General features: G+C 61.9%; 53 protein-coding genes (1 of these 53 cut by a window edge). 31 read left to right on the top strand and 22 right to left on the bottom strand.

Annotated elements, in window-relative coordinates; all coding sequences use genetic code 11:
• Both AC07Y2_RS03100 and AC07Y2_RS03095 read left to right on the top strand, forming a co-directional pair.
• Positions 1 to 751, top strand: a 751-nt coding sequence (locus AC07Y2_RS03100; protein ID WP_102719534.1) for an ABC transporter permease subunit, incomplete at its 5' end; no start/stop codon positions are given.
• Positions 748 to 1,638: an ABC transporter permease subunit gene (locus tag AC07Y2_RS03095; protein ID WP_007953503.1), complete on the top strand. Its 891-nt coding sequence runs from the start codon at positions 748 to 750 to the stop codon at positions 1,636 to 1,638. The genes AC07Y2_RS03100 and AC07Y2_RS03095, both read left to right, overlap by 4 nt.
• 58 nt (positions 1,639 to 1,696) lie before the next feature.
• On the opposite strand, the gene AC07Y2_RS03090 is transcribed toward AC07Y2_RS03095, so the two are convergent.
• Entirely contained in the window at positions 1,697 to 2,338 is a 642-nt protein-coding gene (locus tag AC07Y2_RS03090) for an HD domain-containing protein (RefSeq protein WP_039765393.1), read from the bottom strand.
• A gap of 190 nt (positions 2,339 to 2,528) precedes the next feature.
• Here AC07Y2_RS03090 and AC07Y2_RS03085 point away from each other — a divergent pair, with 190 nt between their 5' ends.
• Positions 2,529 to 3,494: a GlxA family transcriptional regulator gene (locus AC07Y2_RS03085; protein ID WP_074690220.1), complete on the top strand. Its 966-nt coding sequence runs from the start codon at positions 2,529 to 2,531 to the stop codon at positions 3,492 to 3,494.
• A gap of 14 nt (positions 3,495 to 3,508) precedes the next feature.
• Here AC07Y2_RS03085 and AC07Y2_RS03080 read toward each other — a convergent pair whose 3' ends face one another.
• Both AC07Y2_RS03080 and AC07Y2_RS03075 read right to left on the bottom strand, forming a co-directional pair.
• Positions 3,509 to 5,920: a penicillin acylase family protein gene (locus AC07Y2_RS03080; RefSeq protein WP_103385314.1), complete on the bottom strand. Its 2,412-nt coding sequence runs from the start codon at positions 5,918 to 5,920 to the stop codon at positions 3,509 to 3,511.
• A 103-nt stretch (positions 5,921 to 6,023) separates the two neighbouring features.
• Positions 6,024 to 6,602 (bottom strand): DUF6436 domain-containing protein, encoded by a 579-nt coding sequence (locus tag AC07Y2_RS03075; RefSeq protein ID WP_103385315.1) that lies wholly within the window; start codon positions 6,600 to 6,602, stop codon positions 6,024 to 6,026.
• Positions 6,603 to 6,699: 97 nt separating this feature from the next.
• On the opposite strand from AC07Y2_RS03075, the gene bipL reads away from it, so the two are divergent.
• Positions 6,700 to 7,650, top strand: a complete 951-nt coding sequence (gene bipL / locus AC07Y2_RS03070; RefSeq protein WP_103385316.1) for a phospholipase BipL — start codon at positions 6,700 to 6,702, stop codon at positions 7,648 to 7,650.
• Position 7,651: 1 nt separating this feature from the next.
• Here the strand turns inward: bipL and AC07Y2_RS03065 are convergent, their stop codons facing one another.
• Positions 7,652 to 8,404 carry a DUF2059 domain-containing protein gene (locus tag AC07Y2_RS03065; RefSeq protein WP_007953496.1) on the bottom strand — a complete coding sequence of 251 codons (753 nt, stop codon included), beginning with the start codon at positions 8,402 to 8,404 and terminating at the stop codon, positions 7,652 to 7,654.
• Positions 8,405 to 8,512: 108 nt separating this feature from the next.
• Between AC07Y2_RS03065 and AC07Y2_RS03060 the strand changes: the two genes are divergently transcribed.
• Both AC07Y2_RS03060 and AC07Y2_RS03055 read left to right on the top strand, forming a co-directional pair.
• Positions 8,513 to 9,145, top strand: a complete 633-nt coding sequence (locus tag AC07Y2_RS03060; RefSeq protein WP_103385317.1) for a 2OG-Fe(II) oxygenase — start codon at positions 8,513 to 8,515, stop codon at positions 9,143 to 9,145.
• Position 9,146: 1 nt separating this feature from the next.
• Positions 9,147 to 9,632 (top strand): 2-thiouracil desulfurase family protein, encoded by a 486-nt coding sequence (locus AC07Y2_RS03055; protein WP_103385318.1) that lies wholly within the window; start codon positions 9,147 to 9,149, stop codon positions 9,630 to 9,632.
• An 11-nt stretch (positions 9,633 to 9,643) separates the two neighbouring features.
• Here the strand turns inward: AC07Y2_RS03055 and AC07Y2_RS03050 are convergent, their stop codons facing one another.
• The gene (locus AC07Y2_RS03050; RefSeq protein WP_074690095.1) at positions 9,644 to 10,222 is read right to left on the bottom strand and encodes a transporter substrate-binding domain-containing protein; all 579 of its coding nucleotides are present in this window, start codon (positions 10,220 to 10,222) and stop codon (positions 9,644 to 9,646) included.
• Between the two features lie 132 nt (positions 10,223 to 10,354).
• On the opposite strand from AC07Y2_RS03050, the gene AC07Y2_RS03045 reads away from it, so the two are divergent.
• On the top strand, positions 10,355 to 10,780 hold the full coding sequence (locus AC07Y2_RS03045) for a DUF4399 domain-containing protein (RefSeq protein ID WP_007953489.1): 426 nt from the start codon (positions 10,355 to 10,357) through the stop codon (positions 10,778 to 10,780).
• Between the two features lie 112 nt (positions 10,781 to 10,892).
• On the opposite strand, the gene serA is transcribed toward AC07Y2_RS03045, so the two are convergent.
• Entirely contained in the window at positions 10,893 to 12,122 is a 1,230-nt protein-coding gene (serA, locus tag AC07Y2_RS03040) for a phosphoglycerate dehydrogenase (RefSeq protein WP_007953487.1), read from the bottom strand.
• Positions 12,123 to 12,326: 204 nt separating this feature from the next.
• On the opposite strand from serA, the gene AC07Y2_RS03035 reads away from it, so the two are divergent.
• The 4 genes from AC07Y2_RS03035 (at position 12,327) to AC07Y2_RS03020 (ending at position 16,609) form a co-directional block, all read left to right on the top strand.
• Positions 12,327 to 13,721: an FAD-binding oxidoreductase gene (locus AC07Y2_RS03035; RefSeq protein ID WP_039765411.1), complete on the top strand. Its 1,395-nt coding sequence runs from the start codon at positions 12,327 to 12,329 to the stop codon at positions 13,719 to 13,721.
• A 40-nt stretch (positions 13,722 to 13,761) separates the two neighbouring features.
• A complete protein-coding gene (locus AC07Y2_RS03030; RefSeq protein WP_007953483.1) occupies positions 13,762 to 14,427 on the top strand; it encodes a fumarylacetoacetate hydrolase family protein in 666 nt (221 codons plus the stop codon).
• Positions 14,428 to 14,650: 223 nt separating this feature from the next.
• Positions 14,651 to 15,574: an SdiA-regulated domain-containing protein gene (locus AC07Y2_RS03025; RefSeq protein ID WP_074690097.1), complete on the top strand. Its 924-nt coding sequence runs from the start codon at positions 14,651 to 14,653 to the stop codon at positions 15,572 to 15,574.
• Between the two features lie 117 nt (positions 15,575 to 15,691).
• The gene (locus AC07Y2_RS03020; RefSeq protein ID WP_039765416.1) at positions 15,692 to 16,609 is read left to right on the top strand and encodes an SdiA-regulated domain-containing protein; all 918 of its coding nucleotides are present in this window, start codon (positions 15,692 to 15,694) and stop codon (positions 16,607 to 16,609) included.
• Positions 16,610 to 16,693: 84 nt separating this feature from the next.
• On the opposite strand, the gene rpiA is transcribed toward AC07Y2_RS03020, so the two are convergent.
• Positions 16,694 to 17,368: a ribose-5-phosphate isomerase RpiA gene (rpiA, locus tag AC07Y2_RS03015; protein ID WP_103385319.1), complete on the bottom strand. Its 675-nt coding sequence runs from the start codon at positions 17,366 to 17,368 to the stop codon at positions 16,694 to 16,696.
• 146 nt (positions 17,369 to 17,514) lie between these two features.
• On the opposite strand from rpiA, the gene ilvA reads away from it, so the two are divergent.
• Both ilvA and AC07Y2_RS03005 read left to right on the top strand, forming a co-directional pair.
• The gene (gene ilvA / locus AC07Y2_RS03010; protein WP_011336426.1) at positions 17,515 to 19,029 is read left to right on the top strand and encodes a threonine ammonia-lyase, biosynthetic; all 1,515 of its coding nucleotides are present in this window, start codon (positions 17,515 to 17,517) and stop codon (positions 19,027 to 19,029) included.
• A 41-nt stretch (positions 19,030 to 19,070) separates the two neighbouring features.
• Positions 19,071 to 19,484 (top strand): DUF2269 family protein, encoded by a 414-nt coding sequence (locus AC07Y2_RS03005; RefSeq protein WP_039767881.1) that lies wholly within the window; start codon positions 19,071 to 19,073, stop codon positions 19,482 to 19,484.
• 104 nt (positions 19,485 to 19,588) lie between these two features.
• On the opposite strand, the gene AC07Y2_RS03000 is transcribed toward AC07Y2_RS03005, so the two are convergent.
• The gene (locus AC07Y2_RS03000) at positions 19,589 to 20,245 is read right to left on the bottom strand and encodes a histidinol-phosphatase (RefSeq protein WP_039767882.1); all 657 of its coding nucleotides are present in this window, start codon (positions 20,243 to 20,245) and stop codon (positions 19,589 to 19,591) included.
• A gap of 143 nt (positions 20,246 to 20,388) precedes the next feature.
• On the opposite strand from AC07Y2_RS03000, the gene AC07Y2_RS02995 reads away from it, so the two are divergent.
• Together AC07Y2_RS02995 and ptsP are read left to right on the top strand one after the other, a co-directional pair.
• Positions 20,389 to 20,868: an RNA pyrophosphohydrolase gene (locus tag AC07Y2_RS02995; RefSeq protein ID WP_003229203.1), complete on the top strand. Its 480-nt coding sequence runs from the start codon at positions 20,389 to 20,391 to the stop codon at positions 20,866 to 20,868.
• A gap of 22 nt (positions 20,869 to 20,890) precedes the next feature.
• The gene (gene ptsP / locus AC07Y2_RS02990) at positions 20,891 to 23,170 is read left to right on the top strand and encodes a phosphoenolpyruvate--protein phosphotransferase (RefSeq protein WP_039767884.1); all 2,280 of its coding nucleotides are present in this window, start codon (positions 20,891 to 20,893) and stop codon (positions 23,168 to 23,170) included.
• Between the two features lie 218 nt (positions 23,171 to 23,388).
• Here ptsP and AC07Y2_RS02985 read toward each other — a convergent pair whose 3' ends face one another.
• Positions 23,389 to 24,135, bottom strand: a complete 747-nt coding sequence (locus AC07Y2_RS02985) for an NRDE family protein (RefSeq protein ID WP_103385320.1) — start codon at positions 24,133 to 24,135, stop codon at positions 23,389 to 23,391.
• 131 nt (positions 24,136 to 24,266) lie between these two features.
• On the opposite strand from AC07Y2_RS02985, the gene AC07Y2_RS02980 reads away from it, so the two are divergent.
• The 3 genes from AC07Y2_RS02980 to AC07Y2_RS02970 all read left to right on the top strand — a co-directional run bounded on the left by AC07Y2_RS02980 (position 24,267) and on the right by AC07Y2_RS02970 (position 26,983).
• The gene (locus AC07Y2_RS02980; RefSeq protein WP_085612006.1) at positions 24,267 to 25,049 is read left to right on the top strand and encodes a sulfite exporter TauE/SafE family protein; all 783 of its coding nucleotides are present in this window, start codon (positions 24,267 to 24,269) and stop codon (positions 25,047 to 25,049) included.
• A 96-nt stretch (positions 25,050 to 25,145) separates the two neighbouring features.
• Complete coding sequence (gene lgt, locus AC07Y2_RS02975; RefSeq protein ID WP_039767887.1) at positions 25,146 to 25,961, top strand: prolipoprotein diacylglyceryl transferase; 816 nt, start codon at positions 25,146 to 25,148, stop codon at positions 25,959 to 25,961.
• A 50-nt stretch (positions 25,962 to 26,011) separates the two neighbouring features.
• Entirely contained in the window at positions 26,012 to 26,983 is a 972-nt protein-coding gene (locus AC07Y2_RS02970; RefSeq protein ID WP_103385321.1) for a thymidylate synthase, read from the top strand.
• A gap of 119 nt (positions 26,984 to 27,102) precedes the next feature.
• Here AC07Y2_RS02970 and cadR read toward each other — a convergent pair whose 3' ends face one another.
• A complete protein-coding gene (cadR, locus tag AC07Y2_RS02965) occupies positions 27,103 to 27,552 on the bottom strand; it encodes a Cd(II)/Pb(II)-responsive transcriptional regulator (RefSeq protein WP_007953454.1) in 450 nt (149 codons plus the stop codon).
• An 84-nt stretch (positions 27,553 to 27,636) separates the two neighbouring features.
• Between cadR and AC07Y2_RS02960 the strand changes: the two genes are divergently transcribed.
• The 8 genes from AC07Y2_RS02960 (at position 27,637) to AC07Y2_RS02925 (ending at position 37,312) form a co-directional block, all read left to right on the top strand.
• Positions 27,637 to 29,946 (top strand): heavy metal translocating P-type ATPase, encoded by a 2,310-nt coding sequence (locus tag AC07Y2_RS02960; protein WP_103385322.1) that lies wholly within the window; start codon positions 27,637 to 27,639, stop codon positions 29,944 to 29,946.
• 16 nt (positions 29,947 to 29,962) lie between these two features.
• Entirely contained in the window at positions 29,963 to 30,826 is an 864-nt protein-coding gene (locus tag AC07Y2_RS02955; RefSeq protein WP_039767890.1) for a LysR family transcriptional regulator, read from the top strand.
• Between the two features lie 233 nt (positions 30,827 to 31,059).
• Complete coding sequence (locus tag AC07Y2_RS02950) at positions 31,060 to 32,136, top strand: putative 2-aminoethylphosphonate ABC transporter ATP-binding protein (protein ID WP_074690113.1); 1,077 nt, start codon at positions 31,060 to 31,062, stop codon at positions 32,134 to 32,136.
• On the top strand, positions 32,136 to 33,860 hold the full coding sequence (locus AC07Y2_RS02945) for a putative 2-aminoethylphosphonate ABC transporter permease subunit (protein WP_103385323.1): 1,725 nt from the start codon (positions 32,136 to 32,138) through the stop codon (positions 33,858 to 33,860). Before AC07Y2_RS02950 ends, AC07Y2_RS02945 begins: the two co-directional genes overlap by 1 nt.
• A 47-nt stretch (positions 33,861 to 33,907) precedes the next feature.
• On the top strand, positions 33,908 to 34,933 hold the full coding sequence (locus tag AC07Y2_RS02940; RefSeq protein WP_074690117.1) for a putative 2-aminoethylphosphonate ABC transporter substrate-binding protein: 1,026 nt from the start codon (positions 33,908 to 33,910) through the stop codon (positions 34,931 to 34,933).
• 167 nt (positions 34,934 to 35,100) lie between these two features.
• Positions 35,101 to 36,234, top strand: coding sequence for a TIGR03364 family FAD-dependent oxidoreductase (locus tag AC07Y2_RS02935; RefSeq protein WP_103385325.1), 1,134 nt, complete (start codon positions 35,101 to 35,103; stop codon positions 36,232 to 36,234).
• A complete protein-coding gene (locus AC07Y2_RS02930; RefSeq protein WP_103385326.1) occupies positions 36,234 to 36,800 on the top strand; it encodes a phosphonate degradation HD-domain oxygenase in 567 nt (188 codons plus the stop codon). The genes AC07Y2_RS02935 and AC07Y2_RS02930 overlap by 1 nt, the downstream gene beginning before the upstream one ends.
• An 86-nt stretch (positions 36,801 to 36,886) precedes the next feature.
• Positions 36,887 to 37,312 (top strand): hypothetical protein, encoded by a 426-nt coding sequence (locus AC07Y2_RS02925; protein ID WP_085667380.1) that lies wholly within the window; start codon positions 36,887 to 36,889, stop codon positions 37,310 to 37,312.
• Here the strand turns inward: AC07Y2_RS02925 and AC07Y2_RS02920 are convergent.
• Positions 37,309 to 38,694, bottom strand: coding sequence for a GTPase/DUF3482 domain-containing protein (locus AC07Y2_RS02920; RefSeq protein WP_074690123.1), 1,386 nt, complete (start codon positions 38,692 to 38,694; stop codon positions 37,309 to 37,311). The genes AC07Y2_RS02925 and AC07Y2_RS02920 overlap by 4 nt on opposite strands.
• The gene (locus tag AC07Y2_RS02915) at positions 38,687 to 40,060 is read right to left on the bottom strand and encodes a DUF2868 domain-containing protein (RefSeq protein ID WP_103385327.1); all 1,374 of its coding nucleotides are present in this window, start codon (positions 40,058 to 40,060) and stop codon (positions 38,687 to 38,689) included. The genes AC07Y2_RS02920 and AC07Y2_RS02915 overlap by 8 nt, the downstream gene beginning before the upstream one ends.
• Positions 40,061 to 40,145: 85 nt before the next feature.
• Here AC07Y2_RS02915 and AC07Y2_RS02910 point away from each other — a divergent pair, with 85 nt between their 5' ends.
• The gene (locus AC07Y2_RS02910) at positions 40,146 to 40,658 is read left to right on the top strand and encodes a dihydrofolate reductase (protein ID WP_103385328.1); all 513 of its coding nucleotides are present in this window, start codon (positions 40,146 to 40,148) and stop codon (positions 40,656 to 40,658) included.
• Positions 40,659 to 40,744: 86 nt separating this feature from the next.
• Here the strand turns inward: AC07Y2_RS02910 and AC07Y2_RS02905 are convergent, their stop codons facing one another.
• On the bottom strand, positions 40,745 to 42,133 hold the full coding sequence (locus AC07Y2_RS02905; RefSeq protein WP_103385329.1) for an L-cystine transporter: 1,389 nt from the start codon (positions 42,131 to 42,133) through the stop codon (positions 40,745 to 40,747).
• A 241-nt stretch (positions 42,134 to 42,374) separates the two neighbouring features.
• Between AC07Y2_RS02905 and AC07Y2_RS02900 the strand changes: the two genes are divergently transcribed.
• Entirely contained in the window at positions 42,375 to 43,436 is a 1,062-nt protein-coding gene (locus AC07Y2_RS02900; protein ID WP_011336406.1) for an HAD family hydrolase, read from the top strand.
• A gap of 207 nt (positions 43,437 to 43,643) precedes the next feature.
• Here AC07Y2_RS02900 and ilvD read toward each other — a convergent pair whose 3' ends face one another.
• The 6 genes from ilvD to AC07Y2_RS02870 form a co-directional block, all read right to left on the bottom strand.
• Positions 43,644 to 45,485, bottom strand: a complete 1,842-nt coding sequence (gene ilvD / locus AC07Y2_RS02895) for a dihydroxy-acid dehydratase (RefSeq protein ID WP_011336405.1) — start codon at positions 45,483 to 45,485, stop codon at positions 43,644 to 43,646.
• Positions 45,486 to 45,740: 255 nt separating this feature from the next.
• Positions 45,741 to 46,958 carry a multidrug effflux MFS transporter gene (locus AC07Y2_RS02890; protein WP_103385330.1) on the bottom strand — a complete coding sequence of 406 codons (1,218 nt, stop codon included), beginning with the start codon at positions 46,956 to 46,958 and terminating at the stop codon, positions 45,741 to 45,743.
• Positions 46,951 to 47,907, bottom strand: a complete 957-nt coding sequence (locus AC07Y2_RS02885) for a diiron oxygenase (RefSeq protein WP_039767905.1) — start codon at positions 47,905 to 47,907, stop codon at positions 46,951 to 46,953. The genes AC07Y2_RS02890 and AC07Y2_RS02885 overlap by 8 nt, the downstream gene beginning before the upstream one ends.
• A complete protein-coding gene (locus AC07Y2_RS02880; RefSeq protein ID WP_103385331.1) occupies positions 47,904 to 48,977 on the bottom strand; it encodes a SagB family peptide dehydrogenase in 1,074 nt (357 codons plus the stop codon). Before AC07Y2_RS02880 ends, AC07Y2_RS02885 begins: the two co-directional genes overlap by 4 nt.
• A gap of 441 nt (positions 48,978 to 49,418) precedes the next feature.
• Positions 49,419 to 50,615: a class I SAM-dependent rRNA methyltransferase gene (locus AC07Y2_RS02875; RefSeq protein ID WP_074690133.1), complete on the bottom strand. Its 1,197-nt coding sequence runs from the start codon at positions 50,613 to 50,615 to the stop codon at positions 49,419 to 49,421.
• Between the two features lie 123 nt (positions 50,616 to 50,738).
• Positions 50,739 to 51,278: a type 1 glutamine amidotransferase domain-containing protein gene (locus AC07Y2_RS02870; RefSeq protein ID WP_103385332.1), complete on the bottom strand. Its 540-nt coding sequence runs from the start codon at positions 51,276 to 51,278 to the stop codon at positions 50,739 to 50,741.
• Positions 51,279 to 51,505: 227 nt separating this feature from the next.
• On the opposite strand from AC07Y2_RS02870, the gene AC07Y2_RS02865 reads away from it, so the two are divergent.
• The 3 genes from AC07Y2_RS02865 to AC07Y2_RS02855 all read left to right on the top strand — a co-directional run bounded on the left by AC07Y2_RS02865 (position 51,506) and on the right by AC07Y2_RS02855 (position 53,553).
• Entirely contained in the window at positions 51,506 to 52,318 is an 813-nt protein-coding gene (locus AC07Y2_RS02865) for an HDOD domain-containing protein (protein ID WP_163976907.1), read from the top strand.
• A 29-nt stretch (positions 52,319 to 52,347) separates the two neighbouring features.
• Positions 52,348 to 53,160, top strand: coding sequence for a bifunctional DNA-formamidopyrimidine glycosylase/DNA-(apurinic or apyrimidinic site) lyase (gene mutM / locus AC07Y2_RS02860; RefSeq protein ID WP_007953423.1), 813 nt, complete (start codon positions 52,348 to 52,350; stop codon positions 53,158 to 53,160).
• A 69-nt stretch (positions 53,161 to 53,229) separates the two neighbouring features.
• Positions 53,230 to 53,553, top strand: coding sequence for a multidrug transporter (locus AC07Y2_RS02855; protein ID WP_074690137.1), 324 nt, complete (start codon positions 53,230 to 53,232; stop codon positions 53,551 to 53,553).
• A 38-nt stretch (positions 53,554 to 53,591) separates the two neighbouring features.
• Here the strand turns inward: AC07Y2_RS02855 and AC07Y2_RS02850 are convergent, their stop codons facing one another.
• The 3 genes from AC07Y2_RS02850 to AC07Y2_RS02840 form a co-directional block, all read right to left on the bottom strand.
• Positions 53,592 to 53,843: a YfhL family 4Fe-4S dicluster ferredoxin gene (locus AC07Y2_RS02850; RefSeq protein WP_003195146.1), complete on the bottom strand. Its 252-nt coding sequence runs from the start codon at positions 53,841 to 53,843 to the stop codon at positions 53,592 to 53,594.
• 102 nt (positions 53,844 to 53,945) lie between these two features.
• Positions 53,946 to 54,425 carry a pantetheine-phosphate adenylyltransferase gene (gene coaD / locus AC07Y2_RS02845; protein WP_007953414.1) on the bottom strand — a complete coding sequence of 160 codons (480 nt, stop codon included), beginning with the start codon at positions 54,423 to 54,425 and terminating at the stop codon, positions 53,946 to 53,948.
• Positions 54,426 to 54,540: 115 nt separating this feature from the next.
• Positions 54,541 to 55,272, bottom strand: the final stretch of a protein-coding gene (locus AC07Y2_RS02840; protein WP_103385333.1) for a GMC family oxidoreductase. Its footprint extends 864 nt past the window's final position; the window shows 732 of its 1,596 coding nt (coding positions 865–1,596); its start codon lies beyond the right edge, outside the window — the gene reads right to left on this strand; its stop codon occupies positions 54,541 to 54,543.

Here is a 55,272-nt window from a genome sequence, read left to right as displayed (position 1 = left end):
GATCTACACCTACGCCGAGCAGAAGCTGCAACTGCTGCTGAATCTGGGCAACTACGCGATGCTCGGCGACGACGAGCTGTACATCGCCGCCTACCTCGGCTCGCTGAAGATGGCGTTTTTCAGCACGCTGCTGTGCCTGTTGATCGGTTACCCGATGGCCTACGCCATCGCCAGCGCCCGCAAAGAGCTACAAACGGTGCTGGTGCTGCTGATCATGATGCCGACCTGGACCGCGATCCTGATCCGCGTCTATGCGTGGATGGGCATCCTCAGCAACAACGGCCTGCTCAACGGTTTCCTGATGAGCATGGGCCTGATCGATGAGCCGCTGCAGATCCTCAACACCAACCTCGCGGTGTACATCGGCGTCGTCTACTCGTACCTGCCGTTCATGATCCTGCCGCTGTACGCCAACCTGGTGAAGCACGACACCAGCCTGCTGGAGGCCGCTTCCGACCTCGGTTCGAGCACCTTCAACAGCTTCTGGAAAATCACCGTGCCGCTGTCCAAGAACGGCATCATCGCCGGCTGCATGCTGGTGTTCATCCCGGTGGTGGGCGAGTTCGTGATCCCGGAACTGCTCGGCGGTCCGGAAACCCTGATGATCGGTAAAGTGCTCTGGCAAGAGTTCTTCAACAACCGTGACTGGCCGGTGGCGTCCGCCCTGGCGGTGGTGATGCTGGCGATCCTGATCGTGCCGATCATCCTGTTCAACCGCAGTCAGGCCAAGGAAATGGAGGGTAAAGAATGAAGCGCTTCCGTTTCTCCAGCCTGATGCTGGTGCTCGGCCTGTTGTTCATCTACCTGCCGATGCTGATCCTGGTGATCTACTCGTTCAACGCCTCGAAACTGGTGACGGTGTGGGGCGGCTGGTCGGTGAAGTGGTACGTCGGCCTGCTCGACAACTCGCAGCTGATGGGCTCGGTGGTGCGCTCGCTGGAAATCGCCTGCTACACCGCGATTGCCGCCGTGGCGCTGGGTACGCTGGCAGCCTTCGTGCTGACCCGCATCACCCGCTTCAAGGGCCGCACGCTGTTCGGCGGCCTGGTCACCGCGCCGCTGGTCATGCCTGAGGTGATTACCGGTCTGTCGCTGTTGCTGCTGTTCGTGGCGATGGCGCAGATGATCGGCTGGCCGCAGGAGCGTGGCATCGTCACCATCTGGATCGCCCACACCACGTTCTGTGCGGCGTATGTGGCGGTGGTGGTGTCGGCGCGTCTGCGTGAGCTGGACCTGTCGATCGAAGAAGCGGCGATGGACCTCGGTGCGCGTCCGTGGAAGGTGTTCTTCCTGATCACCATCCCGATGATCGCGCCGTCGCTGGCGGCGGGCGGCATGATGTCGTTCGCCCTGTCGCTGGATGACCTGGTATTGGCGAGCTTCGTCTCCGGCCCGGGTTCGACGACCCTGCCGATGGAAGTGTTCTCGGCGGTGCGTCTGGGCGTGAAGCCTGAGATCAACGCCGTGGCCAGCCTGATTCTGCTGGCGGTGTCGCTGGTGACCTTCCTGGTCTGGTTCTTCAGCCGCCGTGCCGAAGAAGCCCGCAAGAAAGCGATTCAGCAGGCCATCGAAGAAGGTGCTGCGGATTCGTGGAAGCAACCGGACGTGCGCCGGGCGCCGACGCCGGAAGCGGCTTAAGTCTGCGGATACAAAAAACCTCGCGACCGGTCACGGTCGCGAGGTTTTTTTATGCCGGTCAGGAAACCCAGGGCGACTGGCGAATCACTTCGACGAAGTTCATCGGCTTGAACCCCGGCGCCTGATCTTTCAGCACGTCGGTCTTCACATTGCCGAACGTGGTCTGCGGGCGATGACGCAAGCCGTCGGCGAACGCGCAGATGATGCACTCCTTGAAGCCTTCGCCCCGTGGATGCGCATGCACCACGGCTTCGCGCTGCACCGTGGTGAACGCCGCGTAGTCCATGCCCAGCACGTCCATCTCGACGCCTGCGGTCACCAGCGCCACGGTCGGGCGCAGATGCTTCGGCACCCCCGGCGTGGTGTGCAGGGCGATCGACAGCCACACCTGCTCGATGTCGTCGTCGCTCAGCCCATACGGTTTTAGAAACGCTGCGGCTGCGTTGGCACCATCGACCTCGAAGCGCTCGTCGTCGCTGCGGTGGCCTTCGACCAGACCCAGGTCGTGGAACATCGCGCCGACGTACAGCAGCTCCGGATCGTAGGCCAGTTGCTGGCGTTCTCCACTCAAGGCACCGAACAGAAACACCCGGCGCGAGTGGTGGTAAAGCAGGTCGGATTCGATGTCGCGGATGTATTCGGTGGTGGCCCGGGCGAGGGCGCTGTCGGGGATCCGGATACCGGCAATGGTCGTGGTCATGTTGAGCTTCCTCGTCGAAAACGCCGTCACGGCGCTGATGGAGAAAGTCTGTTCCCGGGGGCCAGACCGGACAATCGATCCATGGCTGCGATCCTTGCCATTGCACCTGCAAATCGTGCCAGCTCGCTTCTGCGGCGAGGATTGGCTAGGGTTGGCGCTGATCCGCCATTCCCCGGGAGCTGACATCGTCATGAACAGAACCGTCGCCATCGTGGTATTTCCCGGCGTGCAGGCGCTGGATGTAAGCGGGCCGATGGACGTGTTTGCCGAGGCCAACCGCTTCCTGGCGCCGGAGGATCATTACCGGCTCGACGTGATCGGCGTCGAGCGCGGGCCGATGGCGTGTTCCAACGGGCTGACCCTGAGTGCGCATCGGCATTTCAGCGAAGCGTCGCAGGTCTACGATTTGCTGCTGGTGGCGGGCGGACCGCAGTTGCCGTTTCTGGATTTCGGCGAGGCATTCGATGCCTGGTTGCGTGAGGCCTGTGGTCGGGCGCGGCGTTTTGGCTCGATCTGCAACGGCGCGTTCATGCTCGCCCGTGCCGGGTTGCTGGATGGGCGCACGGTCACCACCCACTGGAACGACGCCGAGGCACTGGCGCAGTTGTGCCCGTCGAGCCGGGTTGAGGCCGATCGGTTGTACGTCGAGGACGGCCAGCTCTACACCTCGGCGGGGGTGACGGCGGGGATCGATCTGTCGCTGTACCTGCTGGCGCGTGATCACGGGGCCGAGGTGGCGCTGAGTGTGGCCAAGCGGCTGGTGGTGTTCACCCAGCGCTCGGGCGGGCAGTCGCAGTTCAGTCCGTTCCTTACGCCCCACGCCGAACCGACGTCGGCGGTGGCGATGGTGCAGCTGTATGTGCTGGCCAATCTCACCGGCGACCTGACCATCGCTGATCTGGCGAATGCCGCGAACATGAGTGCGCGGAATTTCTCTCGGGTGTTTGCCAGGGAGGCGAAAGTCACCCCGGCGGAATTCGTCGAACGGGCGCGGGTGGATGCGGCGCGGGTGATGCTCGAAAGCACCAGGGCGCCGCTGAAGACGGTGGCGTATCAGTGCGGGTTTCGTGATGCGCAACATATGCGCAGCGTGTTCAGCCGGCGGTTGGGGGTGACGGCGCAGCAGTTTCGGCTGAATTTTGCGGCGATGGTTTGAGCCGAGGGCGGCTTTTATGGCTCAGCCCGCTTTGGCAGCAGCTTCAGCGTACTCCGCGTATTCGCCGTCACCTCTTCCTCACTGAAATGCGCCTGCACATACATCCCGTCCACATAAGCCTCTGCCTGATCGTCATAGTGACTGTCGAACGGCACGCCGCTCTGGCCCACCGGGTTGATGGTCAGGCTGTGAGCCGGGTCGGCGAAGTCCACCAGCCGGCGGGTCGACGGGCCGTAGGTCACCGGCCACGGTGCCGGACCGATCTTCGCCGAGAGGTTGTTCGGCACTTCATGGGAGCCCGGTGCGGCGAACGGGCCGACGTTGAAAATGCGATCCAGCGGTTTCTGCTGACCCAGCGGATGACCATGGGTCAGCGTATGCGCCTTGCCCCATTGCCAGCCGGAAGCGTCGTCGCCGAGGGTCGACTTCAGGTGCGCCATGCTCGCCTGCCACGCAGCGCGCACGGTGTCGGCGCGGGTCTCCTTGTTCGGCGTGCTGCGGTTGTCCCACCACGGTGAATCGGCATTCGCCGCGAGCCGGGGCAGCGCCGCATCGATCACTCGGGTCGACAGCAGGGTTTCGAAGAAATCATTGCCCAGCTCATCGCGCATTGCTGCGTCGGCGAGGTTGAACAGGAACTGGTTGAACACCGTCGCACTGACCGAATCCAGCGGGTAGTCGCCTTGCCATTGGGCCAGTTGCTCGACCAGTTTCAGCTGCGCCGGATCACTCACCACTTCACGCAATACCGGCAGCAACGGCGCCAGCAGACGCGGGCCATAACCGGTGGCGGTACCCAGTTGCAGCTTCTGGTTGGCCTCGTTGTCCCACTTCACGTTCTTGTCGGCGAGCTGGCGGTTGAGCTGCTGGCCACGGTCGGCGAGGTTGTAGTAACCGGGAATCTCCATGCCGGTCGGCGACACGGGCTGGAAGTTGGCCGAGACGATATAGCCCCGCGCCGGGTTCTCTTCCTGCGGGTTGGCGCTGAACGGGAAGTAGCCGTCCTTGTCCGCCTGATTGCCGCTGCCGTCGAGAATGAAGCCAGGCTTCACCCCTGCCGGACGTTTGGGCAGCAGTGCCGAGGCCCACCACGCGATATCGCCCTTGGCGTTGGCGTAGACGATGTTCAGCCCCGGTGCCTGCACCTTGGCCGCTGCAGCGCGGGCCTTGGCCAGGGTGTCGGCGCGGTTGAGCTGGTAAAAACCTTCGAGGATCGGGTTCGGTGTTTCGAGGAACGCCCACCACATCGCAATCGGGGTTTTCCCTGCGGCTGTACCGAGGGCGTCGTTGACGATCGGCCCGTGGGGCGACTGGCGCAGGGTGATGGTCACCGGCGTCTGGCCTTTCACCGCGATCTGCTGCTCGGTCTTGACCATGTCGCTCCACTGGCCGCGATACCAGACCTGATCCGGGTTGTCCGGATTGACCTTCTCGGCGATCAGATCCAGGTCATCGTTCTGGAACATGGTCAGGCTCCAGCCGAAATCCAGGTTGTGGCCGAGAAAGGCAAACGGCACCAGCGCCTGATGATGACCGTAGAGTTCGAAGCCCGGCGCCGACAGCTGCGCCTCGTACCACACCGACGGCACCGAAAAACGAATGTGCGGATCGCCCGCCAGCAACGGCTTGGTGCTCTTGCTGTGGCTGCCGGCGATCACCCAGGCGTTGCTGCCTTCGAATTGCGGCAGGCCGTTGTCGATCAGCGCCTGTTCGCTGACGCGGGCGAGGGTGTTCAGGTCTTTCCAGTCTTCGGCGGCGAGGGTCGGTGCGCTGCTGGCGTGGCCCTTGGCGAGCACGCCCTTGGGCTGCCAGTCGAGGTCGAAGACGTTGAGGTAATCGGCGCCCAGTTGATCGCGCACGTAGGTCAACAGCGGTTCGGTGCGAAACGCGGCGGCAAAGCTGTAGGCCATGTAGCCGGCGACGCTGATGCTGTCTTCGGCGGTGAACGGCCGCTTGGGGATGCCCAGCACGTCGAACTCGACGGGGGCGGCGTGCGAGTCCTGATATTGATTGATGCCGTCCAGATAGGCTTGCAGGGCCTTCCACGCCGGTGACTGCTTGTCGAGGCCGGCCACGTAACTGGCGGCGCGTTCGCGGATGCGCAGGCTGCGGAACAGCTTGTCGGTGTCGAGCAGTTTCGGCCCGAGCACTTCGGCCAGCTCGCCTCGGGCGAGACGGCGCATGGCTTCCATCTGAAACAGGCGATCCTGGGCGTGCACATAACCGAGGGCGCGGTAGAGGTCGGTTTCGTTTTCGGCACGGATGTGCGGCACACCGCGCTCGTCGTAACGCACGGTCACCGAGCCTTGCAGGTTGCGCAGCTCCACCTGGCCCTGACGCGTTGGTTGCTTGCTGTAGACATACCAGCCGCCGGCGGCGAGCAGGACAACGATGAGCAAGGCAAGAACGGTGAAGACGCGTTTCATGGTGACTCCTTGTGCATTCGGGGTTGCCGCCCGTGCGGGCTGCAAACAATTAGCACACGCCTCGTGTGCTGCGCATCGCCGTCCTTGAAATGTCCGGAATGCCTTACTTCGTCTCCGCCGGCCACGGGCAGTAGCAACCAACCGCCAACGTATGAGTCGCATTAACCGGGCGATCATCACTCAACGCTTGCAGGATCGGTTCGATAAAACTGTTGCTGGAGTTGCACGTCAGGCCTTCGCTGTACGGGCCGAAGTACGCCAGTCTGCCGCTGCGGTCCCAGATCGCCACGGCGGGGCTGGCGGGAATCTGTTCGGAGCCGGGCAGCACCGCGATGGTTTTGAGATTGCTGAGGGTGGCGGGCAACTGGCCGTGGCTGCCGGTCTTCTGCACAGCAAAGAATTCCACGCCCCTGGGGCCGAACTGTTCGACCATCTCGGTCAGGTGCTGTTGATTGCCGACGTTGCATGGGCAGGCCGGATCCCAGAAGTGCACCAGACGGATATTGCCGGGGCCGGCGAGGTCGTCGGGCAGGCGCAACGGGTCGCCGGAAAATACCGCAGTGTGTTCGCTGAACGCCCGCAGGTAGCGGCCCTGAAACCAGTCGTACGCGGCCCACAGCACGCCGGCACACACGATGGCGAGCAGGCTGGCAAGCAGTGCGGTGCGGTAGGGCGAGCGCATGGATTTGATTCCTCGAAGGCCGGCTAGCTTGCCATGCTTGCCGCGACAGATGAATATCGCAGGCCGATAAAGTCCGTTTACCGTTCTGGAATTGCCCATGTCTGTTGCTTTCGATCCCGATCATCTGCGTGCGAGCCTCAAGCCTTTGGCCGAGTGGCAGCCGTTGTCCGAGGAGGCGAAGGCGTATCAGCGGTTCTACAAGACCGACTTTCCGGAACGTGATGTCTGGCGCGGCATGGGCCGGTTCGACATCAATGGCTATCAACTGGTCAGCCATTGCTGGTGGCCATCGGAAACGGCCAGGGCCACGCTGTTTCTGGTGCACGGTTTTTATGACCACACCGGCCTGTACCGGCATGTGATCGAGTGGGCGCTGGATCAGGGGTTTGCGGTGATTGCCTGCGATCTGCCGGGGCATGGGTTGTCCAGCGGCGAGCGGGCGAGCATCCGCGATTTCTCCGAGTATCAGGATGCGCTGCAAGGCCTGTTCGCCGAGGCGCGCTCGATTGCCCTGCCGCAGCCATGGCACCTGTGCGGGCAAAGCACCGGCGGGGCGATCATTGTCGATCACGTGCTCAATCATGGTGAAAACAGCCCGGCGCAGGGGCAGTTGATTTTGTTGGCGCCGTTGGTGCGCCCGCGTGCCTGGGGTTGGTCGCAGTTCAGTTATTACCTGCTGCGGCCCTTTGTCAGGGGTATCGCCCGGCGTTTCAGCGAGAACTCCAATGACCCGGATTTCCTGCCGTTTCTGCAGGCCGATCCATTGCAGCCAAAACGCTTGCCGACCGCATGGGTCGGGGCGTTGTCACGCTGGATCAACCGCGTTGAATACGCGAAGAAAAGTCCGCGCCGGCCGCTGATTGTTCAAGGCCAGGCGGACATGACCGTGGACTGGCAGCACAACCTGCAGGTGTTGAAGTGGAAGTTCGACCGGCCACAGATTCTGTTGCTGGCCGAGGCGCGGCATCACCTGGCCAACGAGACGGCAGAAATGCGCGAGGAGTATTTCGAGTTTCTGAGCAAGCGGATCAAGGGCCGCAATCCCTAGATCACTGGTTGAGGTTCGAGGTGCTCTGGCCGACGGCGAGCCCGGCGCGGATTGCTGCCAGCGCGGCCTGATAGTAGGCCTTGCCTTCGGTGGATTCGGCAAAGGTCGCGAACTCTTCAAGTTCTTCATCCGACAGGTCGCGATAGACGTACAGCAGGGTGTTGTTCAGGTCGGCACCGATCTGATCCATCAGGCGCTGGCGTTGACCGTTCAACATGCCCTGGGCCTGACCGCCGCCGAGCAGGCCGGGGATCATCGAACTCAGGCTGTCCGCCGCCACGCCGGCAATCGCCAGGCTGACTTCGGCGCCGGCTTCACGGGCGGGAAGGGCCTGGGCGAGGTGGCCGATGATCAGCAGGCGGCTGTCGCTGGCCGGCATCTTCGGCAGGCCCTTGGCGTTTTTTGCCAGTTGATCGCGGCGGGTCGCCAACAGTTCGGCGGCGACGATCTTCTTGCCCAGCGGTGACTGAAAGAACGACAGGGCCGGTTTCGGATCGGCGAGGTTCTTGCGCAGTTGCGCTTCGGCGCGTTGATCCACGGCTTGGGGGGCGAAGCGCTGGTTGCTGTTGTTCACCAGCGCCTGAAACACCGCCGGCGGCAGGCTGTTCTGGTAACGCTGCTGCGCGGCACTCAGGGCGTCGTTGAAATGCGCGCGTTGTTCTGGCCAGCCGGCGACCTTGTACAACTGGTCGTGGCCGTCCGCCCAGGCGGGCAAAACGCAGAACATCAACAGTGAAAAAAGCAAACGGCGCATAAGGACTCCTGTCGGCAGCCGACTATTCTCCGTGCGGTGCCAGTACTTGTCGAGAATTCGTATCCAGCCGCCGCGTGGCTCTGTCGGATTTCTTGCCGCAGGCATACTATGCGCGCCATGCAAATATCCTCTGATCACCCGCTGCTGTTACGTATCGTCGACGACCTGGCCGAGCACGGCTGGTCGCAGCAGAACATTTTCCTGCCTGCGGATTTGACCCGCGCACTGGCGGCCGAGTGCCGCAAACGTGACGCCGAAGGTGAACTGGCGCCGGCGGGGGTCGGACGTGGCCCGTTTTCGGAGATCCGCGAGGGGATTCGTGGCGACCATATCCAATGGATCGATCCTGGTCAGGCCGAAGCCAGCGACCGTTACCTGAACCTGATGGACAGCTTGCGTGAAGCGCTCAACCGGGGCCTGTTCCTCGGGCTTGAAGACTTCGAGTGCCACTTCGCCCTGTACCCGCCGGGTGCTTTCTATCGCAAGCATGTCGACCGTTTCCGCGACGATGACCGGCGCATGGTCTCGGCGGTGATCTACCTCAATGAGGGCTGGTTGCCGGAGGATGGCGGGCAACTGCGTATGTACCTGGAGCATGACCGCGTTCATGACGTACAGCCTACGGGCGGTTGTCTGGTGGTGTTTCTCTCCGGCGAAGTCCCTCATGAAGTGTTGCCGGCCAATCGCGAGCGGCTGTCGCTGACAGGCTGGTTCCGCCGCCGTGGCAACGAGCCGTTCTGAGATGCACAGGATTCTGGTCAGTCGCTGCCTGCTGGGCCATCGCGTGCGTTACGACGGTGGAGCCAGCGGGCCGTTCGATCTGCTGGAGCAGTGGATCAGCGAAGGCCGGGTAGTGCCGTTGTGTCCGGAAGTCGCCGGTGGTTTGCCGACGCCACGGGCGGCAGCGGAGATTCCGGGCGGGCAGGGCAGCGAAGTGCTGGACGGGCTCGCCTCGGTGATCACCACCGACGGCGAAGACGTCAGTGCGCAGTTTCTCGACGGTGCGCGGCAGGCGCTGGCGCTGGTGCAAAAGCACGGGATTCGGGTGGCAGTGCTCAAGGCCAACAGTCCTTCGTGCGGGAATCTGTTGACCTATGACGGCACGTTCAGTGGGGTGAAGGTGAGTGGCGAGGGGGTTACCGCCGCGTTGCTGAAGCGCCATGGGGTGCAGGTCTTCAGCGAACTCGAACTGCCGCAAGCCGCACAGGCCCTCAGCTTGCTCGACTAGTCACGTTCACTTCAGTTTTCCGTAGCCTGCACACTCAACCACTTCTGCCTCAATGCCTCAAGCCGCCCATCCGCCCTGATCCGCTGCAAGGCATTCTCCAGACTCGCGTGAAACGCCGGGTTACCCTTCTGAAACGGAATCGCCAGATCTACCGGCGGCCCAACCTTCGGCTTTTCCTCAGTCAACGTCTGCACCAGCACCATCGGCCGAGGTTGCTCGTCCTTTTTCGCCAGCAACTGCGCATTGACCTGCGTGTAAGGTTCGCTGACGTCGAAACGATCCTTGAGTTCCGGGGTCAGTGCTATGTGGTTGAGCGCGATGTCGTACTTGCCGCTTTCAACACCCTGGAGCAGGTCGGCCTCGTCGGTGACGATGAAGTCGGCCCGCACATCCAGTTCGTTGGCCAGCAATTGCCCAAGCTCGACCTCGAACCCCGTGAGCGTGTCGCCGTCCTTGAAATTGAAGGGCGGTGTATTAGCCTCAAGGGCTATGCGCAACTCGCCACGGTCGTAGACGTCATCAATCAGTTCGGCGTGAGCCAGAGGGCTCAGAAGGGGAAGCAGGCAGATCAGGCCAGGCAGAAAACGCATGGTCACTCCTTTGAAATCGATATCGGCCTGTTTTCCAGGCTCGCTTTGCTATGGTTGTCGAGTGCCTTCGACAACGAATGGTCATGAAGTTGTCATGACCGTGCGGATTTTACGGAAAAACTGGAGAAGAAAATGAAAAGCTTTATGTCACGTGCAGCGTTGGCCGGTGTGCTGATGGGTGTTTCGGTACTGGCCAGTGCGGCCACACCGGCACCGAAGGGCGCCGAAGTGTTCATCGTTTCTCCCGAGGACGGAGCCACGGTTCCGCAGACCTTCACGGTCAAGTTCGGTGTAAAGGACATCGCGCTGGCACCGGCCGGTGACGTCACCAAGAACACCGGTCATCACCACCTGCTGATCGATGCCAAGGAAATCGTTCCGGCCGGCTCCGTCGTGCCGACCGACGCCAACCACATGCACTTCGGCAAGGCGCAGACCCAGGCCGACATCAAGCTCGCGCCGGGCAAGCACACCCTGCAGCTGGAGCTGGGTGACAGCGGCCACATGGCGTTCGATCCGCCGATCGTGTCGAAGAAGATCACCGTCAACGTCGAATAAAAAAGGGAGCCCTTCGGGGCTCCCTTTTTTATCAGTGGCGAGTTGCGAGCTTCAAGCTTCAAGCAAAAGCGCTGTTCACTTGCCGCTTGAAGCTTGCTGCTCGCAGCTGCTCTTAAAACAGCACGCGGCTACGGATGGTGCCGTTGACGTGTTGCAGCTTCTCTTGCGCCAGCTCCGAGTACTCGGCGTCGACGTCGATCACCACGTAGCCGACCTTCTCGTTGGTCTGCAGGAACTGACCGGAGATGTTGATGCCGTTTTCGGCGAAGACCTTGTTGATCTCGCTCATCACACCCGGAATGTTCTCGTGGATGTGCAGCAGGCGGTGCTTGCCAGGGTGAGCCGGCAGGGCCACTTCCGGGAAGTTCACCGACGATACCGAAGTACCGTTGTCGCTGTACTTGACCAGTTTCTCTGCCACTTCCAGACCGATGTTGGCCTGTGCTTCAGCGGTGGAACCGCCGATGTGCGGGGTCAGGATCACGTTGTCCAGGCCACGCAGCGGGCTTTCGAACTCTTCGTCGTTGGAACGCGGCTCGACCGGGAACACGTCGATGGCGGCGCCGATCAGGTGCTTGTCCTTGATCGCGGCGGCCAGGTGATCCAGCTCGACCACGGTGCCGCGTGCAGCGTTGATCAGGATGCCGCCCTTCTTGATGGCGCGGATTTCCTTCTCGCCGATCATCCACTGGGTCGCAGCGGTTTCCGGAACGTGCAGGGTGACGATGTCGGACATGCCCAGCAGCTCGTGCAGGTTGCCGACCTGGGTCGCGTTGCCCAGTGGCAGCTTGGTCACGGTGTCGTAGAAGAACACCTGCATGCCCAGACCTTCAGCCAGGACCGACAGCTGAGTACCGATCGAGCCGTAGCCGACGATGCCCAGTTTCTTGCCACGGATCTCGAAGGAGTTGGCTGCGGACTTGATCCAGCCGCCACGGTGGCAGGACGCGTTTTTCTCAGGGATGCCGCGCAGCAGCAGGATCGCTTCGGCCAGCACCAGCTCGGCCACGGAGCGGGTGTTTGAGTACGGCGCGTTGAACACGGCGATGCCGCGCTCGCGGGCCGCTTCCAGGTCAACCTGGTTGGTGCCGATGCAGAAACAGCCGACCGCGACCAGTTTCTTCGCGTGATCGAAGATCTCTTCGGTCAGCTGGGTGCGCGAACGAATGCCGATGAAGTGAGCGTCAGCGATCTTTTCCTTGAGCTGGGCTTCCGGCAGGGAGCCTGTCAGGTATTCGATGCTGGTGTAGCCCGCCGCCTTGAGGACGTCGACAGCCGATTGGTGGACGCCTTCGAGAAGAAGGAACTTGATCTTGCTCTTATCGAGAGAAGTCTTGCTCATCTGCGTAAACCTGTATCCCGGAGAAAAATGGCAGGAAATGGTCAACAGACATTGACCTGGACGACAAGAAAGCCGTCACCGCAGAGCCGGCCTTGGGCACTGGCCTGCGGGGTCGGTATGCTAGCATAGCCACCCTGCTAAACACTCATTCCTGCGACGTGAAGCGTTCTCAGGATGACCATGAATTGTTCGAGAGTTCCGTCGATGACCAATCCTGCCCTGATTGATGAACTGAAGACCCTGGTCGAGCCTGGCAAAGTCCTGACCGATGCCGACTCCTTGAACGCTTACGGCAAGGACTGGACCAAACACTTCGCCCCGGCGCCCAGCGCCATCGTGTTTCCCAAGACCATCGAGCAGGTGCAGGCCGTCGTCCGCTGGGCCAACGAACACAAAGTGGCGCTGGTGCCGTCGGGCGGGCGCACCGGGCTTTCCGCCGCAGCCGTGGCCGCCAATGGCGAAGTGGTCGTGTCGTTCGACTACATGAACCAGATTCTCGACATCAACCTGACCGACCGCACCGCCGTCTGTCAGCCGGGCGTGGTCACCGAGCAATTGCAGAACGCCGCCGAAGAACATGACTTGTACTACCCGGTGGATTTCGCTTCGGCAGGTTCCAGCCAGATTGGCGGCAACATCGGCACCAATGCCGGCGGAATCAAGGTCATTCGCTACGGCATGACCCGCAATTGGGTGGCGGGCATGAAGGTCGTGACCGGCAAGGGCGACGTGCTGGAACTGAACAAGGATCTGATCAAGAACGCCACCGGTTACGATCTTCGGCAGTTGTTCATCGGCGCTGAAGGCACCCTCGGTTTTGTGGTCGAGGCCACCATGCGCCTGGACCGCGCGCCGAAAAACCTGACCGCGATGGTCCTCGGCACCGCTGATTTCGATTCGATCATGCCGGTGCTGCACGCCTTCCAGGGCCGGCTCGACCTGACCGCGTTCGAATTCTTCTCTGACAAGGCGCTGGCCAAGGTCATGGGCCGTGGCGATGTCCCGGCGCCATTCGAAACCGACTGCCCGTTCTATGCTTTGCTGGAATTCGAGGCGACCACCGAAGAAGTGGCCAACACCGCCCTGGAAACCTTCGAGCATTGCGTGGAGCAGGGCTGGGTGCTGGACGGCGTGATGAGCCAGAGCGAAACCCAGTTGCAGAACCTGTGGAAGCTGCGCGAGTACATCTCCGAAACCATCTCCCACTGGACTCCGTACAAGAACGACATCTCGGTCACCGTCTCCAAAGTCCCGGCGTTCCTGCAGGAAATCGACGCGATCGTCGGCGAACACTACCCGGACTTCGAAATCGTCTGGTTCGGCCACATCGGCGATGGCAACCTGCACCTGAACATCCTCAAGCCGGACAACCTGAGCAAGGACGAGTTTTTCGCCAAGTGTGCCACCGTCAACAAATGGGTATTCGAAACCGTCGAGAAGTACAACGGTTCGATTTCCGCCGAACACGGGGTGGGCATGACCAAGCGCGACTACTTGACCTACAGCCGCTCACCGGTGGAAATCGAATACATGAAAGCGGTCAAGGCGGTGTTCGACCCGAACGGCATCATGAATCCGGGCAAGATTTTCGCGGTTTGATTGGCAATCCCTGATGAATCAATAAAGGCAGGAGTCGGTAATGAGCTATCAGCACCAGTATGTCGACGGTACGCGGATTCATTTTCCGCTGGGGAAAGTGGTGTGCATCGGCCGTAACTACGCCGAACACGCCAAGGAACTGGACAACCCGGTGCCTACCGAGCCGTTGCTGTTCATCAAACCGGGCAGTTGCGTGGTGCCGCTGGAAGGCGGTTTCAGCATTCCGACCGAGCGTGGCTCGGTGCATTACGAGGCGGAAATCGCCGTGTTGATCGGCAAACCGCTGTCGACCAAACCGAGCCGTGAAGAAGTGCTGGACGCGATCTCCGGTTTCGCCCCGGCGCTGGACCTGACCCTGCGTGACAAGCAGGCCGAGCTCAAGTCCAAGGGCCTGCCGTGGGAAATCGCCAAGTCGTTCGACGGCGCGGCGGTGATTGCGCCATTCGTGGTGGGCAGCACCTTTGCCGACCTGACCGACATCGGCATTCGCCTGACCATCAACGGCGAAGTGCGCCAGGACGGCAACAGCAGCGCAATGCTCAACCCGATCGTGCCGATGATCCAGCACATGGCCGGCTGCTTCTCGCTGCAGGCCGGTGACGTGATCCTGACCGGCACGCCGGTGGGCGTCGGCCCGCTGAATGTCGGTGATGAGATCGTGCTGGAGCTGCCGGGCGCCAGTCGCTTCACCAGCAGCGTTCGCTGATCCGTACATCGCGTTACCGAGCGGGAGATTGCAGGTTTGAGCTCAGCCCTCAAGTCTGCAATCTCCCGTTTTCGTTTTGTGATGCGGCCTGCAAAGACGCAGGGCATTCCGGCCATTTACCGTTTTTTTCACATTCTGTCCGGATAATTCCGGTCATTCTGGCGTCTGAGCCGGCCTCTTTGTGCTATTACCCGTAGCCTGAATTTTCGGAACGCGTCCTTTGATGTCATCTCAAACTCAGCTCAAACCCGCCCGCCGTTCACGCTTCGCCCTGCGCTGGTATTCCTGGCTGTTGCTGGCAGCCGCCGCTGCGTACGGGCTGGCGTTTGCCATGCATTGGGATGATCGAGGTGTGCTGTGGCTGCTGGAGCGCTTCGAAAGTACGGCCGAGAAGCAGGAAAGCGTCTGGCTCCCGGACTACCGGGTGGTCATCGACGCCAAGCTGTTGCCGGGCATGGAAAAGGACGAAGCTTCGGATCTTTCCTATAACCCGCAGACCAAAACCCTGTTTTCGGTGATGGGCAAGAATCCGTTCCTGGTCGAGCTGACCCTGCAGGGCGACGTGTTGCGCAAGATGCCCCTGGTGGGCTGGAGCAATCCGGAAGGCCTTACGGTGATGGAAAACGGCTTGATGGCGATTGTCGATGAGCGCGAGCACTTGCTCTCCATCGTCAAGGTCGATGCCGAGACTCGTGAACTGAAGCGTGACGATTTCCCTAAATACGACCTCGGCCCGTCAAAGGACCAGAACAAGGCCTTCGAAGCCATCACCTGGGACGCCCGTAACCAGCAACTGCTACTGGGCGAAGAGCGTCCACCCGCGCTGTTCACCTGGAAAAGCGACGGCAGCCAGACGCTCAAGGGCGACAAGCAGAAACTCGACAGCGACGAACTCGATATTCGTAACCTGTCGGCCCTGGCGATCGATCCGCGCACCGGTCACACCCTCGTTCTGTCCGCTGATTCGCACCTGTTGCTGGAGCTGGACGAGAAGGGCGAACAGGTCAGCTTCATGACCCTGCTCGGCGGTTTCAACGGTTTGAAGAAAACCATTCCCCGCGCCGAAGGCGTAACCATGGACGACTCGGGCACGCTGTACATGGTCAGCGAGCCGAACCTGTTCTACCGCTTCGAAAAGCAGAAGTAATCTCTCCTACAGCAATTGCAGATCTGTGCAGTTGTGGCCTGAGGCAAGTGGCCATTAAGCTTCAGTTCAGACAGGCGTGATATTTCATCCGCCTGTTTTGACTCCGAGCCTGCCTGAATGCGTCGACTTGCCCGCCCCAAGCCTCTGTTCATCACCCTGTCGATGATTGCCCTGGTCGCATTGATTGCGATCGGCCAATACATGCGCCTGTTCGAGCGTGCCTGGTTCAACCTGCATACGCTCTGGCAGCCGATGAGCAGCCAGTCCATCGGGCTGGATCAATATCGGGCAGAGATTGAAGCGAAAGTCATCGATGGGCTGAACGACGACGTGTCCGCGCTGACCTACGATCCGGTGCGCAAGAGCCTGTTCACCGTGACCAACAAGAATGCCGAACTGATCGAGCTGTCGCTGGATGGCACGATCCTGCGCCGTGTCGCCTTGATCGGCTTCGGCGATCCGGAGGCGGTGGAGTTCATCAGCGCCGACACCTATGTGATCACCGACGAGCGCCAGCAGCGCCTGATCAAGATCCATCTGGAGCACGACACCACGTTCCTTGATGCGGCGGACGCCGAGCAAATGACCCTCGGTGTGCACATGAGCGGCAACAAGGGGTTTGAAGGCCTGGCGTACGACTCGGTGGGCAAGCGCCTGTTCGTGGCCAAGGAGCGGGACCCGATGCTGATCTATGAAGTGCACGGTTTCCCGCACTTCAATCCGGAAAAATCCTACGCAGTACACGTGATCAACAATCCCAAGCGCGATGCCGGGATGTTCGTGCGCGATCTGTCGAGCCTGCAATACGACGAGCGCAGCGGTCATTTACTGGCGCTGTCCGACGAGTCGCGGCTGATTCTGGAGCTGGATGTGGACGGGCGCCCGTTGAGCACCATGTCGTTGAGCGGTGGCCGGCAGGGTCTGAAGAAAACCGTGCCGCAGGCGGAAGGTATCGCGATGGATGACGATGGGGCGTTGTATCTGGTGAGCGAGCCGAATCTGTTTTATGTCTTCAGGAAGCCTGTGCAGAACTAACCAGCACCATCTAACAATGTGGGAGCTAGCAAACTGGCTCCCACAGTTTTTTCATCTGCCCACCAAAATACGGGCAGTTTCGGCTTACTCAGCCTTCAGTGTTTTCACACCTTCGGAAGTACCCAGCAACAGCAGGTCTGCCGGACGCGCCGCGAACAGGCCGTTGGTGACCACGCCGACGATCGCATTGATCTGCGCTTCCAGCTCCACCGGATTGGTGATCTGCAGATTGTGCACGTCGAGGATGATGTTGCCGTTGTCGGTCAGCACGCCTTCGCGGTAGACCGGGTCGCCGCCCAGTTTCACCAGTTGGCGGGCCACGTGGCTGCGGGCCATCGGGATCACTTCCACCGGCAGCGGGAACGCGCCGAGCACCGACACCAGTTTGCTGGCGTCGGCGATGCAGATGAAGGTCTGGGCCACGGCCGCGACGATCTTCTCGCGGGTCAGGGCTGCGCCGCCGCCCTTGATCAGGTTCAGGTGTTCGTCGCTTTCATCGGCGCCGTCGACGTAGAACTCCAGGTTGCTCACGGTGTTCAGCTCGTACACCGGAATCCCGTGGCCCTTGAGGCGCGCGGCGGTGGCTTCGGAGCTTGCGACCGCGCCATCGAACGCGCCCTTGTGCTGGGCCAGGGCGTCGATGAAGCAGTTGGCGGTGGAGCCGGTGCCGACGCCGACGATGCTCTTGTCGTCGAGTTTCGGGAGGATGAAGTCGACGGCAGCCTGGGCCACGGCCTGTTTGAGTTGATCCTGGGTCATGCGGGCTCCGTAAGCGGGCAAGGTAAGAACGGAAAGGCCGGCATTATAGCCTCAAGCCGGGCTAAAACCTCTGGATTCGTGTGGTCGTGCGCCCAAAAGCCGGGTTAGACTCGCTGGTCCCGCCCAATCGCCAGTGATGCTTTCCGATGCTCGAACAGTACGTCAAGAAGATCCTCACCTCGCGCGTTTATGACGTTGCCGTAGAAACCCCGCTGCAGAACGCCCGCCAGCTCTCCGAGCGGCTGGGCAACGACATCTGGCTCAAGCGTGAAGACTTGCAGCCAGTGTTCTCGTTCAAGATTCGCGGCGCCTACAACAAGCTGACCCAGTTGAGCGACGAAGAGCGCGCTCGCGGCGTGGTCACCGCGTCGGCGGGCAACCATGCACAGGGCCTGGCCCTGGCGGCGAAAGTGTTGGGCGTGAAAGCGACCATCGTGATGCCCAAGACCACCCCGGAGATCAAGGTCGAAGGCGTGCGCTCGCGCGGTGGCAAAGTGGTGCTGCACGGCGATTCCTTCCCGGAAGCGCTGGCCTACTCGCTGAAGCTGGTCGACGAAAAAGGCTACGTCTACATCCACCCGTACGACGATCCGCACACCATTGCCGGGCAGGGCACCGTGGCGATGGAAATTCTGCGCCAGCACCCGCAGCCGCTGGATGCGATCTTCGTTCCGGTGGGCGGCGGCGGTCTGATCGCCGGCATCGCGGCCTACGTGAAATACCTGCGCCCGGACATCAAGGTCATCGGCGTCGAGCCCGACGACTCCAACTGCCTGCAAGCGGCGATGGCCGCGGGCGAACGCGTTGTTCTGCCGACCGTGGGTATCTTCGCCGATGGCGTGGCGGTGGCGCAGATCGGCCAGCACACCTTCGACATCTGCAAGGATTACGTCGACGAAGTGATCACCGTCAGCACCGACGAAATCTGCGCGGCGATCAAGGACATCTACGACGACACCCGTTCGATCACCGAACCGGCTGGTGCCCTGGGCGTGGCCGGTATCAAGAAGTATGTCGAGCAGCGCGGCGTCAGCGGCCAGACCTTCGTGGCCATCGACTCCGGGGCCAACGTCAACTTCGACCGCTTGCGCCACGTCGCCGAGCGCGCCGAACTGGGTGAAGGCCGCGAAGCGATTATCGCCGTGACCATCCCGGAGAAGGCCGGCAGCTTCAAGGCGTTCTGCGAGGCCATCGGCAAGCGCCAGATCACCGAATTCAACTACCGCTATAACAATGGCAGCGAAGCGCACATCTTCGTTGGCGTGCAGACCCACCCGGACAACGACCCGCGCAGTGCACTGCTGGCGAGCCTGACCGAGCAGGGTTTCCCGGTACTCGACCTGACCGACAACGAACTGGCCAAACTGCACATCCGTCACATGGTCGGCGGGCGCGCCGCGCACGTGGTCGATGAAGTGGTGCTGCGCTTCGAGTTCCCGGAGCGTCCGGGCGCGCTGTTCAACTTCCTCAACAAGCTCGGCGGTCGCTGGAACATCTCGATGTTCCACTACCGCAACCACGGAGCAGCAGACGGACGAGTAGTGGCGGGCCTGCAAGTGCCCCACGACGAACGTCATCTGGTTCCCGCAGCCCTTGAGGAAATCGGCTACCCGTACTGGGACGAAAGCGACAACCCGGCCTATCAGCTGTTTCTTGGCTGAACGGCTACGCTGATGGGTATGGCCCAAGGAAAGAGAAATACATGGAAACCCTGACCACCCTGAAAGTCCTTCACGTCGCGGCGACCGTGGTAATCCTGGCGAGCGGGCTGGGGCTCGCCGCTGCTTCCTGGCGTAATCGCAGCGAAGGGCCGGCCAGCACGATGCAGCGACCCTGGCTGTTCGTCTGGTGTCTGATGCTGATCGGCGTGCTCAGCATGCCTTTCACCGGCTGGTGGCTGGTGCACCTGGTTGGCTGGCCACTGGGGCAGTTCTGGATTCTGGGGTCCAGCGTGATCTATGCCGTGGCCACCTTCAGTGCGGTCTGGCTGCTTGTTCGGCTTAATCGGCTGTGGACAAGCGGGGTCGGCAACCGGAAATTCAATCTGGCGCTGGCGATTGTCAGCGGCGTCGGATTTCTGGCCATTGCGGCGTTGATGGGGGCCAAGCCGGTTTGAGGCTTGGCATCGTGTCGACCCGTTCGCGAGCAGGCTCGCTCCCACATTGATCTGATGCGTTCACAAATTCCTTGTGGGAGCTGGCCTTGCCAGCGATGGCGATATCAGCCGCGCAGACTGATGACGGGCCAGCCACGTTTCTCGGCTTCGGCCAGCAGGTTCGGGTCAGGGTCGACCGCCACCGGATTCGTCACCTGCTCCAGCAGCGGCAAGTCGTTCATCGAGTCGCTGTAGAAGTAGCTGCCTTCCAGCGAATATCCGGTTTCTTCCAGCCAGCGGTTCAGGCGCGTCACCTTGCCTTCGCGGAAGCACGGCACGTCGGTGCTGCGTCCGGTGTAGCGACCGTCCTGCATCTCGCACTCGGTGGCGATCAGGGTTTCGACGCCCAGGCGCACGGCGATCGGCGCGGTGACGAAGCGGTTGGTGGCGGTGATGATCACCAGTTTGTCGCCGGCATCGCGGTGCTTTTTCAGCAGATCGAGCGCCTTGGGCAGGACGATCGGCTCGATGCAGTCGCGCATGTAATCGCTGTGCCACTGCTCAAGCACGGCCATCTCGGTGCGGCCGAGGATTTCCAGGCAGAAGTTCAGGTATGCGGCGTTATCCAGTTTGCCGGCCAGGTAATCCTGATAGAACTCGTCGTTGCGCGCCTTGTAGGCGATCGGGTCGAGGAAGCCGCGTTCGCACAGATAATCGCCCCAAGCGTGATCGCTGTCGCCGCCCAGAAGGGTGTTGTCCAAATCGAATAAAGCCAGGCGCATTGCAGTTACCCGCTGAAAAGTCAGTAAAAAGGCCACAAGAATACGGTCTTTTCACAAGAGTGCACATAAGCTCGGAACCTTCGTTGCCGCCTTCACAACCTTTGTGGAACAATGCGGCGACATGCGTTTGCGAGGTTGTTGCCGTGATCGACCCCGATGGTTTCCGCCCTAATGTCGGGATCATTCTGACGAATGACGCCGGCCAGGTGCTATGGGCTCGCCGTATCAATCAGGATGCCTGGCAGTTTCCGCAAGGGGGAATCAACCCCGAGGAGACGCCCGAAGACGCCTTGTACCGCGAGCTGAACGAAGAAGTTGGCCTGGAACGCGAAGATGTTGAAATACTGGCCTGCACCCGGGGCTGGTTGCGCTATCGTTTGCCGCAACGTCTGGTGCGAACCCACAGCCAACCGCTGTGCATCGGCCAGAAACAGAAATGGTTTCTCCTGCGCCTGATCTCCAACGAGCAGCGGGTGCGGATGGATTTGACCGGTAAACCGGAGTTCGATGGCTGGCGCTGGGTCAGTTATTGGTATCCGTTGGGCCAGGTGGTGACATTCAAGCGCGAAGTGTATCGCCGCGCTCTCAAAGAGCTTGCCCCGCGCCTTTTAGCGCGCGACTGACGACGGAGTTCGACCCCGAGCCATGCTCAATACGCTGCGCAAGATCGTCCAGGAAGTTAACTCCGCCAAGGATCTCAAGGCGGCGTTGGGGATTATTGTGTTGCGCGTCAAAGAGGCCATGGGCAGCCAGGTCTGCTCGGTCTACCTGCTTGATCCAGAGACCAATCGCTTCGTGCTGATGGCCACCGAGGGCTTGAACAAGCGCTCGATCGGCAAGGTCAGCATGGCACCCAACGAAGGTCTGGTCGGCCTGGTCGGCACGCGTGAAGAACCCCTGAACCTCGAAAACGCCGCGGATCACCCGCGCTACCGCTACTTCGCCGAGACCGGCGAGGAGCGCTACGCCTCGTTCCTCGGGGCGCCGATCATTCACCACCGCCGTGTCGTCGGCGTGTTGGTCATCCAGCAGAAAGAACGCCGCCAGTTCGATGAGGGTGAAGAAGCCTTCCTCGTGACCATGAGCGCGCAGCTCGCGGGCGTAATCGCCCACGCCGAGGCCACTGGCTCGATCCGTGGCCTGGGCCGTCAGGGCAAGGGCATCCAGGAAGCCAAGTTCGTCGGCGTCCCGGGTTCGCCGGGCGCAGCGGTCGGTACCGCGGTGGTCATGCTGCCACCGGCGGATCTGGACGTGGTGCCGGACAAGACCATCACCGACATCGACGCCGAACTGGCGCTGTTCAAGACCGCCATCGAAGGCGTGCGCGCCGACATGCGCGCGTTGTCGGCCAAGCTGGCGACCCAGCTGCGTCCGGAAGAGCGCGCGCTGTTCGACGTCTACCTGATGATGCTCGACGATGCATCGTTGGGCAGTGAAATCACCAACGTGATCAAGACCGGTCAATGGGCCCAGGGCGCGCTGCGCCAGGTCGTGACCGATCACGTCAACCGTTTCGATCTGATGGACGACGAGTACCTGCGGGAGCGGGCGTCGGACGTCAAGGACCTGGGCCGCCGGCTGCTCGCCTATTTGCAGGAAGAGCGTCAGCAGAACCTGGTCTACCCGGAAAAAACCATTCTGGTCAGCGAAGAACTGACGCCGGCGATGCTCGGCGAGGTGCCGGAAGGCACGCTGGTCGGTCTGGTGTCGGTACTCGGTTCGGGCAACTCCCACGTCGCGATCCTGGCCCGGGCCATGGGTATCCCGACTGTAATGGGTCTGGTCGATCTGCCGTACGCCAAGGTCGACGGCATCGAAATGATCGTCGACGGCACACGGGGCGAGGTTTACACCAACCCCAGCGAAGTGCTGCGCAAGCAGTTCACCGAGGTGGTGGAGGAAGAGAAGCAACTGGCGCTGGGGCTCGATACCCTGCGCGACCTGCCGTGCGTGACCCTGGACGGCCACCGCATGCCACTGTGGGTCAACACCGGCCTGCTGGCGGACGTGGCGCGAGCGCAGAAGCGCGGCGCCGAAGGCGTCGGTCTGTACCGCACCGAAGTGCCGTTCATGATCAACCAGCGCTTCCCGAGCGAGAAGGAACAACTGGCGATTTACCGCGAGCAGCTCGCTGCATTCCACCCGCAACCGGTGACCATGCGCAGCCTGGACATCGGCGGTGACAAGTCGCTGTCGTACTTCCCGATCAAGGAAGACAACCCGTTCCTCGGCTGGCGCGGGATCCGCGTCACTCTCGACCACCCGGAAATCTTCCTGGTGCAGACCCGCGCGATGCTCAAGGCCAGTGAAGGCCTGAACAACCTGCGAATCCTGCTGCCGATGATCTCCGGCATCCACGAACTCGAAGAGGCGCTGCACCTGATCCACCGGGCCTGGGGCGAAGTGCGCGACGAAGGCACCGACGTGCCGATGCCGCCGGTGGGCGTGATGATCGAAATTCCTGCGGCGGTTTACCAGACCAAAGAGCTGGCGCGGATGGTGGACTTCCTGTCGGTCGGCTCCAACGACCTGACCCAGTACCTGCTGGCGGTGGACCGCAACAACCCGCGGGTGGCCGATCTCTACGACTACCTGCACCCGGCGGTGCTGCAAGCCCTGCAAACCGTGGTGCGCGACGCCCATGCCGAAGGCAAGCCGGTGAGCATCTGCGGCGAGATGGCCGGTGATCCGGCGGCGGCGGTGCTGTTGATGGCGATGGGTTTCGACAGCCTGTCGATGAACGCCACCAACCTGCCGAAGGTGAAGTGGATGCTGCGTCAGATCAACCTGAGCAAGGCCAAGGACCTGCTGGCGGAACTGATGACCATCGACAACCCGCAGGTCATCCACAGCTCGCTGCAACTGGCGCTGAAGAACCTTGGGTTGGCGAAGATGGTCAATCCGGCGGCGGCCAAACCCCTCTAGATTAGTGGCGATCCCGAAAAGCCCCTCACCCTAACCCTCTCCCAAAGGGAGAGGGGACTGATCGCGGGATGCCGCAGATATGCATCGACCTGAACGAGTTGTATTGAATCCATAATCGACTCGATCTTTCAGGTCGATGTAAGGCTCAAGACACCTCGGTCGGCTCCCTCTCCCTCCGGGAGAGGGCTGGGCGGGCGGCGTTCCGATGAGGGTAGCTTTTAAATTTTGATCTCCACTTCCCCCAAATGCCCGCCATACGGCCCGAAACTCCGCTCCACCATCCGCCGCGTCCCATCCGCCTGCACAATCAACGCCGTACTCGCCCGAGTCCCATAGCTCTGGCTGGCAATAAACACACTCGACAACAACGACTCGGTCGCCAGGCCCACGCCGGTGTCCGGCAGATCAGCAAACGGCGCCGTTTGCGTATCCCCCAACAACGCCAACAATCGCTCGGGCTGCGGATCATCCAGCACCGCACTCAATGCCGCCTTGGCCTTGAGCAGTTTCGGCCACGGCGTATCCAGCCCGGCGTTGGACAGGCCATAGACGCCGGGCTGCAACATTACCGGTTCCGAAGACCGCGCATTGAAGTGCCACAGCTCGTTGGCATTGCCCAGCAGCAGGTTGAAGCCGGCATAGTCCGGCGAACGGGTGACAACGTCGGACAAATAGTCATCGATCGACAGGTTTCCGGTCAGAAAACCCGCCACCAACTCGCCCCGAGAGCGTCGGGCCGGCGGCTGATGTGGATCGCGTATGTTGGTCAGCGCCGCGAAGCGACCGTTGGCGCCCAGGCCGAGCCAGGTTCCCCCGGCCTCGAGATCGCGACCGGCGTGAACCTGCGGCGACTCGGGCCACTGGGCCAGCGGCAGGCTGGGCCGGGCGTAGAACTCGTCACGGTTGGCCGCGACGATCAGCGGCTGGGCATGCCCCGGCCGCCAGGCGAAAACGATCAGGCACATAAGGTGGTCCTTGTGTGTTTTTTGCCCACTCTACGCAGACATCGTCCGTGCATCCATCGCCAGTGGAGCCGAAGGGTATCCATCCGTTACCATGCCGCTCCGGTTTTGGGGACGCGCCTTGGGAGGCAGTCATGGAATTTCTGCTCTATCTGGCGCTGGGCGCCTGTGCGGGCGTACTGGCCGGGCTGTTCGGGGTGGGCGGCGGGATCATCATCGTCCCGGTGCTGGTGTTCAGTTTCACCTTGCAGGGCTTCGATCCGTCGATCCTGACCCATCTGGCGGTCGGCACGTCCCTGGCGACAATCATCTTCACTTCGGTCAACGCCGTGCGTGAGCATCACCGGCGCGGTGCGGTGCGCTGGCCGATCTTCCGCTGGATGACCGTGGGCATTCTGCTCGGCGCCGGTTTCGGTGCATTGACCGCCGAAGCGATATCCGGCCCGAACCTGCAAAAGATCATCGGTGTGTTCGCCCTGATAATCGCCGCGCAGCTGGCGCTGGACGTCAAACCCAAGGCCAGCCGAACGGTGCCGGGCAAACTCGGTCTGACCGTGGCCGGCAGTGTGATTGGCTGGGCATCGGCGATTTTCGGGATTGGCGGCGGTTCGCTGACCGTGCCGTTCCTGACCTGGCGCAGCGTGCCGATGCAGCAGGCGGTGGCGACCTCGTCGGCCTGTGGCCTGCCGATCGCCGTCGCCAGTGCCATAAGTTTCATGATTCTGGGCTGGCATGATCCGTTGCTGCCGGCCCATAGTCTCGGTTTTGTGTATTTGCCGGCGCTTTTGGGCATTGCCCTGACCAGCATGGTGTTCGCCCGTCTCGGCGCGCGGCTGGCGCACAGGTTGTCGCCGAAGTTGCTGAAACGGCTGTTCGCGGCTTTGCTGTTTTGCGTGGGCCTGAGCTTTCTGTTCTGAGCCGTCTGTTTTGGCAGGTCGCAATCCTGGCTTAATCCTGAGGTGACAGCGTCGCCCGGGAATTTTTGAAGATTTGAACGCTAACGAGGAGTCGCAATGCTGCCTTACCCGCAGATCGATCCGGTGGCCCTGGCCATCGGTCCGCTGAAAATCCACTGGTACGGCCTGATGTACCTGGTCGGCATCGGCGGCGCGTGGCTGCTGGCATCGCGCCGGCTCAACCGTTTCGACCCGACCTGGACCAAGGAAAAGCTGTCCGACCTGGTGTTCTGGCTGTCGATGGGGGTGATTGTCGGCGGGCGTCTGGGTTATGTGCTGTTCTATGACCTGAGCGCTTACCTGGCCAACCCGACACTGATTTTCGAAGTGTGGAAGGGCGGCATGTCGTTCCACGGCGGTTTCATCGGCGTGATGCTGGCCGCACTGTGGTTCGGCAAGCGTAACGGCAAGTCGTTCTTCCAGCTGATGGACTTCGTCGCGCCGATGGTGCCGATCGGCCTGGGCGCCGGGCGTATCGGCAACTTCATCAACGCCGAGTTGTGGGGCAAGGCCACCGACGTGCCGTGGGCCATGGTGTTCCCGCCGTTCAGCGACCCGGCGCAACTGCCGCGTCACCCGTCGCAGCTGTATCAGTTCGCGCTCGAAGGCGTGGCGCTGTTCCTGATCCTCTGGCTGTTCTCGCGCAAGCCACGGCCGACCATGGCGGTCTCGGGCATGTTCGCGCTGTTTTATGGCATCTTCCGTTTCATCGTCGAATTCGTCCGCGTGCCGGACGCGCAACTGGGCTATCTGGCCTGGAACTGGCTGACCATGGGTCAGGTACTCTGCGTACCGATGATCATCGGCGGGCTGTTCCTGATCTGGCTGGCCTACCACCGCGCCCCGGCGGCGCCGGTTGCACCGACAGCTTAAATATTCGAACCCCGGCGACGTTTGCCGGGGCTCAAGGACACAGGTAACTCATGAAGCAATATCTCGATCTGGTGTCGCACGTCATCAACAACGGCACCAAACAGGCCAACCGTACCGGCGTGAACACCATCAGCTTTCCGGGCGCCATGCTGCGCTTCGATCTGCAGGAAGGTTTCCCGGCGATCACCACCCGCAAGATGGCCTTCAAATCGGCCATCGGCGAGATGTGCGGCTTTCTGCGTGGCGTGAACAGCGCCGCCGAATTCCGTGCGCTGGGCTGCAAGGTCTGGGATCAGAACGCCAACGAAAACGCTCAGTGGCTGGCCAATCCGTTCCGTCAGGGCGAAGACGACCTCGGCGAAATCTACGGTGTGCAATGGCGTAAATGGCCGGCGTACAAGCAGATCCCGTTGAGCAACACCGCCGCCATCGAACAAACCTTGAGCAACGGCTACAAGCAGATTGCCCAGGGCGAAGAAGACGGCCAGGCCTATGTGGTGCTGTACAAGGCCATCGATCAGGTGCGCCAGTGCGTCGACACGATCATCAAGGACCCGGGCAGCCGGCGCATCCTGTTCCACGGCTGGAACTGCGCCCAGCTCGATGAAATGGCCCTGCCGCCGTGCCATCTGCTGTACCAGTTCCACCCGAATGTCGAGACCAAGGAAATCTCCCTGACCCTCTACATCCGCTCCAACGACCTGGGCCTGGGCACGCCGTTCAACCTCACCGAAGGCGCCGCGCTGCTGAGCCTGATCGGTCGCCTGACCGGCTACACGCCGCGCTGGTTCACCTATTTCATCGGTGACGCCCACGTCTACGAAAACCACCTCGACATGCTCAACGAACAGCTCAAGCGCGAGCCGTTCGCCATGCCGAAACTGAAAATTTCGGATCGCGTGCCGGAGTTTGCCAAGACGGGTTTGTATCAGCCGGAATGGCTGGAGCTGGTAGAGCCGAGCGACTTCTCGCTGGAAGGCTACGAGCACCATGCGCCGATGACCGCGCCGATGGCGGTCTAGTCGGCAGGATCGTTCCCACGCTCTGCGTGGGAATGAATCCCGTGACGCTCCGCGTCACTTTGGACGCGGAGCGTCCATGGTGGCATTCCCACGCGGAGCATGGGAACGAGCGTCAATCGTTAGTGGCCGTGGCTGCGGCCCACATGCGAATGCTCAACCTCCGCCGCCACAACCCCGCCACTCACTTCCAGCCGCTGCAGGATCCCGCACTGATCCGCCTCCGGCCCTTCGCCACAACGCTGGCGCAGGTCGAGCAGTTGCGTCTGCAACGCCAGTAGCCCGTCGATCCGCGCCTTGACGTGCTGGATGTGTTCGTCGATCAGCGCATTCACGCTTTCGCACTGATCCTGCGGGCTGTCGCGCAGGGCGAGCAGGCTGCGGATTTCTTCGAGGGTCATGTCGAGTGTGCGGCAGTTGCGGATGAAGGTCAGGCGCTCGGCATGCGCCTGGGTGTAGACGCGGTAGTTGCCGTCGCTGCGGGCCGGTTCCGGCAGCAGGTTTTCACGCTCGTAGTAGCGGATGGTTTCCACGGCGCAATCGGTCTGTTTCGCCAGTTCTCCGATCTTCATGACGGCCATCTCCAAAAGGGTGCTTGACCCTATAGTGGCTACAGGGTCTTTACTTGGCAACAGGCACCTTCATGGACGCGACCAATGAGCGATTCCCTGCACACCCACAAGCCCGGCGACGGGCACGATCACAGTCACAAACTGCAGCCTGTGCATAAACATGCCCACGGCGGCGATTCCTGCTGCGGGTCGAAAACCGTTACGCCTGCGCCGGTTCATTCGAGTGAAGACTCGTGCTGTTCGTCGAAAGTCGCCGCACCTTCGCTTGTTCAACTGAGCGAGGCAAAAAGCGCCGACGCCCGGCTGAGCAGCTTCCGCATCGAAGCGATGGACTGCCCGACCGAACAGACGCTGATCCAGAACAAGCTCGGCAAACTGGCCGGGATCCAGCAGCTGGAATTCAACCTGATCAATCGCGTGCTCGGCGTGACCCACAATCTGCCGGACACCGCGCCAATCATCGACGCGATCAAATCCCTCGGTATGCAGGCCGAGCCGCTGGAGGCGGGCGTTGAATCGCCGGTTGCAGCGCCGGTGAAAAAACATTGGTGGCCACTGGCGCTGTCCGGCGTCGGTGCGCTGGCTGCTGAAGTTATCCACTTCACCAGCGCCGCGCCGACCTGGGTGGTGGCGATCATCGCGTTGATCTCGATCCTCAGCGGCGGCCTCACCACCTACAAAAAGGGCTGGATCGCCCTGAAGAACCGCAACCTCAACATCAATGCGCTGATGAGCATCGCCGTGACCGGCGCCGTGTTGATCGGCCAGTGGCCGGAAGCGGCGATGGTGATGTTCCTGTTCACCGTGGCCGAGCTGATCGAAGCGCGCTCGCTGGATCGCGCGCGCAACGCCATCAGCGGCCTGATGCAGATGACTCCGGAGCAGGCGACGGTGTTGCAGGCTGACGGCAACTGGGTCGAACTGGACGTCAAAAGTATCGATCTCGGCGCCCGCGTGCGGGTCAAGCCCGGTGAGCGTATCGCGCTGGACGGTGAAGTCGTCAGCGGCAGTTCGACCATTGATCAGGCGCCGATCACCGGTGAAAGCCTGCCGGTGGAAAAAACCGTTGGCGACAAGGTGTTCGCCGGCACCATCAACCAGGCCGGTTCGCTGGAATATGCGGTGACCGCTGCGGCGAACAATTCCACCCTGGCGCGAATCATCCACGCCGTGGAACAGGCGCAAGGTGCACGGGCGCCGACTCAGCGCTTCGTCGATCAGTTCTCGAAAATCTACACCCCGGTGGTCTTCGTCCTGGCCCTGGCCGTGGCGATCATCCCGCCGCTGTTCATGGGCGCCGCGTGGTTCGACTGGATCTACCGCGCGCTGGTGCTGCTGGTCGTCGCGTGCCCGTGCGCATTGGTGATTTCCACCCCGGTGACCATCGTCAGTGGCCTCGCCGCAGCGGCGCGCAAAGGTATTCTGGTCAAGGGCGGCGTGTACCTGGAGGGCGGTTTCAAGCTCGACTATCTGGCCCTCGACAAGACCGGCACCCTCACCCACGGCAAACCGGTGCAGACCGATTACCTGTCCCTCGACCCGACCGCCGACGCCACGGCCCCGGCGATTGCCGCCGCGCTGGCCGGGCGTTCCGATCATCCGGTGTCGCTGGCCATCGCCAACGCGGCTGTGGATAAAGGTTTCGCGGCTCTGGTTGTGGACAACTTCGAAGCGCTGGCCGGCCGTGGGGTAAAAGGCGAGGTCAACGGTCAGGTCTACCATTTGGGCAACCACCGTCTGGTCGAAGAGCTGGGCCTGTGCTCGCCGCAACTGGAAGAAAAACTGTTCGCGCTGGAGAAACAGGGCAAGTCCGTGGTGCTGCTGCTCGACCGCTCCGGCCCGCTGGCGCTGTTCGCCGTGGCCGATACCGTCAAGGAAACCAGCCGCGAGGCGATCCGCCAATTGCACGAACTGGGCGTGAAAACCCTGATGCTCACCGGCGACAACGTCCACACCGCCCAGGCGATTGCGGCGCAGGTCGGGATCGATCAGGCCAAGGGCGACTTGCTGCCCACCGATAAACTGCAAGCCATCGAAGACCTGTACGCGCAGGGCCATCGGGTCGGCATGGTCGGCGACGGTATCAACGACGCGCCTGCACTGGCGCGGGCGGAGATCGGTTTTGCGATGGCGGCGGCAGGCACCGACACGGCGATCGAAACCGCCGATGTCGCCCTGATGGACGATGATCTGCGCAAGATTCCGGCGTTCATCAGCCTGTCGCGCCATACCGCCGCTATCCTCAAACAGAACATCGCGCTGGCGCTGGTGATCAAAGCGATCTTTCTTGGGGTAACCTTCGCCGGATTCGCCACCATGTGGATGGCGGTGTTCGCCGACATGGGCGTGAGCCTGCTGGTGGTGTTCAACGGTTTGCGCCTGCTGCGCAAATAGAGGAAGAGGGGCGGTTGTGCTGAGTGCCGAGCTGAAAGCGTTTTACATGGTGGCCCGCCTGGGCAGCATCACGCTGGCGGCGAAAAAGCTCGGCCTCAGCCAACCGACCGTGACCACCCAGATCCGCAATCTGGAAAGCCAGTATTCGGTGGAGCTGTTCTACCGCGGCGGCCGGCGTCTGAGTGTCAGCGACGAAGGCGCGCGGCTGTTGCCGATGGTCAAGGCGCTGTTGCAGCAAGAAGCCGATATCGAATTCTTCCTGCGCAACAGCGGCCAGGTCCAGGGCACGCTGCGCATCGCCGCCACCGCGCCGTATTACATCCTCGATCTGGTGAAGACCTTCCGCGAGCGCCTGCCGCAGGTGGAAGTCTCGGTGGAAATCGGCAACTCGCAGCAGGTGCTCGAAGCGCTGGAGGATTACCGGGTGGATGTCGCGGCGTCGTCGCAACTGCTCGACGATGCGCGGCTGATCCGCCGGGTGCTCGGCAGCGATCCGCTGGTGCTGGCGGTGCATCGCAATCATCCGCTGGCGGCGCACGACCATGTGGCGCTGAGCGCGCTGGCCGGGCATACCTTGCTGATGCGTGAATCCGGCTCGACCACTCGGCGGCTCACCGAAGAATTGCTCGCCAGTGCAGGCGTCAGTTTCGGCCCGTTGCTGGAGATCGGCAGCCGCGAGTCGATCCGCGAAGCGGTGCTGCGCAACATCGGCATCAGCATCATCGCCCGCCAGGAAGTGCCGCACGATCCGCAGTTGCGGGTGCTGACCCTCGAAAATGCGCCGCAGATTCCCGAATACCTTTACTGCCTCAAGGAACGCAAGAACGCCCGGTTGCCGGCGGCGTTTCTCGGGCTGGCGCAGGAAATGTCCCCGGCTTGATCGTAATGATCGTTCCCACGCTCTGCGTGGGAATGCCTCATTGGACGCTCTGCGTCCGCTCTTGGGACGCGGAGCGTCCCGGGCTGCATTCCCACGCAGAGCGTGGGAACGATCCGCGATCCGCGGTGAACCAAAATCCCTGAATACCACTATCGGTCGATTTTGCCTTGTTGCCATATGACCGACGCATTACAACTCTAGGATTCGTCTCATCTGCTTGATGAGGCCTGTCCATGAACCCTGCAATCGCAACTGCCCTGACCAACCCCGGCGCACCGATGAAAGTGCGCGGCGTGCAGAAGCGCTTCGGCGCTTTCACGGCGCTGGATAACGTCTCCCTCGATGTCGCGGCCGGTGAGCTGGTGTGCCTGCTCGGCCCGTCGGGCTGTGGCAAGACCACGTTGTTGCGTTGCATCGCCGGTCTGGAGAAGCAGGACAGCGGCGAGTTGTACCTCGGCGAGCGCGACGTTTCCCACCTCGCGCCCCAGGCTCGGGATTACGGCATCCTGTTCCAGTCCTACGCGTTGTTCCCCAATCTGACCGTCGAAGCGAACATTGCCTACGGCCTCGCCGGCAGCGGTCGCGATGAAGTGCGCCGTCGCGTCGGTCAGATGCTGGAACTGGTCGGCCTCAGCGGCAGTGAGAAAAAGTACCCGGGCCAGTTGTCCGGTGGCCAGCAGCAACGGGTGGCACTGGCCCGCGCCCTGGCTCCCGCGCCGTCGTTGCTGTTGCTCGACGAACCGATGTCGGCCCTCGACGCCCGGGTCCGCGAGCATCTGTGCACCGAGCTGCGCCAACTGCAACGCAACCTCGGCATCACCACCCTGATGGTCACCCACAATCAGGACGAAGCCATGCTGATGGCCGATCGCATCGCCGTGATGAACAACGGCAAGGTCGAGCAGTACGCCACCCCGCAGGAAATCTACAACCGCCCGGCCACACCGTTCGTGGCCGAGTTCGTCGGCCAGGGCAACTGGCTGCCGTTCCAGCGCAGCAGCGACAGCCACGCCAAGGTCGGCGGGATGAACCTGCGCCTGGCCGACGGCAGCGTCCATAGTCCGTCGGGCCGGTTGTTCTGCCGTCCGGAAGCGATCAACGTCAATCCGTTGGTGCACGAAGAAAACCTGTTCCCGGCCAAGGTTCGCGAGATCACCTTCCTCGGCAACCGCTGCCGCATGAGCTTCGAACTCGATCAATTGCCCGGTCATGCCTTGCTCGCCGAACTGGCACCGGAAGCCATGCCACGCCTCGGCGCCCAGCAGATCATGGTCGCCTTGCCGCCACGCAGCCTGCAGGTGTTTGCCTGATGAACAGCAACCTCGCACTGCCGCTACCGCAAAAGCAGGCGCGGCAGGTGTCCGGGGCCGAGGTCGGCGACCGGATCTTCGTCCTCGGCGGCAAACTCCTGCTGTTGGTGCTGCTCGGTGTGGCGGTGCTGTTGCCATTGCTGGCGATCTTCTGGCGCGGCTTCAGCAGCGAAGCCGGGCAGGGCGGTGGCTGGCTCGCTGCGAAGGAACTGGTGACCAGCGACAATTTCCACTGGCTGCTCGGCAACAGCCTGAAAGTTTCCCTCAGCGTCGCGGCGATCGTCGTACCGCTGGCCTACCTGTTTGCCTACGCCTTGCAGCGCACGATGATTCCGGCAAAAGGCATCTGGCGCGGGGTTTCGCTGCTGCCGCTGATGGCACCTTCGATGTTGCCGGGGATCGCGCTGGTCTATCTGTTCGGCAATCAGGGCATGTTGCGCGGGCTGCTGTCGGACAACATCTACGGTTTCTGGGGGATTGTTCTGGGCGAGGTGATCTACACCTTCCCACACGCCTTGATGATTTTGCTGTCAGCCCTGTCGCTGGCGGATGCGCGATTGTTCGACGCTGCGTCGAGCATGGGTGCCAGTCCTGCGAAAGCCTTCCGCAGCATCACCTGGCCCGCGACCCGCCAGGCCGTGTTCGCCGCGTTCTGTCTGGTGTTCACCCTGACCATCACCGATTTCGGTGTGCCGGTGGTGGTCGGTGGCGACTATCAGGTGCTGGCGCTGGAAGCCTACAAAGCCGTGGTCGGCCAGCAGCAATTCGGTCGCGGCGCGCTGATCGGCATGGTTCTGTTGCTGCCGGCACTGTTCAGCTTCGGCGTCGATGCCTGGCTGCGCCGCCGTCACGGCGACTCCATGAGCGGTCGTGCCCAGGTATTCAAACCGGCACCGTCGAAGAAGCGCGATGCCTTTTATCTCAGCGTGGTCCTGCTGATCAGCGCTGCGTTGCTGCTGGTGTTCGGCATGGCGGTGTTCTCGTCGCTGGTGAAGTTCTGGCCGTACAACCTGTCGTTGTCGCTCAATCACTACCAGTTCAACGAGACCGCCGGCGGTGGCTGGCTGGCTTACGGCAACAGTTTGAAGATGGCGCTGGGCACGGCGCTGATTGGCAGTGTGCTGATCTTCACGGGCGCCTACCTGATGGAAAAGACTCGCAGCCAGCGCGGGCTGAATCTGACGCTGCGCATGCTCAGTTTCGTACCGATGGCGGTGCCGGGGCTGGTGCTCGGTCTGGGTTACGTCTTCTTCTTCAACCTGACCGGCAACCCGCTGCACGTGTTGTACGGAACCATGACCCTGCTGATCGTCTGCACCATTGCTCACTATTTGACCACTGCGCAGATGACCGCCACCACCGCGCTGCGTCAGCTCGACGCCGAATTCGAAGCCGCCGCGCTGTCGCTCAAGGCGCCGCTGTACCGGCATTACCTGCGGGTCACCGTGCCGATCTGCCTGCCGGCGCTGCTGGACATCGTGCGCTACCTGTTCGTCTCGGCCATGACCACCGTGTCCGCCGCGATCTTCCTCTACAGCCCCGACACCATCCTCGCGGCGGTGGCGGTGCTGAACATGGATGACGCCGGCAACGTCGGCGGCGCGGCGGCGATGTCGACCCTGATTCTGTTCACCTCGGCGGGCGTGTCCTTGCTGCTGGCGTGGGCTTCGCGCGGCTTGCTGCGCCGTTCCCAGGCCTGGCGGCAAACGGCGCCCGGTCACTGATCTACGACTTATCCCTATCGCCTCAACTCACCTACAGGAAAACGATCATGTTCAAGCCTATGGCCCTGGCCGCTGCTGTGCTCGCTGCTTTCAGCCTGAATGCCTTCGCGGCAAAAACCGAGTTGACGGTGTACACCGCCCTCGAAGCCGAGCAGTTGAAGTCCTACAAAGAGGCCTTCGAAAAGGCCAACCCGGACGTCGAGATCAAGTGGGTGCGCGACTCCACCGGGATAATCACCGCCAAACTGCTGGCCGAAAAGGATCGCCCGCAGGCTGACGCAGTGTGGGGCCTGGCGGCGTCGAGTCTGGCGATCCTCGATCAGCAAGGCATGCTGCAAAGCTATGCACCGAAGGATCTGGGCAAGATCGGCGCGAACTACCGCGACGCCGCCAACCCGCCAGCCTGGGTCGGCATGGACGTCTGGGCCGCAACCATTTGCTTCAACACCGTCGAGGCCGAAAAACAGGGCCTGACCAAACCGGTGAGCTGGCAGGACCTGACCAAGCCGGAGTACAAAGGCAAGATCGTGATGCCGAACCCGGCCTCGTCCGGCACTGGTTTTCTCGACGTCAGCGCCTGGCTGCAAACCTTCGGCGAGAAACAGGGCTGGGCTTACATGGACGGTCTGCACCAGAACATCGGCCAGTACGTTCACTCCGGTTCCAAGCCTTGCAAACTGGCGGCGGCGGGCGAATTCCCGATCGGGATTTCCTTCGAATACCCGGCCGTTCAGCTGAAGCGCCAAGGTGCACCGTTGGACATCATCCTGCCGAAGGAAGGCCTGGGCTGGGAGATCGAGGCGACTGCCGTGATCAAAGGCACGCCGCATGAAGAAGCCGCGAAGAAACTGGCCGACTTCTCCGCCAGCGCCCCGGCGATGGATCTGTACAAGGAAAACTTCGCTGTCCTCGCCCAACCGGGCATCGCCAAGCCACAGACGGAGCTGCCGGCCGACTACGAGCAGCGCCTGATCAAGAACGACTTCGCCTGGGCCTCGAAGAACCGCGACGAGATCCTGACCGAATGGCGCAAGCGCTATGACGGCAAGTCCGAGAAAGTCGCTGCCAAGTAAATCTTCTTACCCGATTGTTCCCTGACGGAGCATTGATCGTTCCCACGCTCCGCGTGGGAATGCAGCCAAGGACGCTCCGCGTCCTCTGTGACGCAGAGCGTCACGGTATTCACTCCCACGCAGAGCGTGGGAACGATCAGCGTGGGAACGATCATTGAGGTAGCTGCATGACACAACACAAAGACTTGCTGATCGTCGGCGCCGGCATCCTGGGCCTGTCCCACGCCTATGCCGCCGCCCGGCGCGGTCTCAAGGTCACGGTTTTCGAACGCACTGCCACGCCACTCGGCGCGTCGGTGCGCAACTTCGGCCAGGCACTGGTCACCGGCCAGCCACCGGGTCCGATGCTCGAACTGGCCAAGGCCACCCGCGACATCTGGGGCCAGTGGGCGCAGCTCGCCGGCCTGCAACTCAAGCGCAACGGCTCGTACCTGTTCGCCCGCACCGAGGCCGAAGAGCACTTGCTCGAAACCTTCTGCGCCGGGCGCGCCGTGGAGCACGACTACCGCGTCGAACTGCTGCGCGGTGCCGCGCTGCGCGATCTGTACGGCGGCCAGTTCAGCCATCACCGCGCCGCGCTGCACGGGATGGACGATCAACAGCTGTATTCCCGGGAAGCGATTCCGGCGTTGATCGAATACCTGCGTCGCGAACTCGACGTCGAGTTTCACTTCTCGACGCTGGTGCGCGACGTCGAGCCTGGGCGCCTGCAAAGTACTTCCGGCACATTCTCCGCCAAGCAGATCATCGTCTGCTCCGGCCACGACTATCAGACCTTGCTGGCCGAGCCGATTGCCGCCCTCGACCCGCAAATCTGCCGCCTGCAAATGCTCCGCGCCCGGCCGCAGATCGACCTGAACTTGCAACACGCCTTGCTCACCGGCCTCAGCTGCGTGCATTACGGCGCTTTCGCTGACCTGCCGGAAGCATCGGCAGTTCACGCGCAAATCCTGCGCGAACAACCGCACTTGCAGGCAAACGGCATTCATCTGCTGATCAGCCCGACGCCGTATGGCGAACTGATCATTGGCGATTCTCACCATTACGGCAGCGATCCATCGCCGTTCAACGCCGAGCAGGTCGATGACTGGATGCTCGAACTGGCCGAGCACACCCTCGGTTGCAAGGTGCAAGTGGTCGAGCGCTGGCAGGGTGTCTATGGTGCCCGGGGGCCGGGGCCGTTTTCATTCCTGCGTCCGGCGCCGGGGCTGAGTGTGGCGCTGATGCACAGCGGCGTCGGCATGAGCGTCGGCCCGGCCATGGCCGAGCGCAATGTTGCACAGCTTTTTGGAGAGCACTGATGTTGAGTCACGAGCAAGTCATCGACCGGGTGTTCGGCCTCTATGAGCGCTTCGGCGCCAGAGACTACATCGGCGAACCGGTGTCGCAGATCGAACACATGTCTCAGGCGGCGCAACTGGCCATCGCCGAAGGCTTCGACGACGAAGTGGTGCTCGCCGCGTTCTTCCACGACATCGGCCACTTGTGTGCCGAAGGCGCGGAAAACATGGGCGGTTACGGCGTGGTCAGCCACGAACGCCTCGGCGCGGATTACTTGCGTGAGGCTGGCTTCAGCGAACGCATGGCGCGGCTGGTGGAGTATCACGTCCAGGCCAAGCGTTATCTGACGCTCCGGGAGCCAGGCTATTTCGCGCGGTTGAGCGAAGCCAGCCGCCGCACCCTGGACTATCAGGGCGGAGTGATGACCGAGGCCGAGGCCGATGCGTTCGAGCAGGATCCGTTGTGCGCCGTCAGTCTGCGGATGCGCCAGTGGGATGAGCTGGCGAAGGAAATAGCGGTGCCGGTGATGGATCTTGCGGTGTTGAAGGATAAGGCCTTCACGTTGCTGTCCCGCGAGGCGCGCTGAAGCTTCTTACGCCAATCCGGGAAACAGTGCATGGCGTGTATTGCCCCTTCGGCCCAGACTGGTCTTTTTGCCGAAGGAGCGCACGGATGCGTTTTTTGAAAGTGATTGCCCGGGATCGATCCGGCAGCGGCGCAGGGGACACTGTCCAGTTGCGCTTTCATGACAGCGAACAGGATTGGCGCGAAGCCTCTGCCCGTGAAGTCGCGCAACTGCGCAGCTTCACCCGAACCTATCTGAAATGTGCCTGGTTCAACGCGGCCGATGAGGACACGCGGCATCTGCGGATCTTCGCTCTGAACCCCGGCCGCGATGGAACGCCGGAATCAGTGAGGCTGCACTTTCATAAGGGCGAAACCATCGCTTACAAGGCCGCCGTCCACGACCTGGATAACGATGGCGGTTTCGAGGTTGTCCTGTGTTCGGACGTCGACAACGACGGGCGCGCCAATCGCACCGATCGCAGCCGGGTGACGGCGCTGGTCAAACAGTTCCTCAAGCTCGGCTGGTTCTAGAGTTCGAGGACTTTGCTCACCAGTTCATCGATCTGTTCCTGACGCTGGGCCTGATTCAGTTTCGGATGCGGGTTGAGCGACGACCATTGCGGGTGGGCCCGGGCGATGTTCAGCGCCTCCGGCAACTTGCCCTCGCGCCAGGTCTTGTCTTGCGGCGTCGCCACCTGAATGCTGTCCAGCGCCGCATGGCCGCGGGCATTCAGCGCTTGCAGCAGTTGCCGCTGACGCAGGGCCAGCAGGCGCAGCACGTTGTCGTCGACTGTCAGTTCCCGCTGCCCTTTGATCTTGCCCAGCAGGCGATTGCCATAGCTGCGGGCGGTTTGCAGGGCACCGCCGGCAATCGCGCCGGCCAGGGCTGCTGCCCCGAGGGTGATGCCGCCGACCAGCAAGTCCACACCCGCACCGGCGGCTGCACCCGCGGCAATCCCGCCGCCGACTCGCACGCCAAGCTGCTTAAGGGTTTCCGGGTTGAACAGGTCATCGCCCCAACGCCCGTCGAGCAGCGGCAGATCACTGGCGGCGGCGTCCTGCGGGCGGAAAGCGTAGAGCTTGAGCAGCGCTTCGACGCAGCGTTGTTCGCGTTGGCGCACGGCTTTGCGCAGTTCGCTGATGGCCTGTTGTTCCTGTTCAGCGTTGCTCGCCACACTGCGTCGGCACGCGGCGCAGTCGATCAACAGTTCGGCGATCAAGCGCGCGGCGCTTTGCTCGCGGGCGAGGCGCTGGGCCTGTTGATCGGCGATCAGCCGTTCCAGTTGTGGGCGGGCGTTTTCCAGCAACAGTGCGAGGCTTTCATACAGCCGCCGCTCGCCATCTTCCGGCGGGGCGACGCTGTCGAAACGCACCAGCGCGTGCAGTCCCAGACGCGCCAGTGCTTCGCGCCAGTCCGGCTCGCGGTGGTTGGCGCTGCTGACGAAATTCAGCACCGGCAGCAACGGTTTGCCGCAACTGGCCAGCACTTCCAGTTCGTCGCGGTACTTGGCCAGCACCGGTTCGCGGGCGTCGATCACATACAGGCCGGCGTCGGAATCAAGCAGTTGCCGCAGGACTTTGGCTTCCTGTTCGAAACGCTGGCGCGCCTCGCTGCCGTCGAGAAACCGCGCCAGCCGTGCCGGGCCGTCGAGGCGTTCGCCGGGGCGTTCCAGACGCTCGAGAAAATCCAGCAGGGCGATGGCGTCTTCCAGACCGGGTGTGTCGTAGAGGTCGAGCAACGGCTCGCCATCCACCGACAACCGCGCGCCTTCGACATGCCGCGTGGTGCTCGGTCGATGGGAGACTTCGCCGAAGCCGACGTCGCGGGTCAGGGTGCGCAACAGCGAAGTCTTGCCGACGTTGGTGTGGCCGACCACCGCCAGTTTCAGCGGCGCTTTCCAGGCATCAGTCATGTCCGTGCTCCAGCCAGTTCAACGGGGCGCAATCGGCGAACGGCAGTTCCAGCTGATGCAATGCCACGTGCCAGTCACCGAGGCGTTCGGCGTCCAGCGCTTGTCCTTGCGGCGCTTGCAACAGCCAGACACGGGTTGCGGCGGCGTTGCGCGCCAGCTCGGCAATCAGCGCCAGGCTGCCGCGATCCGGCGAACGCCGTGGGTCGCAGGCAATCGCGAGGCGCGCCGGCGGGAAGCGGCTGAGCTGTTCGAGCAGTTTGTTGCGCGATTCACGGCTGTCGAGGATGCCGGCGTTGCTGACGTTTTTCGGCAGCGTCGGCGGCCATGAGTGCTGATCGTCGAGTTCGATTGCCACCAGCAACGCGCCATCGCTGGCGTGTTCGCCCACGGTGCTTTCGACGCGGTGCAATTGCGCAGGCTCCGGGTCGGTGATGCCGAGGCGTTCGCTGGTCGGCATCAGGCGTTCGCGCAGTTGGGCGTAGCCGGGCAGGTTCAGGTCCAGGCGCAACGCAGCCTTGCCGCTGTTCCAGCGCCAGAAGCAAAAAAGCGCCAACAGCAGGCGCGGCAGCACGCCGTACACCACCAGCACGCCGACCAGCCAGGTCGCCCAGGCCTGACGGGCGCTTTCGATGTTCAGCGCGGTGTCGCCGCTGGCGCGGATCATTTCGACAGTGGGTACGTTAAAGCCCAGCAGCGCCGGCAATGCGCCGAGGGACTGGGTCATGTTGATGAATGTGTCGGCACTGAGAATCGTGGTTTCCCAGACGAAGCCGTAGCGCCGGGTCGCCATCAGCGTCAGCAGCAAAACCAGCGCGCTGACCATCGCCAGCAACCACAGGCCGTTGACCAGCGTACCGAGTGCCCAGCGATTGAGCTTCTTGCGTTGCAGCATCAGCAGCAGAGCCGGCGCCAGTTGCGCCGCCTTGGCGTCGCGGGCGAGTTTTTCACTGAGCCACAGCCACAAGCGGCCGAGGGTGGCGCCATGTTCGCCAGCGAAGATCAGCCCCAGCGCCCAGCTCAACAGCAGAATCAGGTTCAGCCCGAGCAGACTGCCCAGGGCCCAGAACACATTGACCGGCGTCTGGCCCAGTGCGGCGAAGGCCAGCCCTGCGCCGCTCAGTACCGCGAAGATCGCCAGCAGCACCAGCGCCAGACGCGCGCCTTGCAGCCAGTGCTTGAGCGCGGCGGTCAGGCCGTCGCGCTCGGCCAGCCACAGGGCGCGGCGCTGAATGCGTCCCGGCAGATCGCCGCCGGCCGCGCGGGCCAGGCGATTGGCTTCCAGATCGTCCAGCGGGCCTGCGTGTTCTTCGCGCAGGCGCACGGTTTCGGTGAGCCAGAGGTTTTGCAGTGAAGTCAGTTCAGTCACGCGGCATCCCGTTGCTTGATTGAGCCGTGAGCATAACCGCTGTGGCGCTTATCGGGGTAAGGGCGGCTCTGGTATCCTCGCCGGCATGACTAAATCACTCCCCCTCAGCCTGATCGCAGCCCTCGGTGAAAATCGTGTGATCGGCGTCGACAACAGCATGCCCTGGCACCTGCCGGGGGACTTCAAATACTTCAAGGCCACGACGCTCGGCAAGCCGATCATCATGGGCCGCAAGACCTGGGACTCGCTGGGTCGTCCGTTGCCGGGGCGTTTGAACATTGTGGTCAGCCGTCAGCAGGATCTTGTGCTGGAAGGTGCGGAAGTCTATCCGTCGCTGGAAGCGGCCGTGGTTCGCGCCGAAGCGTGGGCGAAAGAGCAGGGCGTCGACGAATTGATGCTGATTGGCGGGGCGCAATTGTATGCGCAGGGGCTGGCGCAGGCAGATCGTCTGTATCTGACTCGCGTGGCACTGAGCCCGGAAGGCGATGCGTGGTTTCCGGAGTTCGATCTGAACCAGTGGACGCTGGTGTCGAACGTGCCGAATCCGGCTGAAGGCGACAAACCGGCTTACAACTTCGAAGTCTGGGAAAGAAGATAGCTACAAGCTTCGAGCTGCAAGCCGCAAGTAAAAGCTGGAATGCTCTTCTTGCAGCTTGCAGCTTGCAGCTTGCAGCTTGCAGCTTGCTAGCTCGCTAGCTCCGCATGCTCATCGGCATCCAGCAGGGCCTTGTCGGTCTGCTGCATCACCTGGCTGGTAATCGCACCGGCCGTGATCGAACCACTCACGTTCAGCGCCGTACGGCCCATGTCGATCAGCGGCTCGACCGAAATCAGCAACGCCACCAGCGAAACCGGCAAGCCCATGGCCGGCAGCACGATCAGCGCAGCGAAGGTCGCACCGCCACCCACGCCCGCCACACCGGCCGAACTCAAGGTCACGATCGCCACCAGCGTCGCGATCCACAGCGGATCCAGCGGGTTGATGCCGACGGTTGGCGCAACCATCACCGCCAACATTGCCGGGTACAGACCGGCGCAACCGTTCTGACCGATGGTCGCACCGAACGAAGCGGCGAAGCTTGCCACCGATTGCGGAATGCCCAGACGACGGGTCTGCGCTTCGATGCTCAGCGGGATGCTCGCCGCACTGGAGCGGCTGGTGAACGCGAAGGTCAGCACCGGCCAGATCTTGCGGAAGAAACGCAGCGGATTGATCCCGGCGGCCGATACCAGCAAGCCATGCACCACGAACATCAGGCCCAGGCCGAGGTACGACACCACCACGAAACTGCCGAGCTTGATGATGTCCTGCAGGTTGGAACCGGCGACCACTTTGGTCATCAGCGCCAGCACGCCGTACGGGGTCAGCTTCATCACCAGACGCACCAGACGCATCACCCAGGCTTGCAGGGTGTCGATGGCGTTGATCACTTTCTGACCTTTCTCGACGTCATCCTTGAGCAGTTGCAGCGCGGCAACCCCCAGGAACGCGGCGAAGATCACCACGCTGATGATCGAGGTCGGTTTGGCCCGCGCCAGGTCGGCGAACGGGTTCTGCGGGATGAACGACAACAGCAGTTGCGGCACATTCAGGTCGGCGACCTTGCCGGCGTAGTCGGTCTGAATGGTTTGCAGACGGGCCATTTCCTGAGTGCCGGCGACCAGGCCTTCGGCGGTCAGGCCGAACAGGTTGGTCAGGCCGATGCCGATCACCGCCGCAATCGCGGTGGTGAACAGCAGCGTGCCGATGGTCAGGAAGCTGATCTTGCCCAGCGAAGACGCGTTGTGCAGACGGGCCACGGCGCTGAGGATCGAGGCGAATACCAGCGGGATCACGATCATTTGCAGCAGTTGCACGTAACCGTTGCCGACCAGATCGAACCAGCCGATCGAGGCTTTCAGTACCGGGTTGCCGGCATCGTAAATCGTGTGCAGCGCGACACCGAATGCCACGCCCAGCACCAGCGCGAGCAGGACTTTTTTCGCCAGGCTCCACGAAGTGTGGCGGGTTTGCGCCAGGCCGAAGAGCAGGGCGAGGAACACCAGCAGGTTGAGAATCAGGGGCAGATTCATGAGGACTCCAGAAAAGACTGTGCCAACAGCCTTCCGGGGCTGCTGCGAACCGGCAAGCCTAACAGTTTGATTTGCAATGATTTAATACCGAAATCAGAGGTCGTCCGTCGTTTTTGGAATAAGCGGGTGTCGCTCTCGGGGATGCAGCTGGCGCGAAACGGACGTGGACGGTCGCTGACAGACGAGGACTGTCACACATATTTGTTAGCGTCGATTTCTTTGACCCAGGGAGAAAGCGCCAATGAAGTTCACACCGAAATTTCTGGCTGTCGCACTGACTGTGGGGATGGGCCTGGCCACTCAGGCATTCGCCACCGACCTGAAACACTGGCCGGCGGATCAGGCCAAGGCATTGGACGCGATGATCGCTGCCAACGCCAACAAGGGTAACTACGCGGTGTTCGACATGGACAACACCAGTTACCGCTACGACCTCGAAGAGTCGTTGCTGCCGTTCATGGAAAACAAGGGCCTGATCACCCGCGACAAGCTCGACCCTTCCCTGAAACTGATGCCGTTCAAGGACACCGCCGACCACAAGGAAAGCCTGTTCAGCTATTACTACCGCCTCTGCGAAGTCGACGACATGGTCTGCTATCCATGGGTGGCTCAGGTGTTTTCCGGCTTCACCCTCAAGGAACTCAAGGGCTACGTCGATGAGCTGATGGCCTCGGGCAAACCGGTGCCGGCGACCTATTACGAAGGTGACGTGGTCAAGAATCTGGATGTGAATCCGCCGAAGATCTTCACTGGCCAGAAAGAGCTGTACAACAAGCTGATGGAGAACGGCATCGAGGTCTACGTGATGACCGCCGCCTCCGAAGAACTGGTGCGGATGGTCGCGGCCGATCCGAAGTATGGCTACAACGTCAAACCGCAGAATGTGATCGGCGTGACCACGTTGCTGAAGAACCGCGAGACCGGCGAGCTGACCACCGCGCGCAAGCAGATCACCGCCGGCAAGTATGACGAGAAAGCCAACCTCGGCCTCGAACTGACCCCATACCTGTGGACCCCGGCGACCTGGATGGCCGGCAAGCACGCGGCGATCCTGACCTACATCGACGAATGGAAAAAACCGGTACTGGTGGGTGGCGACACCCCGACCAGCGACGGCTACATGCTGTTCCACGATGTGGACGTGGCCAAGGGCGGCATTCACCTGTGGGTCAACCGCAAGGACAAATACATGACCCAGATTCAGGGCATGATGGCCAAGCATGCGGCGGCCCAGGCGAAAGAAGGTTTGCCGGTGACGGCGGACAAGAACTGGGTGATCGTCAAACCTGAAGAAATCCAGTAATTGCTACGGTGATCGCTCTCGAGCAGAGCGCGATGATCGTTCCCACGCTCCGCGTGGGAATGCAGCCCGTGACGCTCCGCGTCACTGGACGCAGAGCGTCCCTTGAGGCATTCCCACGCGGGAGCGTGGGAACGATCAAACGATCAAACTGAAGGCAAAAAAATGCCCCGCACTTGGCGGGGCATTTTTGTTTCTGCGATTTGACGCTTACAGCCCGTCGAGCATCGCCTTGTTGCGCACCGCACCCTTGTCGGCGCTGGTCGCCAGCAGGGCGTAGGCCTTGAGGGCAGTGGTCACTTTGCGTGGACGCTGTTCGACCGGTTTCCAGCCTTTCTTGTCCTGCTCGACCCGGCGGGCTGCCAGTTCTTCGTCGCTGATCAACAGGTTGATCGAGCGGTTCGGAATGTCGATCAGCACCTTGTCGCCGTCCTGTACCAGACCGATCGCGCCGCCGGCCGCAGCTTCTGGCGAAGCGTGGCCGATGGACAGACCGGAAGTGCCGCCGGAGAAACGGCCGTCGGTCAGCAGGGCGCAGGCTTTGCCCAGGCCTTTGGATTTCAGGTACGAGGTCGGGTAGAGCATTTCCTGCATGCCCGGGCCGCCTTTCGGGCCTTCGTAGCGAATGATGACGATGTCGCCTTCCTTCACTTCGTCGGCGAGGATGCCACGTACCGCGCTGTCCTGGCTTTCGAAGATCTTCGCGTTGCCTTCAAAGACGTGAATCGACTCGTCGACGCCGGCGGTTTTCACCACGCAGCCGTCCAGGGCGATATTGCCGTACAGCACGGCCAGGCCACCTTCTTTCGAATAGGCGTGTTCGAAGCTGCGGATGCAGCCGTTTTCACGGTCGTCGTCCAGGGTTTCCCAGCGGGTCGACTGGCTGAACGCGGTTTGCGTCGGAATGCCCGCCGGGCCTGCCTTGAAGAAATGGTGCACGGCTTCATCGTCGGTCTGGGTGATGTCCCACTTGGCGATGGCTTCTTCCATGCTGCGGCTGTGCACGGTCGGCAGGTCGGTGTGCAGCAGGCCGCCACGGGCCAGCGAACCGAGGATGCTGAAGATGCCGCCGGCGCGGTGCACGTCTTCCATGTGGTACTTCTGGATGTTCGGCGCGACCTTGCACAATTGCGGCACCTTGCGCGACAGACGATCGATGTCACGCAGGTCGAAGTCGATCTCGGCTTCCTGGGCAGCGGCCAGCAAGTGCAGGATGGTGTTGGTCGATCCGCCCATGGCGATGTCGAGCATCATTGCGTTCTCGAACGCCTTGAAGTTGGCGATGTTGCGCGGCAGTACCGACTCGTCGTTCTCGCCGTAGTAGCGTTTGCACAGCTCGACGATGGTGCGGCCGGCCTGCAGGAACAGCTGTTCGCGGTCGCTGTGGGTGGCCAGGGTCGAACCGTTGCCCGGCAGTGCGAGGCCCAGGGCTTCGGTCAGGCAGTTCATCGAGTTGGCGGTGAACATGCCGGAGCACGAACCGCAGGTCGGGCAGGCGCTGCGCTCGTACTCGGCAACCTTCTCGTCAGAAGCGCTGGAGTCGGCGGCAATGACCATGGCGTCGACGAGGTCGAGACCGTGGCTGGCCAGTTTGGTCTTGCCGGCTTCCATCGGGCCGCCGGAGACGAAGATCACAGGGATGTTCAGGCGCAGAGCGGCCATCAGCATGCCCGGGGTGATCTTGTCGCAGTTCGAGATGCAGACGATGGCGTCGGCGCAGTGGGCGTTGACCATGTACTCGACGGAGTCGGCGATGATCTCGCGGCTCGGCAGCGAATAGAGCATGCCGTCGTGGCCCATGGCGATGCCGTCGTCCACGGCGATGGTGTTGAATTCTTTGGCAACGCCGCCAGCGCGTTCGATCTCGCGGGCAACCAGTTGGCCCAGGTCCTTCAGGTGCACATGGCCCGGTACGAACTGGGTGAAGGAGTTGGCAATGGCGATGATCGGCTTCTTGAAGTCGTCATCTTTCATCCCGGTGGCGCGCCACAGTGCGCGGGCGCCGGCCATGTTGCGGCCGTGGGTGGATGTTTTCGAGCGGTAATCTGGCATGGAGCACTCCGGGCGGCTAATCAGGTATCAAAGGGGAGTGAGCTTCTATTGACGTCTGGAACACTCAGAAATGGCCGTGTGTCCTGATGTTGCCGATGACGTTGCGGGATCGCCGCTGGTCTCAGCCTGAGCTCATAAACCCGCCGGGGATGAATGGCGATGAATCTCGCGATTCTACACCGCTGGCGTCAGGAGGGAATGGCGCAAAACGTTGTTCCAGTGCTGACGAAGCGTGCGGGATGACGACCGGCAGGGTTAATCGCTGTCCGGTTGCCCCACAAGATCGCTGCGCCGACTGATCCGCGCGTTCAACGCCAGTGCCACCCCGCTGAGTATCACGAAGCTGTAGCCCAGCGTGGATTGCAGATTGGTCGGGCTCAGGCTGATCAAGGCACTGATCAAGCCACCGCAGATGAAAATGATCGTGCTGCCGGCCGAGGCCGAGGTGCCGGCGTTTTCCGGAAACAGACTCATGGCCCGGGACGTGGCCGCCGGTCGGGCAATGGTGGTGCCGGCGGTACAGATCAGCATCGGGATCAGCACGGTCGCCGGAGCCAGTGCAAAGTTCGACGACAGGTACAGCAGGGTCACGCCGGCGAACAGGATCAGGCTCAGGCCGACGACCATCTGCTGGCCGCTGTTGATGCGCCTGCTCAGCACACTGGCGAGGATACCCCCGGTGACGTAAGCCGCACCGTAGATCAGCAGGATCAACGAAAACTCGTAAGCGGACAGTTGCAGCCGATCCATGAAGATCAGCGGCGAGATCACGATGAATGAAAAGTGGCAGGCGAACGCAAATGCCGAAATCAGCCAGTAGCCGACGAAGTCGAAATCTCCCAGAACCTGTCGATAGGCCGAGAGGAAGTTCGTCCGGGTGCCACTGTCGGTCGGTCGGGTGTTCTCCAGAAACAGCCAGGCCTTGAGCAGCACTGCGGCTGATAATGCGATGAACACCCAGAAACTGCCGCGCCAGCCCAATGTCGCCTGAAGAAAGGTGCCTGCCAGCGGCGAAACCGAGATGAAAATCCCGCCGGCGGTGACCATTAAAATCCGTAGGCGGTCACGTTCTTCGCCTTCGAACAGGTCCTGCACCAGCGCCTGTGACAGCACGAAGCAACCGCACCCCAGCGCCTGCACCACCCGAAAAATCAGAAACAGCGAATAGTCCGAGGTCATCACGCACCCGAGGGCGCCGAATATGGAAACGCTCATGCCGGCGAGCAGCAAACCCTTGCGGCCGATCACATCCGACAGCGGCCCGATCAGCAACTGGGCGAAGGCTATTCCGACGGCGAACAGGCTGATCGAGAGGGCGATGTCCGCCGGGGTGCGGCGAAAGTGCTCCGCCAGTGCCGGAAATGAAGGCAGCAGGACATCCAGTGGAAAGACGCCGAGCAACACCATTGCCAGCAAAAGACTGACAGCCCCGCGCCGCTGTCGTCGGGTCACCACAGATTGTCCGTCATCCATCGATCAGTCCTGCCCTGGCAAATAGTGTCTGGTTTTGAGGTTCGGCGAAAAAACCGGCTTTTTTCAGTGCGCTCAATGTGGCGAGGCTGCCAGCTCGCGCTCGTTGCCGACTGGCCTGGGTCGTTGTCATCGTGCCGAGAATGTCTCTCACCGTGGTGTTTGCAATGCCCGCGCCACCGAGGCTTTCCTGCAGCCAGTGCTCATCCACTTCGAAGAAGATTTGCAGAATGTCGAGCAAGGTCGTCGCGGCAAACGTTCGCTGTCGCGGATTCAAGTGCAGCCAGAGGTAGTGGAACACTTCGGTGAAATAGCGGCTGTGGCGCGCTTCATCGGTGAGGTGATCGCGCAACATGTCGTTGACGCCGGACACCAGACTGTCGCGGCAGACATCCAGCAGTTCACGGGCAATGATGGTTTCCGAGACGAAACCCAGAAGAAAGCACGCCAGTGGCCGTTGCTCCTGACTGGTGCGAGCTATCAGCAGGTTCATCCGGGTGATCCGTCTGGGCATCACCGGGCGCCCGGTGATGGCGTAGAGGCTGGCGATCTGCTCGGCCACCTGACTGGAAAACAGGGCGTGGTAGCCCTCGTCGGTGTAGAGCTGGAGCGCGGCGGTTTTCATCGGCGCCGGTACCGCGACGGGCAGCTCGCCGTGGACGATGGTTTCGACGGCGCGATTGACGATCCGGTGTTCGAGCAGCGTGGTGTAGTCGAGAAAATGCACCAGATGTCGAGCCGTAAGTCGATGCAGCATCGAACGGCCCGCCGCTTCGATGGCTGGATGGGCCAGATACGGCAGGAACGCCGGCGGAAACCAGTGCCGGGTCTCCAGTTGTTCCTGCACGTTGTCCGGCAAGCGGTAATCGTGAGGACTGGTGCGAACCGAGGCGCGGCTGTTCCAGTCGCTCAGGGTGAACTGAAAGACCGGCTCCGGGGCGAGGGCGTTCATGGCTGTGCCTCACGCAACAGGTCGCGCATTTCCTCACACATCGCCTGGCCGTCGCTTTCCCCGCAACCGACAAAGAACAAGGGTTGTTCCGCACTGTTCTCGAGCTTCAGCAACGCTTCGACCTGCTCATCGGAAAACGCGCCTGTGAGCCAGGTGTTCATGCCGAGCGCTGTCGCCACCAGTTGAAACGTCTGCGAAAGGTGCCCGGCTTCGACGAACGCCATTCGATAGGCGCGCGAATGCGGGTATTTCCACCAGAGCCGGTCGAAGCGGGCGGTGATGAACAGGCCCAATGGCAGGTTGTTGATGAAGTGCTGGCCCCCCAGCAGATTGCCAAATTCGCTGTCGGGCAAGGGACTGATAAAGCTCAAGGCGTGTTCGGCAGGGTGGTAGGCATACGCGCCAGGCGCCAAAGCGTCGACGTTCTGCACCAGCACGAACCCGGCGCAGGCATTGAGGCCGCCTCCGGAAGGGCTGCTGCGTCGTGCGCTCAGTCCATCGGCAATGCTGTCGTCGCGGTCGGCTTCGCGTTCTCGCAGGTAACCGAGTGACAGGTAAAGCAAGGTGCCGACATCGTCCAGCGAAACGGCGGCACCGGTGAAGGAGCGGCAGGTTTTTCGCCGGGTCAGTGAGTTCAACAGGCTGTCGTCATTCAGTGCCAGCGGTTCGGGCAGTGCGATAAGTGCGTTCGGACCGGTATCCACAGGGGCATCGGCCGGCGGTGGAATGGTAAGCACTGTGTTGCAGTGTTCCAGGTACTGCCGAGACCATTCCTGAATATTTCGGGGAGTGTGTTCGCAGGGGATATCCCGGGTCCCGATATGGTAGATCCTGGACAGTTCATCCCAGCCCCAGGCAGGCGCCGGGATTTTATAAGAAGTCAGTATTCCTGCATTTAAAAGCTGCGTATCTATTATGTTGTTGTTGTCGTATAAGTCAGGGTTGTGAACAAGTTGCGCCAGTCGGGAAGCGTACTCAAGATCAAGTTCATGTTGAGCATGGTCTTTGTAATTCCAGACTATCTGGCCGGGCGTTCGGGGCAATATGAATAAATAAGGGTTTATATGCATGTTGGATCGCGCTGCTCTGGACAGGTAAATTCTCAGAGGCGCTGGGTAGCCGGCTATACCCAGCGCCAACCTTACTTAACGAGCTTTAGGTGCGACCAGAAAAGCCAGGTTTGCGAGGGTGCGGGATTCCAGAGTAATTGCTTTCATGATTGAACTCCTTGTTCATTTTGCTTCGTGGTTAGTTGGTGCCACCTTCGTGGTGACGACTTAATAATAGTTTGTAATGGATTAATCGCAAGCAAATATTAAGTAGGAATAATCCAGTAATTCTGTCGGAGTGATCTTTGGTATAGGGGTGAGTGTGTAAGTTAAATTCCGTAAATAAAATATTTAAGGAAATTTCCTGCGCGTCGGTAGGACGATAAATGTAGGAAAGTTCAGGACAAAAAGAAGGGGGGCCCCGTGGGCCCCCCTTCCGATAGCGTCAAAGCCTTGCGTCTGTCAGCTGTTCGGCAGCAGGCGGCAGGTGATGCTCTTGATGTAGCGGGTTTCCGGGATGGCCGGGTGTACCGGGTGATCCGGGCCCTGACCGCCACGCTCCAGCAGCTGAATGTTGCGGTCCAGGTGACGGGCGCTGGTCAGCAGGATGTTCTGCAGGTCGTCTTCCGGCAGGTGCATCGAGCACGAAGCGCTGAACAGGATGCCGTCCTTGTTGAGCAGGCGCATGGCTTGCTCGTTCAGGCGACGGTAGGCGCCTTCACCGTTTTTCAGGTCTTTCTTGCGCTTGATGAACGCAGGCGGGTCGGCAACGATCACGTCGAAGCGCTCTTCGCTGGCCTTGAGTTCCTTGAGGGCTTCGAAGACGTCGCCTTCGATGCAGGTCATCTTGTCGGCGAAACCGTTCAGCGCAGCATTGCGCTCAACACCATCGAGGGCGAAGCCCGAAGCGTCGACGCAGAACACTTCGCTGGCGCCGAACGCAGCGGCCTGCACACCCCAGCCACCGATGTAGCTGTACAGGTCCAGCACGCGTTTGCCTTTGGCGTAAGGGGCCAGGCGCGCGCGGTTCATGCGGTGATCGTAGAACCAGCCGGTTTTCTGACCTTGAACCACTGGCGCTTCGAATTTCACGCCGTTCTCTTCCAGAGCCACCCACTCCGGCACCACGCCGAATACGGTTTCGGTGTAACGCTCGAGGCCTTCGGCATCGCGGGCGGCGGAGTCGTTCTTGAACAGGATGCCGCTTGGCTTGAGCACTTGGGTCAGCGCCGCGATCACGTCATCTTTATGGGCTTCCATGGTCGCGGAGGCGAGTTGCACCACGAGGATGTCGCCGAAACGGTCGACCACCAGACCCGGCAGCAGATCGGAATCGCCGTAGACCAGACGATAGAACGGCTTGTCGAACAGGCGCTCGCGCAGCGACAGGGCCACGTTCAGGCGATGCACCAGCAGCGACTTGTCCAGCGCCAGCTTGATGTCGCGCGACAGCAGGCGCGCGCAGATCAGGTTGTTCGGGCTCATGGCAACGATGCCCAGCGGCTTGCCGCCGGCGGCTTCGAGGATCGCCTGGTCGCCGGCCTTGAAGCCGTGCAACGGGGTCGCGGCCACGTCGATTTCGTTGCTGTAGATCCACAGGTGACCGGCGCGCAGGCGACGGTCGGCGTTGGCTTTGAGGCGCAAGCTAGGCAGGGACATGACGTCGCTCCGGAAAAAAGAGCGGGAGTATACCGTGTTGCACCTGATGCCGGGTCTGGCGTGCGATGAAACGCGGCAGACCCCGTCACGAGCAGGCCCGCCCCGCGTCTGTGGGCCTGAGCCCTATGCCGACAGCGCGTCGATCAGTGCGCCGCTGAACGCCGGAATATCGTCCGGTTGGCGGCTGCTGATCAGGTTGCCGTCCTTGACCACCTCCTGATCGACCCAGTTTGCCCCCGCGTTGACCAGATCGTCCTTGACCGTCTTGTAGCTGGTCATGGTCTTGCCATTGACCAGTCCTGCCGAAATCAACAGCCAGCTGCCATGGCAGATCACCGCGATCGGTTTGCCGGCGGAGGTGCCGGTCTTGACCAGGTGCTGGGCGTCCTGGTCGATGCGGATGGTGTCAGAGTTCTGCACACCGCCGGGAAGCACCACTGCGTCGTATTGTTCGATGCTTGCGCCCCGGAACGTCTGGTCGACCTTGAAGTCGTCCGCCGGTCTGTCATGGTTCCAGCCTTTGACCTTGCCGGCTTCGGCAGAAAGGATGTCGACCTGCGCGCCAGCCTGCTCCAGTGCCTGTTTCGGGCCGGTCAGCTCGACCTGCTCGAATCCATCGGTTACCAGAAAAGCGACGCGCTTGCCGCTGAGAGAAGTGGCCATCGATAAGCTCCTGAGTCTGTTGGAATTACTGCCCGAGACAGATGGAGAACTGCTCCGGGCACTACAGATTCCGAAGCCTGGTGGAAAGTGAAAGTTCCTGCGAATTGCCCACTGGTGTGTCGTGCGTCGGTTTTTAGAGGTTAGAATCGCCGCCTGTCCCAGAGTGTGTACTTATGTCCCAAGAGCTGACCACCGAACAGATTCAACAGTCCCTGCAGGGCATCAGTGTGCCCGCGCAGCCGCAGATCATGGTGGATCTGCAAATGGAGCAGTACATGCCCGACCCGGATCTGGAGACGATCGCCAAGCTGATCTCCCAGGATCCCGGACTGTCCGGCTCGCTGCTGAAAATCGTCAATTCGCCGTATTACGGCCTGAGCAACAAGATCACTTCGATCAAGCGCGCGGTTAACCTGCTGGGCAGCCGTTCGATCATCAATTTGATCAACGCGATGTCGATCAAGGGCGAGATGAACGACGACACCATCGTCACTCTCAACCGATTCTGGGATACCGCCCAGGACGTGGCCATGACCTGCCTGACCCTGGCCAAACGCGTCGGCACCGAGGCGAGCGACGAGGCTTATGCCTTGGGCCTGTTCCATGACTGCGGCGTGCCGCTGATGCTTCAGCGTTTCCCGGACTACATGACGACGCTCGAAACGGCTTACGCCAACGCGGGTGCCGAGCGCCGGGTCGTGGACACCGAGAACGATGTCTACAACACCAACCACTCGGTGGTCGGTTATTACACCGCCAAGTCCTGGCGCTTGCCGGAGCATGTCAGCGCGGCCATCGCCAACCACCACAATGCCCTGGCGATCTTCAGCGACGAAACTTCGCGCAACAGTCAGATGAAAAACCTGCTGGCGATCCTGAAAATGGCCGAGCACATCTGCGCGTCGTATCGGGTTTTGGGTAACCAGACCGAAGACTTCGAATGGCAGGCGGTCGGGCCGCTGGTGCTGGAGTACATCGGCCTCTCGGATTACGACTTTGAAACGTTGAAGCAGACCATCCGCGAACTTGGCGCGCACTGATTTAAAAAGACCCTTGATTCGAGACACTCATGCCTGAATTGCCGGAAGTCGAAACCACCCGCCGCGGTATTGCCCCGCACCTGGAAGGCCAGCGTGTCAGCCGGGTGATCGTGCGTGACCGGCGTTTGCGCTGGCCGATTCCCGAAGACCTTGATGTGCGGCTGTCCGGGCAGCGCATCGTGCTGGTCGAGCGGCGCGCCAAGTATCTGTTGATCAACGCCGAAGTCGGCACGCTGATCAGCCACTTGGGCATGTCGGGAAACCTGCGGCTGGTTGAGGTCGGGATGCCGGCGGCCAAGCATGAGCATGTCGATATCGAACTGGAGTCGGGCCTGGCCCTGCGCTACACCGATCCGCGGCGTTTCGGGGCGATGCTCTGGAGCACCGACCCGCTCAATCACGAATTGCTGATCCGTCTGGGTCCGGAGCCGTTGACCGATCTGTTCGATGGCGAGCGGTTGTATCAGCTGTCACGCGGGCGGTCGATGGCGGTCAAGCCGTTCATCATGGACAACGCCGTGGTGGTGGGGGTCGGCAATATCTACGCGACCGAAGCGCTGTTCGCCGCCGGCATCGATCCGCGCCGCGAAGCCAAGGGCATTTCCCGGGCGCGTTACCTGAAGCTGGCGATCGAGATCAAACGCATCCTCGCTGCCGCCATCGAGCGCGGCGGCACCACGTTGCGCGATTTCATTGGTGGCGATGGGCAGCCGGGGTATTTCCAGCAGGAACTGTTTGTCTACGGTCGCGGTGGCGAGCACTGCAAGGTCTGTGGCACGGGCCTGCGGGAAATGAAGCTCGGCCAGCGCGCCAGCGTCTGGTGTCCGCGCTGCCAGAGCTGAGCAGGGCGTCCGAAAAAGTCCTACGGTCTATAGTGAGATGTCTCACTGTTCAGCCCGAAGGATCGTGCCATGAAGTCCTTGCAAACCCTCATCGCCGCACTGCTGCTGTGCTTCAGTCTGACCGTTCAGGCCACCGAAGGCGGCAGCGGTGATCCGCGTTACGCCATCCAGAATCCACCGGCCTACGCCATGCTCGGCGATCTGCTGATTGCCCGACCATTGCTGGTGGTGGCGACGGTGATCGGCGCCGGGGCATTTGTCGTGTCGTTGCCGTTCACCGCGCTGGGTGGCGGGATTGGCGATGCGGGAGAGGCGCTGGTGGTGGCGCCGGCGAAAGCGGCGTTCGTGCGTTGCCTGGGCTGCACAGGGGAGGGGTTCGAGCAGCGTGAATGACGCGATCGCAGCCGGGAGCTGCGATCGGATTCAGTGGCTCAAGCCTTGCCGGTGATCTTGCGGTACTTCTCCATCAACTGTTCTTCAGTCTCCGGATGGGCTTCGTCCAGTGGAATGCAATCCACCGGGCAGACCTGCTGGCACTGCGGCTCGTCGTAGTGGCCGACGCACTGGGTGCACAGGTTCGGGTCGATCACGTAGATCTCTTCGCCTTGGGAGATGGCGGCGTTCGGGCACTCGGGTTCGCAGACGTCGCAGTTGATGCAATCGTCGGTGATGATCAGGGACATGCTAACTCCAGCCGGGGCGGGGAGCCCGGGCGCTATGAATCAATGCGCGCAATTGTGCCGCATTGGCGCCCGTAGTGCACGCGGGCGCCGTTTGAACGGTCGTTACTTCTTGAAGCGCAGGGTCAGGGCTTCGGCCACCGCCGGGTGGACGAACTTGCTGATATCGCCGCCCAGGGCGGCGATTTCCCGCACCAGAGTCGAGGAAATGAACGAATAACGTTCGGACGGGGTGAGAAACAGGCTCTCCACATCCGGCGCCAACTGGCGGTTCATGTTGGCCAGCTGGAATTCGTATTCGAAGTCCGATACCGCGCGCAGGCCACGCAGGAACACGTTGGCGTTCTGCTCTTTGGCGAAATGTGCCAGCAGCGTCGAGAAGCCGACCACTTCCACGTTCGGCAGGTGTTTGGTGACCTCGCGGGCCAGCTCGACCCGTTGTTCCAGCGGGAACAGCGGATTCTTCTTGGGGCTGGCGGCGACGGCAATGATCACGTGGTCGAACAGGCGCGAGGCGCGTTCGACCAGATCGCCATGGCCCTTGGTAATAGGGTCGAAGGTACCTGGGTACAACACTCGGTTCATCGCGTCGTCCTGGCGGGAATCCGTTGGGGAGTCGGATGGTATCGCAGCCGTCCCGGTCGGGAAAGTCGGCTGTTGGGTAAGAAAGCACTATAGACGATCGGAATTTTCGTCTTTTTCACGGGTTTCTCAGCCGTTCGCCGAGGGATGTCGCCAGTTGCGCCGTCAGACCGTACACCGACAACTGCGGGTTGGCGCCGATGCTGGTGGGGAACAGCGAGCCGTCATGGATCGACAGATTGCTCAGTTGATGATGGCGGCCGAGGCTGTCGGTGACCGCGGTTTTCGGGTCCTCGCCCATCGCGCAACCGCCCATGACGTGGGCGCTGCCCAGACGGGTGCGATACAACTCCAGACTCAGGCTGTCGATCAACGAGCGGGCCTCGGCCAGGCTGTTCACGTAGCGCGCATCGGCGTGCATCGGCATCACCGCTTTGGCGCCGCCGGCGAACTGGATCTCGGCCATGCTGTGGAAGGATCGGCGCAAGCCTTCCCAGGTGTAAGGCGACACCTGATAGTCGAGCACCGGCGAGCCGTCACCGCGCAGCTCGACGCTGCCGCCCGGGCTGTCCGGGTGAAAACCGTCACGCAGCAGGGCCAGCATCGCGTGGGTGTGCGGCAGGTCCGCCATGTGTTGCGCGCTTTCCTGACCGAAACCACCGAGCAACGTGGCGGCCAGCGCCGGGTGCAGCGGTGGCACTTCGAGTTTGTAGGCCATCGGGCCAGTGGTGCCGTCCTTCCACTGGAAATGATCTGAATAGATCGACTGCGGCGCGCCGTAGAACGGGTTGATGACTTCGTCGAAACGCCCGGCGGACATGTTCACCAGATGCAGGAAGGTGCGCTTGCC

The sequence above is a fragment of the Pseudomonas sp. GW456-12-1-14-TSB6 genome (assembly GCF_059424205.1).
The sequence above is the reverse complement of the archived record's forward strand: the minus strand, read 5'-3'. Positions and strand labels throughout refer to the sequence as shown.

Coding starts and splice junctions, on each gene's coding strand:
- AC07Y2_RS03095 (WP_007953503.1), top strand. CDS start 748: ATGAAGCGCTTCCGTTTCTCCAGCCTGATGCTGGTGCTCGGCCTGTTG.
- AC07Y2_RS03090 (WP_039765393.1), bottom strand. CDS start 2,338: ATGACCACGACCATTGCCGGTATCCGGATCCCCGACAGCGCCCTCGCC.
- AC07Y2_RS03085 (WP_074690220.1), top strand. CDS start 2,529: ATGAACAGAACCGTCGCCATCGTGGTATTTCCCGGCGTGCAGGCGCTG.
- AC07Y2_RS03080 (WP_103385314.1), bottom strand. CDS start 5,920: ATGAAACGCGTCTTCACCGTTCTTGCCTTGCTCATCGTTGTCCTGCTC.
- AC07Y2_RS03075 (WP_103385315.1), bottom strand. CDS start 6,602: ATGCGCTCGCCCTACCGCACCGCACTGCTTGCCAGCCTGCTCGCCATC.
- bipL (WP_103385316.1), top strand. CDS start 6,700: ATGTCTGTTGCTTTCGATCCCGATCATCTGCGTGCGAGCCTCAAGCCT.
- AC07Y2_RS03065 (WP_007953496.1), bottom strand. CDS start 8,404: ATGCGCCGTTTGCTTTTTTCACTGTTGATGTTCTGCGTTTTGCCCGCC.
- AC07Y2_RS03060 (WP_103385317.1), top strand. CDS start 8,513: ATGCGCGCCATGCAAATATCCTCTGATCACCCGCTGCTGTTACGTATC.
- AC07Y2_RS03055 (WP_103385318.1), top strand. CDS start 9,147: ATGCACAGGATTCTGGTCAGTCGCTGCCTGCTGGGCCATCGCGTGCGT.
- AC07Y2_RS03050 (WP_074690095.1), bottom strand. CDS start 10,222: ATGCGTTTTCTGCCTGGCCTGATCTGCCTGCTTCCCCTTCTGAGCCCT.
- AC07Y2_RS03045 (WP_007953489.1), top strand. CDS start 10,355: ATGAAAAGCTTTATGTCACGTGCAGCGTTGGCCGGTGTGCTGATGGGT.
- serA (WP_007953487.1), bottom strand. CDS start 12,122: ATGAGCAAGACTTCTCTCGATAAGAGCAAGATCAAGTTCCTTCTTCTC.
- AC07Y2_RS03035 (WP_039765411.1), top strand. CDS start 12,327: ATGACCAATCCTGCCCTGATTGATGAACTGAAGACCCTGGTCGAGCCT.
- AC07Y2_RS03030 (WP_007953483.1), top strand. CDS start 13,762: ATGAGCTATCAGCACCAGTATGTCGACGGTACGCGGATTCATTTTCCG.
- AC07Y2_RS03025 (WP_074690097.1), top strand. CDS start 14,651: ATGTCATCTCAAACTCAGCTCAAACCCGCCCGCCGTTCACGCTTCGCC.
- AC07Y2_RS03020 (WP_039765416.1), top strand. CDS start 15,692: ATGCGTCGACTTGCCCGCCCCAAGCCTCTGTTCATCACCCTGTCGATG.
- rpiA (WP_103385319.1), bottom strand. CDS start 17,368: ATGACCCAGGATCAACTCAAACAGGCCGTGGCCCAGGCTGCCGTCGAC.
- ilvA (WP_011336426.1), top strand. CDS start 17,515: ATGCTCGAACAGTACGTCAAGAAGATCCTCACCTCGCGCGTTTATGAC.
- AC07Y2_RS03005 (WP_039767881.1), top strand. CDS start 19,071: ATGGAAACCCTGACCACCCTGAAAGTCCTTCACGTCGCGGCGACCGTG.
- AC07Y2_RS03000 (WP_039767882.1), bottom strand. CDS start 20,245: ATGCGCCTGGCTTTATTCGATTTGGACAACACCCTTCTGGGCGGCGAC.
- ptsP (WP_039767884.1), top strand. CDS start 20,891: ATGCTCAATACGCTGCGCAAGATCGTCCAGGAAGTTAACTCCGCCAAG.
- AC07Y2_RS02985 (WP_103385320.1), bottom strand. CDS start 24,135: ATGTGCCTGATCGTTTTCGCCTGGCGGCCGGGGCATGCCCAGCCGCTG.
- AC07Y2_RS02980 (WP_085612006.1), top strand. CDS start 24,267: ATGGAATTTCTGCTCTATCTGGCGCTGGGCGCCTGTGCGGGCGTACTG.
- lgt (WP_039767887.1), top strand. CDS start 25,146: ATGCTGCCTTACCCGCAGATCGATCCGGTGGCCCTGGCCATCGGTCCG.
- AC07Y2_RS02970 (WP_103385321.1), top strand. CDS start 26,012: ATGAAGCAATATCTCGATCTGGTGTCGCACGTCATCAACAACGGCACC.
- cadR (WP_007953454.1), bottom strand. CDS start 27,552: ATGAAGATCGGAGAACTGGCGAAACAGACCGATTGCGCCGTGGAAACC.
- AC07Y2_RS02960 (WP_103385322.1), top strand. CDS start 27,637: ATGAGCGATTCCCTGCACACCCACAAGCCCGGCGACGGGCACGATCAC.
- AC07Y2_RS02950 (WP_074690113.1), top strand. CDS start 31,060: ATGAACCCTGCAATCGCAACTGCCCTGACCAACCCCGGCGCACCGATG.
- AC07Y2_RS02945 (WP_103385323.1), top strand. CDS start 32,136: ATGAACAGCAACCTCGCACTGCCGCTACCGCAAAAGCAGGCGCGGCAG.
- AC07Y2_RS02940 (WP_074690117.1), top strand. CDS start 33,908: ATGTTCAAGCCTATGGCCCTGGCCGCTGCTGTGCTCGCTGCTTTCAGC.
- AC07Y2_RS02935 (WP_103385325.1), top strand. CDS start 35,101: ATGACACAACACAAAGACTTGCTGATCGTCGGCGCCGGCATCCTGGGC.
- AC07Y2_RS02930 (WP_103385326.1), top strand. CDS start 36,234: ATGTTGAGTCACGAGCAAGTCATCGACCGGGTGTTCGGCCTCTATGAG.
- AC07Y2_RS02925 (WP_085667380.1), top strand. CDS start 36,887: ATGCGTTTTTTGAAAGTGATTGCCCGGGATCGATCCGGCAGCGGCGCA.
- AC07Y2_RS02920 (WP_074690123.1), bottom strand. CDS start 38,694: ATGACTGATGCCTGGAAAGCGCCGCTGAAACTGGCGGTGGTCGGCCAC.
- AC07Y2_RS02910 (WP_103385328.1), top strand. CDS start 40,146: ATGACTAAATCACTCCCCCTCAGCCTGATCGCAGCCCTCGGTGAAAAT.
- AC07Y2_RS02905 (WP_103385329.1), bottom strand. CDS start 42,133: ATGAATCTGCCCCTGATTCTCAACCTGCTGGTGTTCCTCGCCCTGCTC.
- AC07Y2_RS02900 (WP_011336406.1), top strand. CDS start 42,375: ATGAAGTTCACACCGAAATTTCTGGCTGTCGCACTGACTGTGGGGATG.
- ilvD (WP_011336405.1), bottom strand. CDS start 45,485: ATGCCAGATTACCGCTCGAAAACATCCACCCACGGCCGCAACATGGCC.
- AC07Y2_RS02890 (WP_103385330.1), bottom strand. CDS start 46,958: ATGGATGACGGACAATCTGTGGTGACCCGACGACAGCGGCGCGGGGCT.
- AC07Y2_RS02885 (WP_039767905.1), bottom strand. CDS start 47,907: ATGAACGCCCTCGCCCCGGAGCCGGTCTTTCAGTTCACCCTGAGCGAC.
- AC07Y2_RS02880 (WP_103385331.1), bottom strand. CDS start 48,977: ATGCATATAAACCCTTATTTATTCATATTGCCCCGAACGCCCGGCCAG.
- AC07Y2_RS02875 (WP_074690133.1), bottom strand. CDS start 50,615: ATGTCCCTGCCTAGCTTGCGCCTCAAAGCCAACGCCGACCGTCGCCTG.
- AC07Y2_RS02870 (WP_103385332.1), bottom strand. CDS start 51,278: ATGGCCACTTCTCTCAGCGGCAAGCGCGTCGCTTTTCTGGTAACCGAT.
- mutM (WP_007953423.1), top strand. CDS start 52,348: ATGCCTGAATTGCCGGAAGTCGAAACCACCCGCCGCGGTATTGCCCCG.
- AC07Y2_RS02855 (WP_074690137.1), top strand. CDS start 53,230: ATGAAGTCCTTGCAAACCCTCATCGCCGCACTGCTGCTGTGCTTCAGT.
- AC07Y2_RS02850 (WP_003195146.1), bottom strand. CDS start 53,843: ATGTCCCTGATCATCACCGACGATTGCATCAACTGCGACGTCTGCGAA.
- coaD (WP_007953414.1), bottom strand. CDS start 54,425: ATGAACCGAGTGTTGTACCCAGGTACCTTCGACCCTATTACCAAGGGC.